This is a genomic window from Brachybacterium atlanticum (genome assembly GCF_025669985.1).
Classification (GTDB): domain Bacteria; phylum Actinomycetota; class Actinomycetes; order Actinomycetales; family Dermabacteraceae; genus Brachybacterium; species Brachybacterium conglomeratum.
Genome location: NZ_JAKJJW010000021.1, coordinates 1 through 56,333, shown reverse-complemented (window position 1 = coordinate 56,333; position 56,333 = coordinate 1). Strand labels below are relative to the sequence as shown.

General features: G+C 69.0%; 56 protein-coding genes and 1 tRNA gene (1 of these 57 running past the window's edge). 29 read left to right on the top strand and 28 right to left on the bottom strand.

What is annotated here, in order from left to right:
* On the bottom strand, positions 1–494 hold the 5' portion of the coding sequence (locus L3K22_RS11265) for a helix-turn-helix domain-containing protein (protein ID WP_135446917.1). Its footprint begins 415 nt before the window's first position; 494 of the gene's 909 nt are visible here — the first part of the coding sequence; it begins with the start codon at positions 492–494; the stop codon falls past the left edge of the window.
* Positions 495–1,091: 597 nt separating this feature from the next.
* Here L3K22_RS11265 and L3K22_RS11260 point away from each other — a divergent pair.
* The 4 genes from L3K22_RS11260 (at position 1,092) to mshC (ending at position 4,804) form a co-directional block, all read left to right on the top strand.
* Complete coding sequence (locus tag L3K22_RS11260) at positions 1,092–1,790, top strand: RraA family protein (RefSeq protein ID WP_135446919.1); 699 nt, start codon at positions 1,092–1,094, stop codon at positions 1,788–1,790.
* Positions 1,787–2,410: a DUF1003 domain-containing protein gene (locus L3K22_RS11255; RefSeq protein ID WP_135446921.1), complete on the top strand. Its 624-nt coding sequence runs from the start codon at positions 1,787–1,789 to the stop codon at positions 2,408–2,410. The genes L3K22_RS11260 and L3K22_RS11255 overlap by 4 nt, the downstream gene beginning before the upstream one ends.
* Positions 2,411–2,449: 39 nt before the next feature.
* Positions 2,450–3,073 carry a TetR/AcrR family transcriptional regulator gene (locus tag L3K22_RS11250; protein ID WP_200489067.1) on the top strand — a complete coding sequence of 208 codons (624 nt, stop codon included), beginning with the start codon at positions 2,450–2,452 and terminating at the stop codon, positions 3,071–3,073.
* Between the two features lie 492 nt (positions 3,074–3,565).
* Positions 3,566–4,804 (top strand): cysteine--1-D-myo-inosityl 2-amino-2-deoxy-alpha-D-glucopyranoside ligase, encoded by a 1,239-nt coding sequence (gene mshC, locus L3K22_RS11245; protein WP_135446923.1) that lies wholly within the window; start codon positions 3,566–3,568, stop codon positions 4,802–4,804.
* Positions 4,805–4,851: 47 nt separating this feature from the next.
* On the opposite strand, the gene cysS is transcribed toward mshC, so the two are convergent.
* From cysS to L3K22_RS11210, 8 genes are all read right to left on the bottom strand, one after another.
* Complete coding sequence (gene cysS, locus L3K22_RS11240) at positions 4,852–6,252, bottom strand: cysteine--tRNA ligase (protein ID WP_135446925.1); 1,401 nt, start codon at positions 6,250–6,252, stop codon at positions 4,852–4,854.
* 49 nt (positions 6,253–6,301) lie between these two features.
* The gene (locus tag L3K22_RS16745; protein ID WP_220477203.1) at positions 6,302–6,559 is read right to left on the bottom strand and encodes a DUF6510 family protein; all 258 of its coding nucleotides are present in this window, start codon (positions 6,557–6,559) and stop codon (positions 6,302–6,304) included.
* A complete protein-coding gene (locus L3K22_RS11235; RefSeq protein ID WP_241548411.1) occupies positions 6,556–7,287 on the bottom strand; it encodes an FAD-binding oxidoreductase in 732 nt (243 codons plus the stop codon). Before L3K22_RS11235 ends, L3K22_RS16745 begins: the two co-directional genes overlap by 4 nt.
* Positions 7,287–7,880, bottom strand: coding sequence for a molybdopterin-dependent oxidoreductase (locus L3K22_RS11230; RefSeq protein WP_135446929.1), 594 nt, complete (start codon positions 7,878–7,880; stop codon positions 7,287–7,289). Before L3K22_RS11230 ends, L3K22_RS11235 begins: the two co-directional genes overlap by 1 nt.
* A complete protein-coding gene (locus tag L3K22_RS11225) occupies positions 7,871–8,272 on the bottom strand; it encodes an antibiotic biosynthesis monooxygenase family protein (RefSeq protein ID WP_167854061.1) in 402 nt (133 codons plus the stop codon). Before L3K22_RS11225 ends, L3K22_RS11230 begins: the two co-directional genes overlap by 10 nt.
* A 179-nt stretch (positions 8,273–8,451) precedes the next feature.
* Entirely contained in the window at positions 8,452–9,303 is an 852-nt protein-coding gene (locus L3K22_RS11220; protein WP_135446931.1) for an RNA polymerase sigma factor, read from the bottom strand.
* On the bottom strand, positions 9,300–9,812 hold the full coding sequence (locus L3K22_RS11215; RefSeq protein WP_135446933.1) for a carboxymuconolactone decarboxylase family protein: 513 nt from the start codon (positions 9,810–9,812) through the stop codon (positions 9,300–9,302). Before L3K22_RS11215 ends, L3K22_RS11220 begins: the two co-directional genes overlap by 4 nt.
* The gene (locus L3K22_RS11210; protein ID WP_135446935.1) at positions 9,805–10,257 is read right to left on the bottom strand and encodes a GNAT family N-acetyltransferase; all 453 of its coding nucleotides are present in this window, start codon (positions 10,255–10,257) and stop codon (positions 9,805–9,807) included. Before L3K22_RS11210 ends, L3K22_RS11215 begins: the two co-directional genes overlap by 8 nt.
* 234 nt (positions 10,258–10,491) lie before the next feature.
* Here L3K22_RS11210 and msrB point away from each other — a divergent pair, with 234 nt between their 5' ends.
* The 4 genes from msrB (at position 10,492) to L3K22_RS11190 (ending at position 13,018) form a co-directional block, all read left to right on the top strand.
* On the top strand, positions 10,492–10,968 hold the full coding sequence (gene msrB / locus L3K22_RS11205; protein ID WP_241548410.1) for a peptide-methionine (R)-S-oxide reductase MsrB: 477 nt from the start codon (positions 10,492–10,494) through the stop codon (positions 10,966–10,968).
* The gene (msrA, locus tag L3K22_RS11200; RefSeq protein ID WP_135446938.1) at positions 10,965–11,525 is read left to right on the top strand and encodes a peptide-methionine (S)-S-oxide reductase MsrA; all 561 of its coding nucleotides are present in this window, start codon (positions 10,965–10,967) and stop codon (positions 11,523–11,525) included. The genes msrB and msrA overlap by 4 nt, the downstream gene beginning before the upstream one ends.
* A gap of 233 nt (positions 11,526–11,758) precedes the next feature.
* Positions 11,759–12,400, top strand: a complete 642-nt coding sequence (locus tag L3K22_RS11195) for a TetR/AcrR family transcriptional regulator (protein ID WP_182495685.1) — start codon at positions 11,759–11,761, stop codon at positions 12,398–12,400.
* A 249-nt stretch (positions 12,401–12,649) separates the two neighbouring features.
* A complete protein-coding gene (locus L3K22_RS11190; protein WP_135446940.1) occupies positions 12,650–13,018 on the top strand; it encodes a thioredoxin family protein in 369 nt (122 codons plus the stop codon).
* Between the two features lie 482 nt (positions 13,019–13,500).
* On the opposite strand, the gene L3K22_RS11185 is transcribed toward L3K22_RS11190, so the two are convergent.
* Entirely contained in the window at positions 13,501–14,673 is a 1,173-nt protein-coding gene (locus L3K22_RS11185) for a restriction endonuclease (protein WP_200489064.1), read from the bottom strand.
* Between the two features lie 187 nt (positions 14,674–14,860).
* On the opposite strand from L3K22_RS11185, the gene mobF reads away from it, so the two are divergent.
* Positions 14,861–18,400: a MobF family relaxase gene (mobF, locus tag L3K22_RS11180; protein ID WP_135447033.1), complete on the top strand. Its 3,540-nt coding sequence runs from the start codon at positions 14,861–14,863 to the stop codon at positions 18,398–18,400.
* A gap of 58 nt (positions 18,401–18,458) precedes the next feature.
* On the opposite strand, the gene L3K22_RS11175 is transcribed toward mobF, so the two are convergent.
* The 6 genes from L3K22_RS11175 to L3K22_RS11150 form a co-directional block, all read right to left on the bottom strand.
* On the bottom strand, positions 18,459–19,961 hold the full coding sequence (locus L3K22_RS11175) for a nuclease-related domain-containing protein (RefSeq protein WP_135446942.1): 1,503 nt from the start codon (positions 19,959–19,961) through the stop codon (positions 18,459–18,461).
* Between the two features lie 109 nt (positions 19,962–20,070).
* On the bottom strand, positions 20,071–21,375 hold the full coding sequence (locus L3K22_RS11170) for an SAVED domain-containing protein (RefSeq protein WP_135446944.1): 1,305 nt from the start codon (positions 21,373–21,375) through the stop codon (positions 20,071–20,073).
* Positions 21,372–21,902: a Mov34/MPN/PAD-1 family protein gene (locus L3K22_RS11165; RefSeq protein WP_135446946.1), complete on the bottom strand. Its 531-nt coding sequence runs from the start codon at positions 21,900–21,902 to the stop codon at positions 21,372–21,374. Before L3K22_RS11165 ends, L3K22_RS11170 begins: the two co-directional genes overlap by 4 nt.
* A 23-nt stretch (positions 21,903–21,925) precedes the next feature.
* The gene (locus tag L3K22_RS11160) at positions 21,926–23,224 is read right to left on the bottom strand and encodes a HesA/MoeB/ThiF family protein (protein WP_135446947.1); all 1,299 of its coding nucleotides are present in this window, start codon (positions 23,222–23,224) and stop codon (positions 21,926–21,928) included.
* Complete coding sequence (locus L3K22_RS11155) at positions 23,211–23,825, bottom strand: ubiquitin-conjugating enzyme family protein (RefSeq protein ID WP_182495684.1); 615 nt, start codon at positions 23,823–23,825, stop codon at positions 23,211–23,213. Before L3K22_RS11155 ends, L3K22_RS11160 begins: the two co-directional genes overlap by 14 nt.
* Positions 23,822–24,781: an SMODS domain-containing nucleotidyltransferase gene (locus L3K22_RS11150; protein ID WP_200489059.1), complete on the bottom strand. Its 960-nt coding sequence runs from the start codon at positions 24,779–24,781 to the stop codon at positions 23,822–23,824. The genes L3K22_RS11155 and L3K22_RS11150 overlap by 4 nt, the downstream gene beginning before the upstream one ends.
* A 313-nt stretch (positions 24,782–25,094) precedes the next feature.
* On the opposite strand from L3K22_RS11150, the gene L3K22_RS11145 reads away from it, so the two are divergent.
* The 3 genes from L3K22_RS11145 to L3K22_RS11135 all read left to right on the top strand — a co-directional run bounded on the left by L3K22_RS11145 (position 25,095) and on the right by L3K22_RS11135 (position 26,627).
* Positions 25,095–25,463, top strand: coding sequence for a transcriptional regulator (locus L3K22_RS11145; RefSeq protein WP_135446951.1), 369 nt, complete (start codon positions 25,095–25,097; stop codon positions 25,461–25,463).
* Between the two features lie 3 nt (positions 25,464–25,466).
* Complete coding sequence (locus L3K22_RS11140; protein ID WP_135446952.1) at positions 25,467–26,039, top strand: ImmA/IrrE family metallo-endopeptidase; 573 nt, start codon at positions 25,467–25,469, stop codon at positions 26,037–26,039.
* A 195-nt stretch (positions 26,040–26,234) separates the two neighbouring features.
* Positions 26,235–26,627, top strand: coding sequence for a hypothetical protein (locus L3K22_RS11135; protein ID WP_135446954.1), 393 nt, complete (start codon positions 26,235–26,237; stop codon positions 26,625–26,627).
* Between the two features lie 11 nt (positions 26,628–26,638).
* Here L3K22_RS11135 and L3K22_RS11130 read toward each other — a convergent pair whose 3' ends face one another.
* The 5 genes from L3K22_RS11130 to L3K22_RS11110 form a co-directional block, all read right to left on the bottom strand.
* The gene (locus tag L3K22_RS11130) at positions 26,639–26,980 is read right to left on the bottom strand and encodes a helix-turn-helix domain-containing protein (protein WP_200489057.1); all 342 of its coding nucleotides are present in this window, start codon (positions 26,978–26,980) and stop codon (positions 26,639–26,641) included.
* A gap of 233 nt (positions 26,981–27,213) precedes the next feature.
* Positions 27,214–27,408 carry a hypothetical protein gene (locus L3K22_RS11125; RefSeq protein WP_263311457.1) on the bottom strand — a complete coding sequence of 65 codons (195 nt, stop codon included), beginning with the start codon at positions 27,406–27,408 and terminating at the stop codon, positions 27,214–27,216.
* Between the two features lie 48 nt (positions 27,409–27,456).
* A complete protein-coding gene (locus L3K22_RS11120) occupies positions 27,457–27,711 on the bottom strand; it encodes a hypothetical protein (protein WP_263311456.1) in 255 nt (84 codons plus the stop codon).
* Complete coding sequence (locus tag L3K22_RS11115) at positions 27,708–27,887, bottom strand: hypothetical protein (protein WP_263311455.1); 180 nt, start codon at positions 27,885–27,887, stop codon at positions 27,708–27,710. The genes L3K22_RS11120 and L3K22_RS11115 overlap by 4 nt, the downstream gene beginning before the upstream one ends.
* Before the next feature lie 95 nt (positions 27,888–27,982).
* Positions 27,983–28,333, bottom strand: a complete 351-nt coding sequence (locus tag L3K22_RS11110; RefSeq protein ID WP_263311454.1) for a hypothetical protein — start codon at positions 28,331–28,333, stop codon at positions 27,983–27,985.
* A 79-nt stretch (positions 28,334–28,412) separates the two neighbouring features.
* On the opposite strand from L3K22_RS11110, the gene L3K22_RS11105 reads away from it, so the two are divergent.
* The 4 genes from L3K22_RS11105 (at position 28,413) to L3K22_RS11090 (ending at position 31,124) form a co-directional block, all read left to right on the top strand.
* A complete protein-coding gene (locus tag L3K22_RS11105; protein ID WP_263311453.1) occupies positions 28,413–29,123 on the top strand; it encodes an alpha/beta fold hydrolase in 711 nt (236 codons plus the stop codon).
* Entirely contained in the window at positions 29,120–29,974 is an 855-nt protein-coding gene (locus tag L3K22_RS11100; RefSeq protein WP_263311452.1) for an alpha/beta fold hydrolase, read from the top strand. Before L3K22_RS11105 ends, L3K22_RS11100 begins: the two co-directional genes overlap by 4 nt.
* A 9-nt stretch (positions 29,975–29,983) precedes the next feature.
* Positions 29,984–30,538 (top strand): type 2 periplasmic-binding domain-containing protein, encoded by a 555-nt coding sequence (locus tag L3K22_RS11095; RefSeq protein ID WP_263311451.1) that lies wholly within the window; start codon positions 29,984–29,986, stop codon positions 30,536–30,538.
* A 112-nt stretch (positions 30,539–30,650) separates the two neighbouring features.
* Entirely contained in the window at positions 30,651–31,124 is a 474-nt protein-coding gene (locus L3K22_RS11090) for an S-ribosylhomocysteine lyase (protein ID WP_263311450.1), read from the top strand.
* A gap of 92 nt (positions 31,125–31,216) precedes the next feature.
* On the opposite strand, the gene malQ is transcribed toward L3K22_RS11090, so the two are convergent.
* Together malQ and L3K22_RS11080 are read right to left on the bottom strand one after the other, a co-directional pair.
* A complete protein-coding gene (gene malQ, locus L3K22_RS11085; RefSeq protein ID WP_263311449.1) occupies positions 31,217–33,346 on the bottom strand; it encodes a 4-alpha-glucanotransferase in 2,130 nt (709 codons plus the stop codon).
* A gap of 83 nt (positions 33,347–33,429) precedes the next feature.
* Positions 33,430–35,052 (bottom strand): dolichyl-phosphate-mannose--protein mannosyltransferase, encoded by a 1,623-nt coding sequence (locus tag L3K22_RS11080; protein WP_263311448.1) that lies wholly within the window; start codon positions 35,050–35,052, stop codon positions 33,430–33,432.
* Positions 35,053–35,148: 96 nt separating this feature from the next.
* On the opposite strand from L3K22_RS11080, the gene rsmI reads away from it, so the two are divergent.
* A complete protein-coding gene (gene rsmI / locus L3K22_RS11075) occupies positions 35,149–35,994 on the top strand; it encodes a 16S rRNA (cytidine(1402)-2'-O)-methyltransferase (RefSeq protein WP_263311447.1) in 846 nt (281 codons plus the stop codon).
* Positions 35,995–36,125: 131 nt separating this feature from the next.
* On the opposite strand, the gene rpmF is transcribed toward rsmI, so the two are convergent.
* Complete coding sequence (rpmF, locus tag L3K22_RS11070) at positions 36,126–36,296, bottom strand: 50S ribosomal protein L32 (protein WP_010551080.1); 171 nt, start codon at positions 36,294–36,296, stop codon at positions 36,126–36,128.
* Between the two features lie 326 nt (positions 36,297–36,622).
* Here rpmF and L3K22_RS11065 point away from each other — a divergent pair, with 326 nt between their 5' ends.
* The 4 genes from L3K22_RS11065 (at position 36,623) to L3K22_RS11050 (ending at position 41,705) form a co-directional block, all read left to right on the top strand.
* On the top strand, positions 36,623–37,594 hold the full coding sequence (locus L3K22_RS11065; protein WP_263311446.1) for a TatD family hydrolase: 972 nt from the start codon (positions 36,623–36,625) through the stop codon (positions 37,592–37,594).
* The gene (gene rsmA, locus L3K22_RS11060; RefSeq protein ID WP_263311445.1) at positions 37,591–38,568 is read left to right on the top strand and encodes a 16S rRNA (adenine(1518)-N(6)/adenine(1519)-N(6))-dimethyltransferase RsmA; all 978 of its coding nucleotides are present in this window, start codon (positions 37,591–37,593) and stop codon (positions 38,566–38,568) included. The genes L3K22_RS11065 and rsmA overlap by 4 nt, the downstream gene beginning before the upstream one ends.
* Entirely contained in the window at positions 38,565–39,491 is a 927-nt protein-coding gene (locus L3K22_RS11055) for a 4-(cytidine 5'-diphospho)-2-C-methyl-D-erythritol kinase (protein ID WP_263311444.1), read from the top strand. Before rsmA ends, L3K22_RS11055 begins: the two co-directional genes overlap by 4 nt.
* Positions 39,492–39,893: 402 nt before the next feature.
* The gene (locus L3K22_RS11050; RefSeq protein ID WP_263311443.1) at positions 39,894–41,705 is read left to right on the top strand and encodes an HNH endonuclease; all 1,812 of its coding nucleotides are present in this window, start codon (positions 39,894–39,896) and stop codon (positions 41,703–41,705) included.
* Between the two features lie 78 nt (positions 41,706–41,783).
* On the opposite strand, the gene L3K22_RS11045 is transcribed toward L3K22_RS11050, so the two are convergent.
* The 3 genes from L3K22_RS11045 to L3K22_RS11035 form a co-directional block, all read right to left on the bottom strand.
* Entirely contained in the window at positions 41,784–43,649 is a 1,866-nt protein-coding gene (locus tag L3K22_RS11045) for an ABC-F family ATP-binding cassette domain-containing protein (protein WP_263311442.1), read from the bottom strand.
* Between the two features lie 90 nt (positions 43,650–43,739).
* On the bottom strand, positions 43,740–44,276 hold the full coding sequence (locus L3K22_RS11040) for a MarR family winged helix-turn-helix transcriptional regulator (RefSeq protein WP_053917517.1): 537 nt from the start codon (positions 44,274–44,276) through the stop codon (positions 43,740–43,742).
* An 89-nt stretch (positions 44,277–44,365) separates the two neighbouring features.
* Positions 44,366–45,013 carry a TetR/AcrR family transcriptional regulator gene (locus tag L3K22_RS11035; protein ID WP_263311441.1) on the bottom strand — a complete coding sequence of 216 codons (648 nt, stop codon included), beginning with the start codon at positions 45,011–45,013 and terminating at the stop codon, positions 44,366–44,368.
* A gap of 179 nt (positions 45,014–45,192) precedes the next feature.
* Between L3K22_RS11035 and L3K22_RS11030 the strand changes: the two genes are divergently transcribed.
* The 3 genes from L3K22_RS11030 (at position 45,193) to L3K22_RS11020 (ending at position 47,820) form a co-directional block, all read left to right on the top strand.
* A tRNA-Gln gene (locus L3K22_RS11030) sits at positions 45,193–45,264 on the top strand.
* A gap of 70 nt (positions 45,265–45,334) precedes the next feature.
* Positions 45,335–46,843: a bifunctional UDP-N-acetylglucosamine diphosphorylase/glucosamine-1-phosphate N-acetyltransferase GlmU gene (gene glmU / locus L3K22_RS11025; protein WP_263311440.1), complete on the top strand. Its 1,509-nt coding sequence runs from the start codon at positions 45,335–45,337 to the stop codon at positions 46,841–46,843.
* Positions 46,840–47,820 (top strand): ribose-phosphate diphosphokinase, encoded by a 981-nt coding sequence (locus L3K22_RS11020; protein WP_010551089.1) that lies wholly within the window; start codon positions 46,840–46,842, stop codon positions 47,818–47,820. Before glmU ends, L3K22_RS11020 begins: the two co-directional genes overlap by 4 nt.
* Positions 47,821–47,972: 152 nt before the next feature.
* Here L3K22_RS11020 and L3K22_RS11015 read toward each other — a convergent pair whose 3' ends face one another.
* Positions 47,973–48,539, bottom strand: coding sequence for a hypothetical protein (locus L3K22_RS11015; protein WP_263311439.1), 567 nt, complete (start codon positions 48,537–48,539; stop codon positions 47,973–47,975).
* Between the two features lie 401 nt (positions 48,540–48,940).
* Here L3K22_RS11015 and L3K22_RS11010 point away from each other — a divergent pair, with 401 nt between their 5' ends.
* From L3K22_RS11010 to eno, 5 genes are all read left to right on the top strand, one after another.
* Positions 48,941–49,588: a 50S ribosomal protein L25/general stress protein Ctc gene (locus L3K22_RS11010; RefSeq protein WP_263311438.1), complete on the top strand. Its 648-nt coding sequence runs from the start codon at positions 48,941–48,943 to the stop codon at positions 49,586–49,588.
* A 157-nt stretch (positions 49,589–49,745) separates the two neighbouring features.
* Positions 49,746–50,360: an aminoacyl-tRNA hydrolase gene (gene pth, locus L3K22_RS11005; protein WP_263311437.1), complete on the top strand. Its 615-nt coding sequence runs from the start codon at positions 49,746–49,748 to the stop codon at positions 50,358–50,360.
* The gene (gene mfd / locus L3K22_RS11000; protein ID WP_263311436.1) at positions 50,357–54,037 is read left to right on the top strand and encodes a transcription-repair coupling factor; all 3,681 of its coding nucleotides are present in this window, start codon (positions 50,357–50,359) and stop codon (positions 54,035–54,037) included. The genes pth and mfd overlap by 4 nt, the downstream gene beginning before the upstream one ends.
* A gap of 10 nt (positions 54,038–54,047) precedes the next feature.
* Positions 54,048–54,836, top strand: coding sequence for a MazG nucleotide pyrophosphohydrolase domain-containing protein (locus L3K22_RS10995; protein WP_263311435.1), 789 nt, complete (start codon positions 54,048–54,050; stop codon positions 54,834–54,836).
* 147 nt (positions 54,837–54,983) lie between these two features.
* Complete coding sequence (gene eno / locus L3K22_RS10990; RefSeq protein WP_263311434.1) at positions 54,984–56,267, top strand: phosphopyruvate hydratase; 1,284 nt, start codon at positions 54,984–54,986, stop codon at positions 56,265–56,267.
* The last annotated feature ends 66 nt before the right edge of the window (positions 56,268–56,333 follow it).

The following is a 56,333-nucleotide window of genomic DNA, read 5'->3' as shown; positions in this document are numbered from 1 at the left end:
TTCACGTATGGGCTTACGATATCGAGCACGCCAAAGAGCAGCGCCTGCATCCGATAGAAACTCTCGGTGCACGGCCCATCGACACTGAGCGCGACCAACTCGTCCAGGAGTGGTGTAAATATCCGAGCGCGGTCCTCTCCAAGGCGGAGTATCTGGGCCGACTCGGAGTAGAGCTCGTCGGTGAAGTCATGCGCCTCGAACCGGTCTGCAAGCAGCTCGGCATGCTGCCAGAAGATCTGGTCGACGACGTAGTCTTGGTCCAGGCAGAGCGTGGTGACGGTGACTAGATCCTCAGGTTCGCTTCCGCACAGGGTGTTGGCGCCCAGGGCCACGACGTCACCGGCGCATACTGGCCTCTCGCCGAACTCGCTGAGTACGATCGCGGACCCTGCGCGGACGAAGATCAGCTTGACGCAGTCATGCGCCACGGGCGCGATAGGCACACGGATGCTGCGAGTACGAGCGACGATCGGTTGAAAGCGCACTGAAGGCATACACGCCCGCTACTGCCGACCCGCGCCAGGTATGGACTGGGTCATGACGTGCGCCCCTCTCATCGCGAACGCTGGTGGGGCGCCCCGAGGTCTATGGACATCGACGTCCGGCCGACCTCTAGGCGGGTGTGAGTCGCGAGGCCCTACCCCAGCGTGTTGCGGCGCGCAGCCCTCTGGCCGAGAGGTCGCACAGTGGTGAGGTCGGGCAGTCATGGTCGGCGTTCTTGGTCCTCTCGCACGGCGGCAAGGCGCTCGCATCCCCGCCCCGAGGGCTTGATCTGGCTTCCGCCGCAGCGGTGCTGACTCGCGGCGCGTGTAAAAATGTAGCAGATAGTACAATCTACTACCACGGATTGGTCCGCGTCGACCGCGTCGGTGTCAGCCTCGGGCGAAGGGAACGTGACTGTCCCGAACCGCTGCAGGTGGACACTCCGTGGTCAAGAGTGCTGTTCACGCGTATTGGGACGTGTCCTGACCTCCGCCGTGAACACGTCCGGCGGTATTGCAGGCTTCGAGACCCCGGAGTCCCTGGGTGCATCAGCGCACCAGTATTTCGTACTTGACAGTACATAAAAGGCTCTGGCATCGTGATGTCCTGTGAGTGGAGAACCTCGTGCGACCAACCGCGCAAGCGCCAAGGACCGGCGGGCGCAGGCCGAGCAGATCGGTTGTGCCGACATAGTCGATGCGTTGGGTCGTCGCCACCGCCACGGCGCGCACATCCTGGGGCTGGAGAGCCCCACCCCCGGCAGGGTCCTCTTCGGACCAGCCGTGACGATCGCCTTCTTCCCCAGTTGCGCTGCAAGCGTCGACCCCGCAGTGCACGATTTCCGATCGCTGTTCCGTGAGGCAGTTGGGGACGACTCTGAGGGAAAAGTTCTTGTGCTCGCGACCAATGGCCATCCAGGCGTCTCGGTAGGCGGTGGAACGAAGCTGGGTCGCGTGCACCACTACGGGCTCGACGGAGTGCTGACAGATGGCCGACTCCGGGACTTCACTGAGCTCCGAACGTACGGGTTCACCTCGTACTGCGCTGGTGAGGCGGTGGAGGCTGGCGGTGCGCTGATCACTCCACACCGGGCGAATGTTCCCGTGGTGCTGCGCGGTGTCGGCGTCATGCCGGGCGACTATGTTTTCGCCGACGGGTCGGGTGCGGTCATCATCCCCGCTGCAGAGATCGACGAGATCCTGCTCGGTGCCATAGCGGTCAAGCAGGAGGACGCGCACTTCCGCGAGCAGATCGCGCAGGAACGCGCCAGTGCCGGGGAGAGCACCCGGGGAGAGCGAGAGCGATGACCAAGCCGGAGCGCGACGAGCAAACAGAGCAGTCACCAGAGTCTGGAAAGGGAAGTGGCGCCGGTTTGCACCGCGCTTCTCGACACCATTCCGAGCCCGAGATGGACGGCCACTTCAGCGACATCGTAGGCCGCGAGATGTTCGCTTGCCCGCACTGCGGGCACCAACTCAGCATGTTCAGAGAAGCGCGGTCGAGCCCTGGAGACAAGGCCGCTGCCTGGGTGGCGAGCGTCGCGGGCTCATGGCCGTTCCTGCTGATCCTGGTGGTGGCGATTCTCGCGTGGTTTGTCGTGAACACCATCTTGCCGCTCTTCTATCCCCACCCGACGGCCATGCTGGACTATCTAGGAACGGCTCTGGCGATCGTCGCTGCTCTGCAGGGACCGCTGATTCTGCTCACTCAGCGACGGGAGTCCGACCGGGACCGTGCGCGAGACATCGAGACGTTCCACATCTCTCAGAACACCGAAGCCGATCTGCACTCGATCAGTCATGCCATCAACTCGGTTCTTGAGCAGTGGGAACGCGACCGGTCGTCAGGTGCCGTTGACGCACCGGGAGGTAGCGGTGCGCCTGAGAAACCACGGACGGGAGCGACTCGATCGCAGGACTCATCGTGACCCCCGAGGCTGGCGGCTCCAGTCCAGATTGGGGGCACGGTGAGTGAGAAGAAGCCGCGACGGCTGACCGCCAAGGGCGAGGCCACCCGTCTGCGTATCGTCGCGGCAGCCGCCGATCTCATGTACACGCAGGGCGTTGAGGCCACCAGCGTTGACGATGTCATAGAGGCCAGCGGAACGGGCAAGTCTCAGGTTTACCACTACTTCTCGGACAAGACCGAGTTGGTTGAGGCAGTCGTGAGGGCCCAGATTGAACGGGTGCTTGGCGAGCAGGCACCATTCCTCGACGACCTGCGCACGATGCGCGGCTTCGAGCGTTGGCGGGATGCGATCGTGGTAGGAGTGCGTGGTTGGCGAGGTGCTCACGGCTGTCCGATGGGGTCGCTGGCGGGCGAGATCGCTGGCCGGTGTGAAACTGCGCGTGAGAATCTCCAACGAGGATTCAGCGTCTGGCAGCACTGGTTCCGTCTCGGACTGGAGCGCATGCAGGACTCAGGCGAGCTACGGCCGGACGCAGACCCTGAAGAGCTAGCCGTCGGTCTGATGGCCGCTGTCCAAGGCGGGTACCTCCTCGTCAAGACCACACGGGACGAGCGCAGCATGGCGATCGCGCTCGACATGGCTCTCGATTCCATCCGCGTCGCGCTGAGCGCCGCAGAGTGAACTGCGGGGGAGGGCACATGCCTTCTGAAGCACGAGTTCCAGAGCTCGCGCGCGATTCCACGAGCCATGCCATGGTGAGGAGTTGTGCCCCCGACTCTCACAGTTCGAGCTCTATCCACTCGATGCCTCCCGAGCATGATGGTGCGAGTCAGGCCACAGCCAGCTTGCAGGCAATGGTCGATCGGGTTCCTGAAGGCTGGACCGTCGTCGCATACGAAGGTCGCTCATACGGATTGACCCGTACCACGCGAGTGCATGGCCAGAGCATCAGCATCTCGGCCGAGGAGCTAGGAGGGGACGACCTGATCAGCGCCAACGTGTACCGCACTCGCAAAGCAGAGCACCTACGGCCCTGTGAGGTATCCGAAGCCAAGGTGCTGGCATTCCTGCGCGGATGGACGCCCGCATGAGCCCTCGCGACACTCTGTCAGCAGGATCAGGAATCCACGCCGAATCCTCTGGTGTGGCTTCATCGACTACGAGGACCACGACATGTTGGCATGGCCCCGTCTAGAGATTCCACGCTTGGATGTACACGGGCCCGCAGTCTCGGTCTATGACACTGAGAACCGATCCTTGGTGACGTTGCCGCCGAATGACGCCGCGCGGATGTACGTCTGCGGCATCACACCCTACGACTCCACTCATCTCGGCCATGCGGCAACCTACGTCGGCTTTGACCTACTCAACCGCGCCCTTCGAAACGCCGGGCACGATGTCATCTATGTTCAGAACGTCACCGACATCGATGACCCGCTGCTGGAACGCGCCCACGCGCGAGGCATTCCCTGGAGTGATCTCGCACAACGCGAGACCGAGCGATTCCGACAGGACATGACAGCCTTACGCGTCCTGCCACCCGCACACTTCGTCGGAGTCTCCGAGGCCGTCACCAAGATCATCTCTCGCATCGAGATGTTGAAGGAGCGCGGCTCTATCTACCGAGTGGGAACCGACCTCTACTTCGAGGTGTCTGCCGACCCATCCTTCGGCCGCGTATCGTCACTCGACCGCGATGTGATGTTGAAGGACTTCGCCGAGCGTGGCGGTGACCCCGATCGGAGAGGCAAGCGCGACCCGCTCGACTGCCTGGTTTGGCGCGGCGAGCGGCAAGGGGAGCCGTCCTGGCCCAGTCCGTGGGGGCCGGGACGACCCGGTTGGCACATCGGATGCACCACAATCGCCCAGGAACATCTGGGATCATCCTTCGACGTACAGGGCGGAGGACGAGACCTGGCATTCCCGCACCACGAGATGTCCGCAGGACTCGGTCATGTCATTCATCCACAGCATCGGTTCGCGCAGACCTTCGTCCATGCCGGGATGGTTGCGTACGACGGCGAGAAGATGTCGAAGTCGCGCGGAAACCTGGTCTTCGTCTCCTCTCTGCGAAAGCAAGGAGTGGACCCTGCGGCCATCCGCCTCGCCCTCATGCGGCACCACTATCGATCAAGCTGGGAGTGGACAGACGCCGAAATCTCGGCCGCACTCGACACATTGAAGCAGTGGCGTCGTGCCCTGGCTCTCGGTAGCGGGGCGCCGGCAGCACCGGTCGAGCAGGCCGTGCTCTCGGCACTAGCCGCCGACCTTGACGCTCCGGCCGCAGTCACCATTTTGCAGGAGTGGGTTGACGCCTCGCTTGGTACCGACACAGTGGCAGACAAGCGAGACAGCTCTGCCCCTATGACGGTTCGACGTCTGGCGGACGCCTCACTCGGTCTCTTGCTCTGATCGGATCACCCCGGAACGGAAGTATTCGACCATCGTGCACGAGTTGGCTACGCCTGCGTCCAGGTGGTGCCTGAGGTGTGGTCCTGGATGGCGATCCCAGCGCTAGCCAGTTCGTTCCGGATGCGGTCGGCGGTGGAGAAATCTCCTGCGTCCCGCGCATGAGAGCGATTCGCGAGTAGAACCTCGACGAGGGTAGAGATCGTGCTGCCATGAACGTCGGCTCGCGGGGCGGTCGTGAAGCCGCCGGGCTCGATCCCTAACACTTCGGTCATCGCGAGCACCGATTCGTACGTAGACATGGCGGCAGCTGGATCGCCGTTATCCAGAGCGATGTTGCCCGCGCGCACGTGGTCGTGCAGGACTGCGAGCGCCGCTGGGACATTCAGGTCGTCGTCGAGCGCGGCCGCGAAGGCAATGGGCGGCGTCGGGGCGTCGGATGCTGTGTTCGCGAGTCGTGTGCGTGCTCGGTGCTGGAACGTCGCGATTCTCGTGACTGCAGCCTCGGTGTGCGTGAGATCCTTCTCCTGATAGTCCAAGGCACTGCGGTAGTGCGCGCTGAGCAGGTAGTAACGCAGCGTCGCCGGGCCGACACGGCGGAGGAGTTCATCGGCATACAGAGAGTTGTTCAGCGACTTGGCCATCTTCTGCCCGTCGATCGTGACGAGGCCGTTGTGTATCCAGTACTTGGCGAACTCGTCGCCTGCTGCGGTGGACTGGGCAAGCTCGTTCTCATGGTGCGGGAATCGCAGGTCGAGGCCGCCTCCGTGGATGTCGAACGCACGTCCGAGGTAGTGCTGGGACATCGCTGAGCACTGTATGTGCCATCCCGGCCTGCCGGTTCCCCACGGTGAGCGCCAACGCGCGGATTCTGGGTCGCTGGGCTTGGCTCCCTTCCAAAGCGCGAAGTCGCGGGGATCGATCTTTGCCCCGCCAGGCCCTTTATCAGGGTCCGCTACGGCGCCGGGGGTCTGCCTGGTGAGCTTGCCGTATGCCCGCCAGCTGCTGACATCGAAGTAGACGTCGCCGGAGCCGTCGCTGGCGACGTAGGCGTGTCCGCGGCGAAGGAGTCGTTCGATCAGGGTCAGTGCCTGCGGGATGTGACCGGAAGTTCGGGGCTCATGGGTTGGCGGGAGAACACCCAGCGCGGCGTACGAGCGCGCGAACTCCGTCTCGACACGGTAGGCGCGTGCCCACCATGGTTCAGTCTCGGTTGCCAGGTCCAGAACCTTGTCGTCGACGTCGGTGACGTTGCGAACGAGGGTGACCGCGTAGCCGCGGTGGGTGAGCCAGCGTCGCCAGAGATCGTAGACGAGGGCGCTACGAAGGTGCCCGATGTGAGGCGCGGACTGCACGGTTGGCCCGCACACATAGATTGAGACTCGTCCTGGGTTCAGCGGGACGAAGTTGCGTAGCTTCCGGACAGCACTGTCGTAGATGCGAAGCATCAGTCCGCAGCCCCCTGCCTGGTAGAAGCCGCGATCGCGGCGAGCGGACCAGTCATAGGTGGGGCACCCTGATGTAGTCCAGGCCCGAGAGGTTCACTAGCGTCTCTCGGAAACCGCGGACGATGACGCCCAGCACCGCCTGACAATGGCCGCACCGCATGACTGCACCCATGGCTGTGATGAAGACATGCGCGCAAGCGAGGTTGAAAGAGCTGCCGCAGCTCCGGCACCTACCGACCGTCACAGTGATCTCGATACCGAGAGTAGTCGCGAAGGCACCTGCGAGGGCGTTTCCGTCGACGTGCGTCATGGACTGCCTCCGAATCGTTCCGTACGAATCTGTGCGGGGTCGTGACCGAGTTCGACAAGCCAACCCGCGACGGCCTCGACGAACGGCGTTGGTCCGCAGACGAAGATGCGTGGCGACAACGATGCGGGAAAGGTCGACGCGGCGAGCGCCTCGCGCGTCAATCGTCTAGGTGGCCGGCCCGCTCCGGGCGCTGATTCGCGCGTGTGGACAATCTCGACGATGGTTCGTGAGAGTTCTGCCAGTTCGTCAGCGAAGAACTCATCGCGCGGACTGCGGACCGAGTACAGCAGCCGAAAGTCAGCGCCTTTCGGCTCACGTTCACGTGCTGAGGCCATTGAGAACAACGGCACAACCCCCGATCCGCCTGCGATGAGCTGAACCGGTGACTGCTCGGGCTCAGCGGGGATCCAGACGAAGAAGCGTCCGAGCGGTCCTTGTACTTCGACTTCTTCACCTTCTGCGAGTTGGCGCACGAGAAAGGGCGACACCTCGCCCCCGGGCAGCTCCTGGATCACCAGTACAACCCGTGTCGACTCACCCGAGGACGCCAGCGAGTAAGACCGGGACGCCTGGTACCCGTCCGGTGCCGTGAGCCGGATGTCGAGATGAGCTCCGGCGACGTTTCCAGGCCAGGTCGGAACATCCAGCTCAAGGCGGATGGCCGCCTCGGTCTCAAACTGCCGACTGAGCACCCGCCCGAGGTGCCACCGGACTCGGCTAGGAGTCATCACCAGTAGCGTTCCTCTCGCCATGGGTCGCCACGGAGGTGGTAGCCGTTCTGTTCCCAGAACCCCGGGTCGTCCGAGGGCATCATTTCCATTCCTCGAACCCACTTCGCGCTCTTCCAGAAGTAGAGGTGGGGCACGAGGAGCCGGGCCGGACCTCCGTGCTCGGGAGTAAGGGGTTCGCCCTCCGCCTCGGTGGCTAGCCATGCCTGCCCATCGAGGAGGTCTTCGAGTGGGAGGTTGGTGGTGTATCCGCCGTAGCTACGGACCATCACGTAGTCGTAACTGGTCTCGACATCCTCGAACAGCCGGTCCATGGGCACGCCACGCCAAGCCATGTCCAGTTTCGACCAGTGGGTGACGCAGTGGATATCGGTGACGACGTCTTCGACGCCTACCTCCTGAAGCTCACCCCAGTTCCACCGGTGCGTGACCTCGTCTTCGGTCGTGATCGTGAAGCTCCATCGGCCCTCGTCGACATTGGGCGTGGGTCCCGTCGAGAGCACCGGCCAGTCGTAGACGTGGGTCTGCCCAGGAGGCAGTCGCGGGTCGCTGGAGCCATGCCGTCCTCCGAACCCGCCGTTGATCACTCCCATGACTGCCCCTCCTGCGGGAACTCGCTACTGTGGCCTGCGCGAACGGTCGGCGTCGCTGACGAGGGAGCGATGCTGGGTAGGTGTTCCGGACGAACATCGCTCTTGACATGGCGTTCGACGACTTCGCGGACTGCGACGTCGTAACTCGTGAACACGTACCGCTTGCCCGACGCCTTGGCGATCCTGTGGTCGGGGTTTTCGCCCCATTCTTCAAGGCTCTGCAGGTCGTCGAACTCGACGACCAGTGCCGACTCCCCGTCCTCAGCGGTGAACATCTTGTGCTCGATGTGGTTAGGACTCTGTTGGATGAGGATGTGCATCTGGTTGTAGAGCCGGTCGTGTTCGGCCCGCTGCTCGGGCGCGACGTAGCACCGGAAGACGGCGAGGGTCATTGTGAAACCTCCCGTTTCTTGGTGTCGATGGTCTTGAGCCACTGCCGGCAGTTCGTCGCCGGAGTGTCCTGGCAGAGAGCCGACCGAGCGGCGTGGCCACCGGCGCGTGATCCGCTGGACATAGGTGCCAGTCACCACGCCAGTGCCCTCGATACGGCGGCTGGATCGGCAGGACGCAGTCACGCTCTGACAGCCATGTACTCGTTGACGACGCCGCGGAGGTGTATCCGAGCGCGATGCAGAGCGTCGACGGCATCGACCTTGTCGAGGCGAAGCACGTAGGCCGCGTCCGCCAGTGATACGTCATCGATGTCGACGAGTTGTACCAACTGGCCGAGCGGATCGGCCAAACGTGCGACGGCGCCGTCCACCACTCGATACAGATCGGTGGTGAACACCTCGTCGTCCGGGCTCAGGGTATTGGTCTGGCCCCAGCGGTTCGGTGCGTCAATGTGGCGTCCAGCATCGGGTCCAATGTCGTAGAAGTCGGGGTAGAAGAACTCCGCAGTATCAGCGTCGGGATCCAGCTCGGCGGTCTGGTTCTCGGCTCTTGTTCGATAGTCGTCGAGGCTCCGTACCGTTGGCTCAGGCTCAGCGAATGCTCGATCGGCTAGGTCCCGGGCGAGCGCCAGAGGGTCCAACCCCCTTGGGCTTTCCTCGAATGCTGAGAGCAGAGTCTCTTGGACCAGGTCTTCCGCAACGTGTGGGGCGAGACTCCGGGCGAGTCCAAAGAGGAGGCGAGTGATCTCACTGGGATCGCTGGGCCTCTCGGTCTCGCCGTCGACGATGTCGTGAAGTAGGAGCGAGACACTGTCGGGCAGATGGGGCAGATCATGCGGTTCGGCATCAGCCACGAGATCAGTGACGGTCTCGACCTGGTGCGTGAACAGCCGGCAGTCCGGGCATGCGTAGAGATGCTGCTGGGCTACCTCGGCGTCGGCTTCATCCAGAAGACCCATTCGGAACTGGGTGAGTTCCTCGGTGTACTCGGCGCATGACAGCTCGGTCGCGTTGACTGGTGCGTGGCTCATGGCGACTCCTTTGACGCCAGGCTCGGAGTGGCACCCTGAGCCAGCTTCAGGCGGGTCCACACGTTCATGTTGATGACGACCGCGGCGATCTCTGCGACTTCGCGCTCCGTGAAGTGAAGCCGCAGTTCTTCGTGCAGGGCCGGAATCTCCTCGTGACGGAACGAGGTGAGACCTTCGCAGTAGGCGAGCGCGGCTCTCTGCCTGGGCGAGTACATGGTGCTCTCACGCCACGACGCCAGGTGTGCGGCTTGTTCGGGCCGGATCCCGATCCTGGCCGCCACCTCGGCGTGGAGAATCAGGCAGTACGAGCAGGGGTTGAGCTGTGCGACGCGCAGACGGAGGAGCTGTAGCAGGACACGGTCTCCCGACAGCTCTGCGGCGTAGCCGAACTGCGTGGCCATGTCTTTGGCGAGTTCGTGGAACGGCGTGAGGTCTGGGTCGAAGCGAGTGTTCTCGAACCGGAGACTCCCGAGTACCGGCTTCGGGTTTTCGGTGCCGGGCTCAGACATCGCCCCGACCGTCCCGTCCAACGCCCGGAATGTCCACCATGGCGGCGTACTCGGGGTTGCGCTCGATGAAGGACCGGAACACGGGACACCTCACGGTCGCGCTCTTGCCCTCCGCGCGGATGCTGTCCAGCACCCTGCGGGTGAGTTCGGTCGCCAAGCCCTGTCCTCGGTAGTCCGGCAGGATCGAGGTCGCCAGCAGCGTCACTCTGCCGTTCTTCTCCGCGAACGGGACGGCTCCGAACTCGACACCATCCTTGATTGCGACGAAGGTGCTGGCCTGAGCATCCACCGCGATCGAGAACGACGAGCCGTTCTCGAGGTTCGTCGACCTGGCACCGGGCTCGTGATGCCGTTCGCCTGCGTCCGTGAAGGCGCCACCAGCCTGATTCTGGTCCTGTGAGTCCACAGTTTCTGTCACCTGACCCAGGTCCTCGGGTTCGTTCATGTCGCTTCCTCTCCGACCTCTGTCGCCGGAACTGCATCGCCGAAGAGTCTTGTTTCAGCCCTTGATAGCCTGGTTACATCGGTCTTGTCGGTCGTCGCGAGACCAGCCGCCCCGCCTCGGGGGCGACGCATCGTCTGGCCTCGACTCTACCGCAGGACATGTGGAATAGTTGGACCGCCGGGTCCGTTACAGCATGTGATGGCGCGGCCGCGTCACCTGCTAGGAGGAGCCAAAGTGACCACCAACGACTACCGCAAGACCCCTGAGTCGCTCAGCCGCCTGAGCGACGAGCAGCATCGGGTGACGCAACAGGACGGCACAGAGCCGGCCTATCGGAACGAGTACTGGGACAACCACGAGCCTGGCATCTACGTCGACATCGTCTCGGGTCAGCCGCTGTTCTCGTCCACCGACAAGTACGACAGCGGCACGGGATGGCCGAGTTTCACGGCGCCCATCGCCGCCGACGCTGTCGCGACCAAGGCGGATCGGACGCACGGCATGATCCGCACAGAGGTGCGCTCGGCGGGCGCCGACAGTCATCTCGGGCACCTGTTCCACGACGGACCCGCCGCCGGGGGCCAGAGGTACTGCATGAACTCGGCCGCGATGCGCTTCGTTCCTGCCTCCAAGCTCGTCGAGGAGGGCTACGGCCAATTCAGTGCACTGTTCGACACCGACCAGGACTCTACGAAGGGAGCCACCGCATGACCAGCGGGACCAACGACAGCGGGGAGATCACGCAAGTCTCGGGAGCGGAGACAGCCGTTCTGGCGGGCGGGTGCTTCTGGGGCATGCAGGACCTGATCCGCCGCCGGCCCGGCGTCCTCGAAACCCGCGTCGGGTACACGGGCGGGCAGAACGAACACCCGACCTACCGCGACCACCCAGGCCATGCGGAGGCGATCGAGGTCGTCTTCGACCCTTCGAGGACGAGCTATCGCGACATCCTGGCGCTGTTCTTCCAGATCCATGATCCCTCGACGTTGAATCGTCAGGGGAACGACCGGGGCACGAGTTACCGGTCCGCGATCTTCCCGGTCACGCCGGAGCAGGAGCGGATCGCCCACGACACGATCGCGGATGTCAACGCGTCGGGTCTGTGGCCGGGCAAGGCAGCCACCAGTATCGAGCCTGTCGGTCCGTTCTGGGAGGCGGAGCCCGAGCACCAGGACTACCTGGAGAAGTATCCGAACGGCTACACCTGCCACTTCCCCCGCGACGGCTGGGTGCTGCCTGAGCGGCGTTCGCCCAGCGTGGCGACGTAGCAAGGTTCTGCGGTTGGGCCCGGGCATCTGGGGTCGAGATCCACCTCTCCACTCCCGACGGGCCGCGACGGGAGTCGCCTGGGCAGCCTGGCCCAACCGTGAGAAGCCCTGGTCCTTGACGTACGGCATGAGGCTCTCGTCGACTGCTCGCGAGGGTGGTCCACATGGATGGTCGTTGGCATCTGAGTGCCGGCGAGAGCGCCCGACCAATCCGAGACGATTAGCCTTGGGGCATGACCGACAGCGCCAGCGGCCCCCGTCCGCGCCGCTTGACGGCTCGCGGCGCCGCAACGAAGGCACGGATTATCGAGGCGGCCGATCAGTTGATGTACGAGCGCGGCGTTGCCTCGACGACTCTGGCGGACGTCCGTGCGTCGAGTGGGACGTCGAAGTCGCAGCTCTATCAGCACTTCGCCGAGAAGGACGCACTGGTGAAGGAAGTCATTGAGGCACGCGCGGAGGCTCTGCTGTCGCAGCAACGTCGTCGCCTTACGAGGGTCGAGTCGCTGCGCGGACTCGAACTCTGGCGCGATGAGCTAGTTGAGCGCAATGGTCTCCGGAACGGCGCCTTTGGGTGCCCACTCGGAGCGCTGGCGAATGAGATCGCTGATCATGACGAAGACACACGAAAGGTCATTGCTGCTCATTTTGACGTCTGGCTCCAACTCTTGACCGACGCGATTGAAGAGTTGAAGAAGCGCGGCGTGCTAACCGCGAGCGCCGATGCGCACGCGTTGGCTACCGGGCTGCTGGCTGCTCTGCAGGGAGGGTATCTACTCGCCAAGACGGCCCGAGACGTCCGTCCCATGCGGGTGGTCCTCGACATGGCCATCGCACAGGTGCGTGCGTACTCGACGGAGAGTGGCTCTGTGTGACTGTGCCGCGGCTCGCTCGGCTGCTGTGAGCCTGAGCCTCGTCCGGGGTCGGTAGATTTTCTGGACTCTCAGGTCCTAGAATCGTTCACGACCCTACGCGCGGGGACGTACTGTATTGTCTCCGCTTGCCCCATGAAGCCAGCCATAGCTACTGCGGGAGTCATGCAGGTTGCGCAGCTCGGAGCGAGCAACCATCATATGGATGGACCCTTGGGTCCATTTAGGAGTCGCCGAGCGATTGGACGGAAGATGGCAACGGTTGATGTGACAGACAAGAACTTCCGCGAAGTGACCGAGCGGGATGGGATCGCGATCCTCGACTTCTGGGCCACCTGGTGCGGTGCGTGCAAGGCGTTTGCACCAGTCTACGAGGCAGCCTCTGAGAACCACCCGGATATCCTCTTCGGCAAGGTCGACACCGAGGCGGCGCACCAGTTGTCTGAGTCACTCGGAATCCGCGCGCTACCAACAATCGCGGTCTACCGCGACTCGATCAGGGTGTTCTTCCAGGCCGGGGCGCTCCCGAGGCCCGCGCTTGACGACCTGATCACGCAGGTACGGGCCCTCGATATGGTGCAAGTGCGAGCCGAGATCGAGAGCCATGCCCACGTCCACTAGTAGTTGCTGTGCGCTGGACGATCGAGTCTCAGGCGAGGTTTCGTCCAGCGGACTCCGGAGATGGGCAGGCCATGAAGAACGGCGATGTATTCCTGCCCTGAGGATATCCGCTACGCGGTGACCAGAGGGTCGCGAGGATCGCTCAAAGCAGACCTTCATATGGCAGGCAAGACCACGTATCCGGAGAACAGGGACCCGACCCGCAGACGGCGCCTGCCAGCAGGGGTGTGGTCGCGCATGGTGGCTCCGGCGGCTCGGTGACCCCGGACCCGAACTTCTCGTGGAGCCCTTCGCCGGGCTGGTCACTCGCCAGGTGCACGACCTTGCTCAACCGCCGCTGACGCCTCGCCGAACGACACAACGAGACGCACCCATTCCCGGCGATCAGGCCGCCGCCGATCCGTCTCTCGCTCAGCCCGCCATCGGAGTTGCCACGCGTCTTGCAGGTCGAGGTAGAGTGTCGCGAATCGCTCACGTCGGACTTACGAGCGGAGGCCGTAGCTCGCGATCAAGTCCGGTCGTTGCGACAACTGCGTTTCGAGGCGGCTATCTGCCCAAAGCTCGATGAACGGAAGTTTCCCATCGACGTTGTGCTTCTCGACGATCGCCACCGCGTCGGTGGTGAAGCGACCGCTCGTCGCGATCACCAAAGTCCGAACGACCGGCGGCTCCCAGAGCGACAGCGCCGCCAAGGTATTCGTGATGTCGGCAGGTGCGACAGATTTGGACGTCCAGTGCTTGGCCTGCACGATGACCCGCTCGGTTCGCGTCGTCCCGCCGTCGTCCCTTATGACGCGTTCAGCGGACAGATCGCGGCCCCGATCGGGCGCGCGCGTCTTCATCAACCACTCGACGTTCTGGTAACTGGGAAAGCCGCGTAAAAGGTCAAACAGCAGTCGCTCGAAGCCGTCGTCATCAAGAGCACCCCAATCGAGCCCGATGCTTGCACCACCTGCGGGTTTCGCGGAAGCAGCTACGCCGAGGTCGACCGCTGGCACCGGCAAAGGGTCGGATTCGGAGAGACTCGCGGCCTCAATGTCAGCCCGGACAGACGGCCAATCCATCTCGGCGATGTCGTGCCAATCGTGCCCCTGACTGAAACGGAGATGCCGGTGAAGATCGCCCCATCGTCCCTTTCGGTCAGTGGTGTCGCCGAGCAACCGCTCGATCTCGCTGATCGACTCCTCCACCGCCTTCGTTCTGAGATCGTCCACGCGATCGGACGAGTCCCGCGCAACGGAATCAGTGATCTGACCAAGGGTCGCGTTGATCGTCGACACGAGATCGTCGAGGCGCTCGTGAATCGCCCGGCGACGCGCTTGAGCAAGTTTGAATCTGTACTCGTCGAGCTGTTGGCCCGGCTTCTCCAACTCGTTCATGAGAGCGAAAGCAGGCTCGCCGATCTCGAAGTAATCGATGAAAGATTGCCCCGCCTCGTCGATGTCGGGCAGCTCCTCGGTGACTGTGAACCCGTCGATCGGGGGCAGCCCCGCGAGCAGCGGCGTCCACGCCCGACGCAGATCCTCATACTCCCGATTCGTACCCCGCTGAGGGCTCGACGGGATCATCGGCTCCGCGCGGTCCCAGATCGCTTGGAGCTTGGCAAGGTTTGCCGCGGCGCGATCCATCACCTGTAGCAACTCGTCGAGATTCACCCCACTAGTCTCCCAGCACCCGAATTCCGGAGATGTATGTCAGCGTCGACGTGTCGAACTGACGGAGCCAAGCAGTGGATGCCGGATGTCGCGGCCGGCCGCACCAGCGGGCATTTCCGGGGCGGAGGTCACGGGCGTCTGCTGCTCACCTGACTGCCGAAAAGGCGGTGGTCTCGTGACGGTCTCGATGCGGGTGATGAGCGCTGGAGACGGCTACAAGTACCTCCTGCGTACGGTCGCGGCCGCAGACGGCGATCGGACTCTCTCGACGCCGTTGACGAGGTATTACGTGGAGGCGGGCACCCCACCCGGGCAGTGGCTCGGCTCCGGCGTCGCCTCACTCGGCAAGGGCCAGCTCGCGGTCGGGGACCGGGTTTCGGAGGCCCAGCTCCAGCTCGTGATGGGGATGGGTCGTGATCCGATCACCGGCGACGCGCTCGGCCTCGCGTTCCCCGCCTACAAGTCGGTCCCGGAGCGGATCGAGGCCCGGATCGCCGATCTCGACCCATCGCTGAGTCCGGGCGCGAAAGGTGAGGCGGTCGCGCGAATTGAGGCTGAGGAGGCCGAGCGTGGGAAGCGTCGCGCGGTGGCCGGGTTCGACTTCACCTTCTCGATCCCGAAGTCGGCCTCGGCACTGTGGGCGGTCGCCGACGCCGGGACCCAAGCCCTGATCGGTGAGGCGCATCATGCGGCGGTTGCGGAGGTGGTTGCGTTCATGGAGCGTGAGGTTGCAGCCACCCGGTCGGGCGCAACCGCCGGCGACGGTGCCGTTGCGCAGGTCGATGTCACCGGGTTGGTGGCGACGGCGTTCGATCACTTCGACTCCCGCGCCGGCGACCCCCACCTGCACACCCACGTCGTCATCAGCAACAAGGTCCAGACCGCGTTCGACGGCAAATGGCGCAGTCTGGACGGGCGACCGATGCACGCCGCCGTGGTCGCCTTGTCGGAGCTGCACGAGGCGGTGTTCGCCGACCACATGACCCGCACCTTCGGCGTCGAATGGGAAGCCCGCGACATGGGCCGAGACCGCAACCCGGCCTGGGCGATCAGCACGGTGCCAGAAGAGCTGGTCCAGGAGTTCTCCACCCGTGCCCGGCACATCGACGCCGAGAAGAACAGGCTCATCGCCGAGTACGTCGCCAAGCACGGCCGCCAACCCTCCACAGCCACGATCATCAAGCTGCGCGCCCAAGCCACCCTCGCCACACGCCCGGAGAAGCAGGTGCGGTCGCTGGCCGACCTGACGGCCGAGTGGCGCACCCGCGCCACCGGGGTACTCGGCCAGGACGCCACCGACTGGGCACGCACGATCACCGACAACGACAAGCCGATGCTGCTGCGCGCCGACGACGTACCGCTCGATGCCATCGGCGAACTCGGCCAGACCGTGGTCGAGGTGGTGGGCGAGAAACGGTCCACCTGGCGGCGCTGGAACCTCATGGCCGAGGCATCCCGGCAGACGATGGGCTGGCGCTTCGCGACCATGCACGACCGCGAAGCGGTCGTCGCGATGATTGCCGACGCCGCCGAGCAAGCCTCGCTCCGGCTGACGCCGCCCGACCTCGCCACCTCACCCGTCGCGTTCCGGCGGGTGGACGGCACCAGCGTGTTCAGGCCCAAGCACTCGACCGTGTTCTCCTCCGAGCTGCTCCTGGCCGCCGAAGACCGACTGCTCGACCGCTCCCGCACCACGACCGGGCCGACCGTGCCGCTGGCGACGGTCGAGAAGATCACCGCTCGTCCCGATGCGGAGGGTCGGATGCTCGGCGAGGATCAGGCCGACGCGCTCATGAAGATCGCGGTCTCCGGCCGTGTCCTTGATGTGCTGGTGGGCCCGGCCGGGGCCGGGAAGACGACGGCTATGTCGGCGTTGCGGCGTGCGTGGGAGAAGGCGCACGGCGAGGGCTCCGTGGTCGGGCTGGCGCTGTCCGCGGTGGCCGCGCAGGTTCTCGCTGAGGACTTGGGGATTGCGACGGAGAACACGGCGAAGTGGTGGCAGAACCACCTCATGTACGGCACCGACTTCGAGGCCGGTCAGCTCGTCATCATCGATGAAGCCTCTCTCGCTGGCACCCTGTCGTTGGATCGGATCACGCACCGGGCTGAACGAGCCGGTGCCAAGGTGCTACTCGTGGGCGACTTCGCCCAGCTCCAATCCGTCGACGCCGGTGGTGCGTTCGGGCTCCTCGTGAACGACCGCGACGACGACGCGCCCGAGCTGGTCGACGTGCACCGCTTCGTGAACACCTGGGAGAAGACCGCCTCCCTCGCTCTGCGCCACGGTCGTACGCAGGTGATCGACACCTACCTCGACCACGACCGCATCCACGAGGGCGATGGCGAGGCGATGAGCGACACCGCCTACATCGCCTGGCGCGCCGACCGGCAGCGAGGGTTGGTGTCGGTGCTGGTCGCCGAGACCCGCGACCACGTGAGCGCCCTCAACCAGCGGGCACGTGCCGACCTGATCCTCGACGGCAGCCTGAAACCGGGCCGGGAGGTCGAGTTGGATGACGGCACCACTGCCGGGGTGGGGGACACGGTCGTCACCCGCCGCAACGACCGCCGCCTACGAGCCGGGAAGGACTGGGTACGCAACGGTGACACCTGGACCATCACCGGCGTCCGCGACGACGGGTCGATCACGATCCGCAGGACCGGCCGCCGGTTCGGCGGCTCCATCGTCCTCCCGGCCGCGTATGTGACCGATCATGTCGATCTGGGTTATGCGATCACCGCCCACAGAGCGCAGGGCGTCACCGTCGACACCGCACACGTCCTGGTGGAACCGACCACCACACGGGAGAACTTCTACGTCGCAATGACCCGCGGCAAGCACGCCAACCACGCCTACGTGATCCTCGACCGGGCCAACGAGCACGCCCACCCGCACCCAGGCGACAACCCCGACGCCACGGCCCGCTCCGTCCTCTACGGCGTCCTGCAACACGTTGGAGCCGAGCTGTCCGCGCACGAGACCATCACTACCGAACAGGAGCAGTGGGGGTCGATCGCCCAGCTCGCCGCGGAGTACGAGACGATTGCTGCCGCCGCCCAACGAGACCGCTGGGCCACCTTGATCAAGTCCTCGGGCTTGACAGCCGACCAGGCGGACGCCGCGATCGAGTCCGAGGCGTTCGGTGCGCTCACCGCGGAGCTGCGCCGTGCCGAGGCCAACCACCACGACCTCGACACTCTGTTCCCGCGACTCGTGGCAGCCCGCGGGTTCACCGATGCCGACGACATCTCCTCTGTGCTGCACTACCGCGTTTCGCGCGCCACAGCATGCCCGGCTGGCTCGGGTCGTGCTCGCAAGACGCCGCGGCTGATCGCCGGACTCATCCCGGCTGCGGACGGCCCGATGGCAAGCGATATGCGGCAGGCACTCGATGAGCGGCGCGAGATGATCGAAGCTCGCACTGATGCCGTGCTCGACACCGCACGTGAGACCGGCGAAGCGTGGGTGCAGCATCTTGGCGAGCCACCCCGCGGTCAGCGCCAAGCCGCTGCGTGGCGACGTTATGGGCGCACTGTCGCGGCCTACCGCGACAGATACGGCGTCACGGATGACCGACCGCTGGGATCGCCGCCGCAGTCCACGGCGCAGAGCATCGACGCCGCTCGTGCACGAACTGCTCTCGATCGAGCACGTGGCTTCATCGTCCAAGCGAGCGATGTACCGCAGCATTCACCGGGACGCGAGGACGTCGAGCGCTCGTTGTAAGCGTGGCGCGATTTCGGCATTTCCGAAGCTTGCAATCGACTTGGTCTGACTGTGAGGGTCAGCCATTGCCGGTCGGCGTCGCTGATGATTGTCCATCGCCACGTCCTTTGCGGGTCGGCCAGGGATACGCATTCCAAGCGTTCAACAGAATCGGATTTTCGGTATCAGTCTTCTTACCGATGTCACGCAGGCTGACGACACCTCCTGCACTCTTCGCCATCTCTGCGAGGAGCAGCGGCTCAACGTCTTTGCCGTGCGTCACGAGCCACTCGACTTCACGCGCGCTCGCCGCGGTTACAGGAACATCTGGGAGCCTCCCGCCGGGGATGGCCGCAACGTCATGGTCGAGAAGGTATGCGGCCCCGGTATAGAACGGCTCCGCCGTGACGATCAACCCCAACATGGGGCGGTCCGTTGGGATGTGCGTGAACGCCGGGTGATTGTCAGCAAGATGGCTGACGGTCCGGGTCAACTGCTTCCGTGCGCCGCCCAGGGTCTCGCTGAGCGAGTTCATCAGCGTCGCATCGCCGGCGCGTGCTGCCGGGCCGAGGCGGCGAGACTTGACCTCAACCAAGATGACCAGATGGGGCAGGATCACAAACCAGTCAACGCTCTTGTGACCGCCACCCTTGCCGAAGACAATCTCGGGTTCGACCTCCGCGTCCTCGATCAGTCTGAGTTGTCGACCAATGTAGTGCTCGAACAGGCCTCCGAGATCATCCGCGAAAGCCTTGCCGTGCTTGGCCATCCCGGCGTAGTACAAGCCTCCCGGCGTGACCGTCCGCATGATCAGACGCGTCGCTGGAGCAACCGGCTCCCCGTCGCCCATGTCCACGAACGGCGTCGCCATCAACGGGTTGTAATCGAATCGGGCCGCTGTGGCTGTTCCGACGGAGTGGTCGTTGAAGGCAGTCCGAAAGGCTGCGGGTGTCGTGGTGAGCCTAGAGGCGATCGTCTCTATGTTCCTCCGCGGATAGAGCTTCAGCACCTCAGCGAAGTTTGGCTGATCCAGCCAGCCAGGCTTATATGCTCCACCGTTCTGGAAGGCACCCACTTGGAGGAAGAACGTCGCGCCGATCGCCTCGCGGAACGGAACTCCGTCGAGCATGGCCGCCAGCGAGTCCTCTGTGATCACTCGGGTCTCGACATCGGGCAGGCCCTCGACCATCCAGGCGTGGGAGCGAGCAAGTTCCTCGAACATCGACTCCTGGTAGGGGAACTGCTCGTACGTGACCCGAGTCATCAGTCTGACGAGGAAGTCCTCGGACCCCACATCGGCATCGTCGATGTCCATCGCGATCTGGAACTTGTGCATCAGCTTCCGCAGCGCCTCCTCATCGACGACCTTCGAGCGATACTCATTGCCGTAGAGAAGCGAATCTCGCGCGGCCGCAGCCAATCCCCACGGCGGCATCCGATGTTTCACAGCATCTGGATACGGCGGTTCGCCGAGCGATGCCGAGGCTTGCGCGATCGCCGGGATCAGCTCGCTGGGTTTGAAGGCGCGGCACGCTTGAGTGAATGCCGAGTAGGACAAGCTCGGATCGCGCGAGAAGCTCATAGACGCCCGTGTCCTTCGGATCGCCGTTGTCTCAACGTTGAGCGAATCCTCCGCGTGAGAGTGACGCTCAACATGGTGTTACGGGCGGCCGCAAGGTCGGTTGGCGCAGTCACGACGCATCCGGGAGGAGCACATCTTCGATGACACCGGAGCTTGCAGATGTACGTACACGCAGCGTGGGCACGTACCTTGCGCGGTAGTCTTCACCGTCGATGGGGTCGGAGTCGTCCCATTCATGGACTACTACGCGCAGGGTGTTGGTCAATCGCCCGATGAGAAGCGCAAGTGGGAACGGGCACCGCAGCAGGAGGTGCACCTCGGCGTTGGCGTTGTCGTTCGACAGGGCACGGATGTGCGCGGCGACGTCGGCAGCGATCAGGCCTGCATCAGCGGGGTCGAGGAGCGTGCCGCTCGCACCTGTGAGATGACGCCAGGCCGCAAGAAACGGCCTATGGTCTTCGATATAGCGGGTGAAGGCGGTGTCACTGCGTTGGGGCAGGAGATCGACATACACGGCTACGGAGGGGCGGCCGGTCGTGATGGCAGATGGGTCGCCGCCTTGATCTGCGATCTGTACTTGCGGCTGTTCGATGAACCGCGCTTCGCCATCGCTCGCCCAGGTGGCGCCCTGTTGGTCGATCACGTCCATGTGCCCGATTCGAGACGAAGGCAAAGCCGCCCCGATTGCGAAGGCCACGGAGAGATGAGCCCCTCCAGCGACACGCAGGCGATGTGCCCCGGAACGGGTCACGGCATCGGGGAGGAGGCCAATGGTGTCCTTGAGATCTCGGAGCCCCTCGGTGCTCGGAAGCCGTTCGTGATCGGAGGGCCTGAGCCGGATGTCCAGTTCGTCACCGGTTCGGTCATAGACCTGTGGCGTGTTCCTGGTCTGGAGGCTCAGGCGGAACGTCGGGTCGGTTGCCTCGATTCGCTTGCGAAGAGACGCGATCCGGTGCCAGACCAAACCGCGGATCAATGCCAGCAGACCATCGCGCTCGGCGGATCGCTGATCTACACCGCTCAAGGTGCCGGGACGAATCTCTAGGAGCCGGTCAGGAGCGTCGTAATCTGTTCCGCCGTCCTCTGTCTTCACCGAGTTGACGATGCCGAGCGCAAACACTTCGTGGTCGCGGTGTAGTTCAAGGAGTTGAGGTGCTTCCAGCGTCTTCACGACTCTGCTGTTCACCACGTCCGGCGTCGTCACAAGAACGCCGCCGGAGATGCCGCCCGCTATCGCTTGCTTGAGTCGGGCCTCGGTGTCGCCTGGCGGCAGATCGTCTCGGTCCCGCCAGACAGGGATGCCGGCAGCCCGCAGGAGCCAGGCGAGCTCCCCAGCAACACCAGTACCGTCCTTCTGTCGGTACGAGATGAAGACAGGGTCTGCTGGGTCAGGGGCGGCGGAATCGGATGTCATGGCGTCTCCTTGTGTTCATCAGCTACGAAGGCGGCGTGCCTCACCGCATCACTGGCGTACGGGCTGTTTACGGCAGGCGCCGTAGGAAGCCTCTCGGGTACCACTGCCACGATGCGGTCCCGTTCTACGAGCCAAGTTGCAACGACCACGCGTGCCGATGAATCGAATCCAGCGATGATCGCGACGAACTTGTCGAACCCCAGTTCGGGGTCGTGCAGATGGCGCATGTAGGAGTGGAGATCAACCTCGCTCGGGGAGAGTCCTCCGGTCGGGTGGGTGTGCCATTCGCCTATCCACTGGCTACGGTCCTCCGACCAGGCGGAGTCCGCGAGACGCCGGGCATGGTCGAGGTCGCGCATGAAGGTGCGTTCGCCGCGGGTGGCTTTGGGTCCAGGTCCGCCGGCGTGTCGGATGACGATCCCATCAGTCGCGTCGTCCCCGAGCAAGATGCCGCCAGTTTCGAGTCCGTCGACGGACCGCAACGCCTCGCGCGCGATTGCGCTGAGTGCGACGTCAGTGATCGTCACCGGAGTCACCTCTCGCCGCGCTGTCATCCTGGCGAGCAGGTCGGACACGATGCGCGAGGTCTGGGGATGGACGACCACCGAACATCGCCGGCTTGGCTGAGGTCGAACGGGGCTGCGAGGTCACCCGTTGGTCGAAGACCGATGATGGCGTGTTCGCCGGGAACCTGCTGGGTGTGGTCGCCGTGAAGCGATTCCAGCAGTGTCGCGATCGCTACTTTCGCGGCGAACGTGCCGACGTATCGGAGATCGGGCGGCACAGCCGTCATAGGCTGATGGACGCGCCCGGTGCCGTAATCCAACTCCTGATCCGCCTCAGCGTCCATCGCTCCCTGATCTGCAAGCTGCTGCCGTAGACAGAGGAGACATCCGAACCGGGGCGTTGGTCGCAGCCTGATGACTTCTCCGATCGAGCCATTGTCGAGCACGCACGCCAAGATCGCCGCCTTCTGTGCGCGTCTGGAGAGGTGGCTGACGACACGCCTGGGAGCAATACCGTCTGCGGCACACAGCACCAGATCGACGCGGTCGACGATGGGCCGGATGTAGTGGGCCTCGGCAACCAGGTCGCGTCGGTGGGCGACCACTGTCTGTTGCGGCCAGTGCTGGGCCAGGTGATCTTTCATGGCCGTCACCTTGTATCGCCCGACGCTTTCGGCTCCGAGAGTGTGGCGGAGCATGTTGTGCCAGAGGAATCGGTCCGGGTCGACAAGTTCCACGCGTCCGACTCCGTATCCTGCGAGCGCCTCTGCTGCGGCGCTACCGATGCTGCCGCAGCCCACGACCATGATGCTGTTGGCGGCGAGCTGCTCGATCGGCCACTTGCCAGCCAACTGTGCCAGGCCAACAACTTCTGGCTCGATCTCGATAGCGAGCGGTTCCACACCATCGCGCCGGACGGCCCAGCCCGCAAACTCCGAGGCACCGGCCTCCACCAGTTCTGGTGGAAGATCGGGGTCGTGAGTGACGACCACGCCAAGGTTGTTGCCGGGGTCGGCAACGCCCGGCACCAGCTCCCTGAAATCCTTGAAGCCTATGGAGATATCGGGGCGCCTGGACAAGAAGAGATGGTGAAGATGGGCGTCGTTCGGTGCCACCCTGATCCACTGAGCTGCATGGTGGGGGTCGCCTGAACGAAGCGCGGCGTACTCGCGTGGGACGTCGGCTGGAAGACGGATGTCTTTGCCGGTTTCCACGGCCTGGACGACGTACATATCGTCCGCGGGAACGCGGCGGAGTACCAGCGCTCCGCCCGAGAGGTTGGAGCTTGCGATCTTGGTGACCGCGTCTCTGGGCATCACGATGTAGGGGTTACGAGGAGACACCTGTGTCTCCCGCCTCGGTCGGGTCCGGTGTTGGAGCTGCTCGCTGAATCGCTCGGTCAATCAGGTGGTCGTGCGAGGGGTCAGAGACGATGCCATTGACCGACATCTCATTGATGACTCCCGCCTTCATGAGGGCGTACTCGATCCGCCACCCCGATGCCTTCGCCAGAAGCTCGGTGAGGCTGGCCTCGGGCTGCCAGCCGCCATCGCTCTGGAGCAGACAGAGCGATCCTCCTGGGGCAACGTGCCATGCGGACTGTGTCTGTTCCCAGATCGACGGCTCCGGATCGAGGGAGTAGATGGTCGGCGGAACCATCGGGTGCGCTGCGGAGTAGATGACGAGCACTCGCAGTTCTTGGTCCCCGAGCAGCTCATCGAGAGCATCGGGCTGTGGCCGCTCGAACGGCCAGCGGGGGAGGACGCCGATCCATCCGCCGTGCGGCAAGCCGTCGTCTGCGGGGCTCTGGTATTCGAGCAATGGCGCGAACGCCTGGACCTCATTCTGATCGCGCGCCAGTCGCACAGGTTCGCGCTCAGTCCAGAGGACGGGGTTGAGCGCCGTGGTGCCCACACCGCGATCTGGACCTTTTGCGCGAGTCATCCCTGCGGAGTGTCCTTCACCGGACGGGGCGCCGCGGGCACGACCGCGGGCGCCGGATTGCCAGTGGAGGCAGGAGGCTTCGGGAAGTCGTCCCCAAAGACCTCACCCCAGTGATTGATCGCAGCCGCAGCGTCATTGTTCGCCTGTGCCTGGAACGCCTTGATGGCGTTGTCTCGCGCGGACCGCAGGGCGTCGGCGAACGCGTCGTAGTCGATGTCAGGCTGAATCGGTCCGCAGAGTCCAGCGGGATCGGCGACGTCGTTCCCGCCCTCGATGTGGTAGCAGGCGCTTACGAAGAACTGCTTGATCGCAGCCGCCTGGTTGACGTCCGTAGGCAGGAAGTCGAGTGCGAGGACCTCCATGACGAGAGACTTGATCTTGGTGTCTTGCTCGGCGGCCCACCACTTGAGCATCCGAACAGTGCCGGCGAACTTGTTCCACTGCGCGTGTCGATCCGCGACCTCGGCGATTAGGAACTCGGGGTCGCAAGCGACCCAATCTTCTGAGAGTGCTTCAGGAATGAGGAGTCGCCCATCGCGGCGAAGCGCGGGCATGGCGTCGACCGTGAACGCGTGAGGATCATCAGGGTCATCCAGGAAGCACTTGACGGCATGGTTGCGCCACCGGGCCAGGCGGACCGCCTGGTCGTATGTGCCGTTCGTTGCCCCGAGCAGCGTGTTGACGCGCTCGCGGGTGTGATCGAGAGCGTCCGCGGCGGAGCTTCCCGGCGAGCCCCACTCAGGATGCTCATCCTGATCAAAGACGACGATCACATCGACGTCATGGATCGGGTCCTTGTGTGTCCCTCGCGCGAGCGATCCGGACGCAATGACTTCCTTCACATCGTCCTCGGTGCCGAAGGCGCCCTTGAAGAGATCGCGGCGAGTGCGTGCTTCGCGGACGTGTGTGATGTCGGCATTCACGACGTCCTGAAAGGTCTTGAAGGCGTCAGTCACACTCATAATCGTTCTCCTGATTGGTCCGTCTGTTCGATCACCGTAGTTACTGCCACCGACATTGCTGCGCGGGGCAGGGCAGGCTCGCTGCCTACTTCTTCTTGCCTCGCCTGCCGTTGCTCTCGTTGGTCGTGGTCTTCGGGTGACGCTTCACCGTGGACTGCTTCACGAACCGCCCGGTGACCGCGCTACGCCCTCGCTTGCCTGCCATGCTCCTCACCTCCTTTGCGTTCCACACTCGATGCTACGTTTCAATTCTAACACACTCCGTTTCGGAGGCGACGAGGTGTCGCAGATGTGACACACTGGGTGCATGGCCAAGACCACGATCAACACGGCCGCGCTCCACTCCGCCCTCGACGCCGCGCGTCAGGAGCGGCAAATCTCCTGGCGGGCACTCGCCGGCGAGATCGGCGTGAGCCCCTCGTTGCTGTCTCGGCTCGGCAACGGCCTCAAGCCGGACACCGACGGTTTCGCCACGATCATCGCCTGGCTCCGACTCCCGGCCGAGGACTTCTTCGAGCACGAGGGAGAACGTGACGCCAACGACGACCGTGAACCCGACCTCATGGCGCAGCTCGCGCCGCTCCTGCGCGCCCGGAAGGACCTCAGCGAGACCGACGTCAAGTACCTGCAACAGGTCATCGGCGCGACCATCGAACGTGCACGGGCACAGGGATGACTCGTGCGTCGAGGATTCAAGACCGAGGCGAAGAGCCTCGCACTGGAGCTACGAGCCGAGATCGGTCTCGACGCCCACGCGCCTTTCGACCCCTACACCTTCGCTTCTGAGTACGGCATCCCCGTCGTCCAACTCAGCGACCTCGATGGTGGCGCGCGTGACCACTTCCTGCGAGCGGACGGAAGCGCACTGTCCGGGGCGCTGATCCCGAACGGGAGCGGCGTGGTCATCCTGGAGAACGACGCTCAGCCACTGACCCGTCGTCGCACCACCATGTGCCACGAACTCGCCCACGTCGTCCTGGAGCACAAGTTCGGCGTCTCTCTTTCCGACGAGAGGAAGTGCGGGCTCGGCGGCGACCAAGAAGCCGAAGCCGACTGGCTCTCAGGGGAGATGCTGATCCCCAACGACGGAGCATTCCGGCTCGCCCGAGCGAACGCCACCGACGAGGAGGCAGCAGATGCCTACGACGTCAGCCTCGCAGTCGCCCGCTGGAGGATGAACCACAGCGGCGCCCGCAAGGTCATGGAACGCGCTCGCGCCAAGTGGGCCAACACAGCCAGCTCCTACCGCTAACCGCGATCCCGCTACCGGCGATCGACCCGCGCTCGGCGCGAGTTCGCCGGTCCCTTCCGTCCTGTCCGGCCCGGGCGTATACTCGGCGTTGAGGTGGATTTCTCCTCTGTAGCGCGCCGCTCGCGGCAGACCCCCGGGTCACTCTCCAACGCACTGCCTCACCAGATGCACTGTGCGATGGAGAGGAACAAGACCATGATCCGTCTGATCTGGACCGTCAGCGTCCACACCCGCTACTTCCTGCGGCGCTATATGCCCACCAACATCCTGCTGGATGCGATCCGCACCCGCCGACGCGGCTTGAAGTGGGGTATCCCCGCGATGCTGCTCGCGATCCCGTACCTGCTGATCGCGAACGTCTGCGTCGAACTTGTCGAGCAGGGTGGCCCCGGATGGCTCCACCTTGTAGTGCTGTGGGCGATCTGGAACATGCTCAAGATGCTCTGGATCGGGCCGGTCAGCGCTGTGCTCCTGATCCGCGCCCATGTCCGCGAGACCGTCACCGCCCGTCGTGAGCGCGCCAGCTTGCGTTCCGAAGCAGACGATGCCGAAGAGCGCGCCGCGGTGGACGCGATAGGTGTCCGGTGAAGTGTGAGAACTCAGGCACCGACCCGGCGACGACCGCCAGCACGGATCGTTCCACCGCTTGCGATCACCGCCGAGCGCACGGCCTCGGTGCTGACTGCGAGTCGTGCGGCGACCTGAGCGAGCGTCAGCCCACCCGCGTAGAGCTGGGCGGCGTCCTGTCGGGTCGCGTCCGGCAACTCCGGTCGGCGCGCTGCCAGGCCCGCCTGCCGGGCTATCTCCCGCACGGTGCCGCGGTGCACGTTGAACCGCGTCGCCAGCTCCCGCACGGGCACACCATCGGCGTACCCGGCGATCAGCTCGGCTCGATTGGAGACGCTCAAACGGGTTTGAGACTGACGCGAATTCTCACGCACCGGACCGCGCTCATCGGCGATCTGAGCACCCCGAGTGCGCGGCCGACGAGCCCGCGAACCCCGTAGAACGCGGGAAATCAGCGATCCGAGCGGCTTCCGGGGGTTTGAGAAGCTGCTACGGAGGTCCACAAAATCACCCCGCTGGTCTCCGGACCGGCGGGGTTCTTCGTGCTCGCGAGCGGGATAATGCGGCGTCCGCGAGAAGCGGGCGCCGCACCGTCATGTCCGGCCCCTCAGCCCCGCGCCAGCAGCCCTCGCAGCACGGCCCGGTCGTCGTGCGGCACGCGCCGCGCCCCCACCAGCTGCTCCGTCTCGTCCCCTTTGCCGGCCACCAGCACCACGTCACCGCTGCGCGCCATCTCCCAGGCGGCGCGGATCGCATCGGCCCGGCGCGGCACCTCGATCGAGCCCGGGCAGCCCTCCCGCACCTCGGCGGGCGGTGTCGACCATCGCGGTGACGCCGCCGCGGCGCCCGATCACCTCGAGCCGGCCCTGGGAGGAGCCACCCCGGCCAGCGCCTCGGCCACCGTCCCGGGCCTCGCACCGGGGGCGGTCACCGCGCTCGCCGCGAGCAGCAGGTTCGTCACCGCCACCGCGTGCACCGTCGGCACCAGCACCGGGAGACGCTGCGAGCCCGCGCGCAGCACCCCCTCGAGCCGCATCGCCCCGTCGGCCGCGGCGACCTCCTCGGCCTCCTCGAGCGCCACCTCCCCGCCGGGACCGACCATCACCAGGCGCGGCCCGCACCGTGCACGTCGTCGATCCCGGTCGAGTCGCAGCCGGCCGCGCGCAGCCCCGCCGCGCGCAGCAGCTGCAGGGTCGCGGTCGCGACGGTGGTCCTGCCGTTGGTGCCGGTGACCGCGGTGGGGAGCGGGCGGCCGACGGGTGCGGTGATGGGCTGGATCATCGTCCTCCCCCTGGGACGACGGCAGCACGCACGGACCGCGCACCGTGCTCATCCCACCACACGACCAGGGCTCGTCCCAGGCCCGGGACGCGTCGTCAGGCCCCGGGGCGGGACGGCGGGATCGGACGGAAACGTCCGCCTGCACCGCGGCTCAGCACCACGGCGCTCGCCGGAGCGACCTCGCACATCGTCTCCTCGAGGTGCCGGGCCACCGCCGCGAGAGCCCGCCGTGCCGACTCGTCCTCCTCAACCCGGGAGCTCGGATCCACGCCGAAGCGCAGCACCACTCGGCCGACGCGCCGGCCCGCGACGAGCGGCGCCTCGACGTCCTTCCGCTCCACGGCGTGGAGGGAGCCGAGCGCGAGCGCGGCCTGCTCGAGCACGTCTGCGGGGGCGGCGCCGGCGTGCAGCGCACCGATCGGCAGGTGGAGGCGGTAGCTCGGCATCGTCCCAGGCTAGTCCCGCTCCGAGAGCTCCGGTACGCTCCGTGCGGGACGGGCCGCAGAGGGCCGGGGAGGGGACGCCGTGACTCGGAGCATCGTGCTGATCCATGCCGTGCGCTCCTCGCGCACCATGTGGAAGGGCCAGGTGCGCCGTCTGCGCGACCGCGGCTACGAGGTGATCGCCCCGGACCTGCCCGGCCACGGCGCCCGCCGCGGCGAGCCCTTCACCCTGAAGTCCGCGCTCGCCACGATCGACGAGGCCGTCTCCCGCTGCCAGCAGCCGCCGCTGCTCGTCGGCCTCTCGCTCGGCGGCTATCTCACCCTCCACTTCGCCGGCACGAACCCGGGCCGGCTCGCGGGCGTCGTCGCCGCGGACTGCACGATCGTGCCCGGACCCGCGATGGCGCTGATGTACGGGCTGTGGATGACGATGAAGGACTGGCTGCCCGGCGACTCCGACGCCCGCGTCGCCCGCTCCTTCGCCCGGCGACACACCCGCAAGGCCGCGAAGCGGTACTACGGCGGCGGCCGAGCCCACGGAGTGATCCGCACCGTGGTGCGCACGATCGGCGCCCTCGACCTGCTCGCCGACGTCGCCGCGATCGACGTGCCGATCACCTTCGTCAACGGCGAGCACGACCCCTTCCGCCGCCACGAGGCGCTCTTCGTCGAGGCCGCCCGCGACGGCGAGCTCGTGATCCTCCAGGACGCCGGGCACATCGCGAACCTCTCCCGCCCCAAGCGCTTCGCGAAGGTGCTGCACCGCTGCGCGGCGGCAACGGTGCCGGCGTGAGCGACCCCGCGGTTCTCGTCGGTTCCGGCCCTGCCGGGCACGCGCGCCCCTGGCCCGTCGTGCTCGTGCACGGCACTCGCACCTCGCACAGCCAGTGGGACCCGCAGGTGCCCGCGCTCCGCGCCGCCGGGCACCACGTCATCGCCCCGGACCTGCCCGGACATGGCGCTCGCCGCGGCGAGCCCTTCACCCTCGAGGCGGCGCAGGCCGTCATCGAGGGCGCGGCGCGCTCCGCGCACGAGGCGACCGCTCTGCCCGTCCACCTCGTCGGCAGCTCGCTCGGCGGGATGCTCGCGATCCGCTCCGCGGCGCGGCTCAACGCAGCGGACCGGGCCGACGCCGGCACCGACAGGGCCGGCGCATCGCCCGTGCTGGGCTCACTCGTCGCCTGCGGCGCCGCGGTGCAGCCCACCCCGCTCACCGCCCGGCTCTACGCCCGCCTGATCACCGCCACCGACCTGCTTCCCGCGATGCGGAGGGGCTCCGAGGCCTTCCCCTTCACCTGTCTGCTGGGCCGGGACGGGGCCCGCGCCTATCTGCGCGGCGGACGGGCCGACATCGACGTGGTCGCCCCCGCCTTCGCCGCCGTCGCCTCCTTGGACCTGCGCGGCGAGCTGTCCCGCATCCCCGCGCCGGTGACCTTCCTCCACGGCCGCTTCGAGCAGCTGCGCCTGCACGAGCGCTCGTTCACCGCCGCCGCCCCGCAGGGCCGGCTCGAGCTGCTGCCCTACGGCAACCACATGATGAACCTCGTCCGCGCCGAGCGCTTCACCCCGGACCTGCTGCGCGTCCTCGCCCGCGCCGAGCGACCGACGAGCCCCGGGACGACCTCGGACCGGCACTGGCCCTAGTCTGGTCCCATGCACCACACCACCCTGCGCGTCGGCTTCGTGCCCGGCGTCGAGCCCGACCGCTTCCTGCGCCGCTGGAAGTCCGGCCGCCGCGACGCCTGGCTCGAGCTCGTCCCCGTCCCGCTGTCCCGCCAGACGGAGGCGCTGATCGGCGGCGAGGTCGACATGTGCTTCGTGCGGCTCCCGCTGCCGGAGGAGTCGGGCGAGCAGCTGCACCGAGTGGCGCTGTGGGAGGAGCGCGCCTGCGTGGTCGTCGGCGACGAGGACGTGCTGAGCCTGCAGGACGACATCGTCGAGGCCGACCTCGAGGGGCAGACCGAGATCCGGCAGGAGCACCTCGACGATGCCGCCTCGCGGATCGCCGTGGCCGCGAGCGGCGTCGGCTTCACCCGGGTCCCGCTCTCCCTCGCCCGCCTCCACCGTCGCAAGGACGCCGTCGCCCTCCCTCTGCGGGACGGCGAACCGACACGCATCGCGCTCGCCTGGCCGCGCGCGGCCGACGACGAGATCCGTCAGGAGTTCGTCGGCGTCGTCCGCGGCCGCACCTCCCGCTCGAGCCGCTGACCGAGCCGCGCAGAGCGCCCGCGTCGCGCCCCCGCACCCGCCGACTGCGCCGACCTCGCATCCGCCGCATCGGCCCCTGACCCCTCCGCCCGCCCCCGACCAGAGGAGAACCATGACCGATCAGCCCCGTATGAACGTCGAGAGCTTCAACCTCGACCACCGCACCGTCGCCGCGCCCTACCTGCGCATCGCCGACCGCAAGGAGCTGCCCGGCGGCGGCGTGCTCACCAAGTTCGACGTCCGCTTCACCCAGCCGAACCTCGCCCATCTCGAGTCCGAGACGGTCCACTCCCTCGAGCACATGATGGCCGAGCACATGCGCAACCACTCCGGGGACGTCCTGGACGTCTCCCCGATGGGCTGCCGCACCGGGTTCTACGTGCTGCTGGTGGGGGACCACGACGCAGACGGCTTCGCCCCGATCCTCGAGGCGACCCTGCGCGACCTGCTCGCGGCCGACGAGGTCCCCGCCGCGAACGAGGTCCAGTGCGGCTGGGGCGCCCACCACAGCCTCGAGGGCGCCCAGGCCGCGGCCCGCGCCTTCCTCGAGGCGCGCGAGGAGTGGGGCACCGTCACCGCCTCCTGAGTCTGCCCCGCCGACGACGCAGCCCCGCCTCCCACGATCACGGGAGGCGGGGCTGCGTCGTCGAGCGTCCCGGCGGGCGGGGGAGAGCGGGCTCAGCGCCCGCCGATCCCCTCCCGCACCGCGGCGAGCAGCCGTGCGGTGCGGGGATCGGTCGCGATCTCGTCGAGGCCGACGACCCGGCCGGCCGGGTCCGCGAGCGGGATCCGCCAGTTGGGGTACTCCTCGTCGGTGCCCGGCTGGTTCTGGATCCGCCGCTCGCCCACGCAGTCCACGAGCGAGACCCCGAGCAGCATCGACGGGGTGCGGGCCAGGTGCCGGTGCAGTGCGATCACCGTCTCCTCGACGTCGCCTGCCGGGCCCGGGGCCAACAGCCCCTCGGCACGCAGCACGTCCAGCACCTCCTCGCGCCCGGCGGCGTCGGCCGCGAGCTCCTCGTCCAGCGGCCGCTCCAGCAGCCCGAGCTCGTGGCGGAGGGTGACGTGGTCGCCGGCGAGATAGCCGGCCGTCGGTGGCAGGTCATGGGTGTTCACCGAGGCCATGCACAGGGTGCGGTAGTCCTCGGCGCGCAGCGGCTTCCCCTCGCCGTCGTACTCGAACCACAGGATCGAGGTGCCCATGATCCCGCGGTCCACCAGGTAGTCGCGCACCCACGGCTCGAAGGTGCCCAGGTCCTCGCCGACGACGAGGGTGCCCGAGCGCTGCGCCTCCAGCGCGAGGATCCCGATCATCGCCTCGTGGTCGTAGGAGACGTAGGCGCCGTCGGCCGCCCGGTGCCCCTCGGGGATCCACCACAGCCGGAACAGGCCCAGCACGTGGTCGATCCGCAGCGCGCCGGCATGCCGCATCAGGGTGCGCAGCATGTCCCGCCACGGCCGGTAGGACGCCTCGCGCAGACGCTCCGGGTGCCAGGGCGGCTGCGACCAGTTCTGGCCCTGCTGGTTGTACTGGTCGGCGGGGGCGCCGACGGTCGCGCCGCGCGCGAGCACGCCCTGCAGCGCCCAGGAGTCCGCGCCGACCTGCTCCACGCCGACGGCGAGGTCGTGCATGATCCCGATTCGCATCCCCGCCTCGCGCGAAGCGGCCTGGGCGGCGGCCATCTGCTCATCCAGCCACCACTGCACTCGGACGTGGAACTCGATCCGGTCGGCGAGCTCCGTCCGGGCCCGCTCGAGGGTCGCCTCGTCGAGGTGCTGCAGCAGTTCCTCGTCGGCCGTGCCGCGCACCGACTCCGCGATCGCCGACCACAGGGCGAAGTCCTCGAGCCCCTGCCCCTCCCGTGCCCGGTAGGCGTCCAGCAGCGCGGCCCGGCCCGCCGTCAGCGGCACCGCGAACAGCTCCTCGAGCGCCTCGAGCTTCGCCTCCAGCACGGCGTCGCGCTCGAGCCGGTCCCCGCGCGTGTTGCGGTCCGCGACCGTGCCGCGCAGCAGCTCGACCTTCTGACGGGCGACCTCGGTGAGGGAGCGGTGCTCGGGCACGTCCTCGATCCGCAGGTACAGCGGGGCGGTGAAGCGCCGGGTGACCGGGAGATAGGGGGAGGGCTCCACGGGCGGGGTCGGGTAGGAGGCGTGCAGCGGGTTCACCAGCAGGAAGTCCGCGCCGTGGCGGGCTCCGGTGATCGCGGCGAGGTCGCGCATGTCGGCGAGATCGCCGATGCCCCAGGACCGCTCGGAGCGGACCGAGTACAGCTGCGCCTGGACGCCGAAGGCGCGCCGGGCCGCGTACTGCTCGTGGACGGTGAGCCGTGCCGGGGTGACCACGAGGTCCGCCTCGGCGGGACCGGCGGCGGTCTCGGCGACCATCCGGTGCCAGCCCAGCGGCAGCCCCTCCGGCAGCAGGAAGCGGGCGCGGCCGCGCAGCGTGCCGTCCAGATCATGGGCGGGGGTGTGGTCCTCGCCCTGGACGAGGTCGACCCGGCCGCCCTCCTCGAGCAGGACGTGCACGGTGACGGGGGTGCCGTGGTCGACGTGCACGGGGACGCTCGAGGAACGGTCCTCGCGCATCACCGTCACGGGCGGGAGGGTGCTCTCCCACGGGGCGCGCTCGCGGCGGGCGCGGACGGCGGCGATGTCCCCGTCGGAGGCGACCGGGGAGCCGAGCGCGGCGAGGATCGCGTGCAGGGTGGAGTCCGCGACATCCTTCTCGGTGCCGTCCCACCCCCAGTACCGGGTGCTGACGCCGAGGTCGTGGGCGAGATCTCGCAGCGCTGAGGAGTCCGAGGCCATGGCGTCATCGTAGCGGCGGTCAGGGGCCGTGATGCACCGGACTGCGGGGTTGCCGCACGGGACGCCGGCGCGCCCGCGGTCCGTCAGGTCCAGGACGGCAGCCACATCCGGTACTGCCACTGCTCCACGTCGATCACCTGCCCGGTCCACACCGGCCAGAAGAACGCCGAGACCATCACGATGAGCACCAGCAGCGAGCCGACGAACAGCCCGCCGGCCAGGCGCCGCTCCCGCTCCGCGCCGGGCGGACCGATCACGAGGCTGAGCATGTAGGTCAGGCACAGGATCAGCCACGGCTCGAAGGCGATCGCGTAGAAGGTGAAGATGGTGCGGTCGGTGTACAGCAGCCACGGCAGGTAGCCGGCGACGACCCCCGACAGCGACGCCCACGCCCGCCCGTCGCGATGCACGATCCCGAGCACCACGGCGACGAGGATCGCCAGCGCTCCCAGCCACCAGATCAGCGGATTGCCGACGTCGAGGATGTGCGCGCCGCAGCGGGCGACCTCGCAGCCGTTCTCCCCGTAGTCGTAGGAGCGGTAGTAGAAGTTCGTCGGCCGCAGCTGCAGCAGCCAGCCCGCCGGGTGCGCCTGATAGGGGTGCTCGGAGTCGAGGCCGACGTGGAAGTCGTAGGCCTGACGGTGGTACAGCCACAGCGAGATCAGCGCATCGAGCGGACCGAACCCGGTGGCGACGCCCTCGTCGGCCGCGAGATGGCGGTTGTACCCGACCGAGGAGGCGAACCAGCCGGCCCAGGAGACGAGGTAGGTCAGCAGCGCCGTGCCGACCACCGCGAAGAACGCGGGGATCGCGTCCTTCACCAGCCCGACGAGGAACCAGCGGGGCTGGGCGATCGTGCGGCGCGCCCACCAGTCCCACAGCACGGTCATGATCCCGAAGACCGCCACGAAGTACAGCCCCGACCACTTCACCGCGCAGCCCGCACCGAGCAGCGCCCCGGCCAGGATCCGCCAGGGCCGCAGCCCGCCCGAGGCCCCGAGCGGCGGCGGCGCCTCGGAGGCCAGCTGCATCCGGGCGGCGGCCAGCGCGAGATGCTCCCGGAACCGGTCGCGGTCGATGAGCAGCGCGCCGAAGGCGGCGAGCACGAAGACCATCAGGAAGGGGTCCAGCAGGCTCGTGCGCGCATGGACCAGCGCCATCCCGTCCACGGCGAACAGGAGCCCCGCGATGAGGCCCGCGGTGGTGGAGCGGAACAGCCGCCGCGCGATGAAGGTCAGCATCAGCACCGCGAGGGAGCCGAGCACGGCGGAGGAGATCCGCCAGCCCCAGGGGCTGTCCGCCCCCAGCAGCGTCATGCCCGCGCCGATCAGCCACTTCCCGAGCGGCGGATGGACCACGTACGAGCCGGTCTCCTCGTAGGAGTCGACGTCCCCGGCCTCGAAGGCCGCGTCGGGCTCCTCGGGCCAGTCCATCTCCACGCCGGTCTGCGTGAGCGTGTAGCCGTCCTTGACGTAGTAGGTCTCGTCGAAGATCAGCTCCCCGATGGAGCCCAGCCCCCACAGCCGCAGCACGAGAGCGAGGCCGAACACGGCCATCGCCCCGGCCCACGCGAGGCGGGAGACCGGCAGATCGACGGCGCGCAGACGCCGACGATAGGAGGCCAGCAGCGCGCCCGGCTCGTCCTCGACGGCCGCACGACGACGGGCCCCCGCCGCGGACTCCTCCTCGGACAGCTCGGTGCGCACCCGGTCATGCTAGGTGATCGGCAGGCCGCGTCACGGACAGCACGCGGAGCCCTACGGCGTCGTGGGGACCGGCACCGACGGCACTAGCATGGCGGGATGCTCGAGCCCGGAGTCCTCACCCTCGCCGCCACCCCGATCGGGAACCCCCTGGACGCCTCGGTGCGCCTGCTGCGGGCGCTCGGCTCCGCGGACCTCATCGCCGCCGAGGACACCCGGCGCCTGCACCGGCTGATGAGCGACCTCGAGGTCTCCACGAGCGCGAGGATCCTCTCCTACCACGAGCACAACGAGGCCGAGCGGACCGCGACGCTGCTCGAGGCGGTCCGTGCCGGGCAGCGGGTCCTCGTGGTCACCGACGCCGGGATGCCGGTGGTCTCCGATCCCGGCTTCGAGGCCGTGCGCGCTGCCGTGGAGGAGAGCCTGCCTGTCACGGTGATCCCCGGCCCGTCGGCCGTGCTCACCGCGCTCGCCGCCTCGGGGATCGCCCCGGACCGCTTCACCTTCGAGGGCTTCCCGCCCCGGCGCGGTGGTCGGCGCGCGAGCGCCCTCGAGCCGCTCGCGGACGAGCGACGCACCATGGTCTTCTTCGAATCGCCGCGGCGCACCGCCGCGACCCTCGCCGCGATGGCGGAGGCCTTCGGCGAGGGCCGACGCGCGGCCGTGGCCCGCGAGCTGACCAAGACGCACGAGGAGATCCTGCGCGGCACCCTCGCCGAGGTGGTCCGTTGGGCGGAGGGCACCGAGGTCCTCGGCGAGATCGTGATCGTCATCGCCGGGGCCGAGCCGGTCCTCGCCTCCGCCGAGGACCTCGTCGACGAGGTGCTCGAGCGGGCGGCGGCGGGGGAGCGGCTCAAGGACGCGGCGAAGGAGATCGCCCGGGCCCACGAGGGCGTCGGCGCGAGCGAGCTGTACGACCTCGCGCTCGCCGCCCGTCGGCGGTGAGGACGCCGGCGATGGGGCGCCGGGGGTGTGAGCGCCCCGTGGCGTGCGGGCCCCGCATGCGAGAACGCCCCCGGCGCCAGGTGCCGGGGGCGTTCTCGAAGGTCCTGCGTGCGGGCCGTGCCCGCGCGAGATCAGTCCTCGATCTGGAGGAGGCCGCGCTGGTAGGCCTTCGCGAGGCGGCGCGGGACGTTGGCGGTGCGGCCGCGGACCGTCACCTGCACGAGGTCGGCGTTGTTCGCCTTCCACTGCGAGCGGCGGGAGTGCGTGCGCGCACGGGACATCTTGAACTTGGGCACTGCCATGGGACGCTCCTTGGACGGTCCGGAGGATGAACGGCGTTGGCGTCCGTCCCGAGCAGCGACCCGAACCCGCTGCAGTGTCCGGGGACACGACGATCGGGGCGCTCGGGTGCACGAAAGGGCGCGCAACGACGACCCATCCTGCCACATCCGCATCGATTCCGCGCCCTCGCGCTCCGTGAGGTAGCACACCGGCGGTGCAGGACACGGCCAGTCGGGCGCCTCTGCGGCACTGCGCGGCAGAGCGATGGCCGTCGGCCACTCAGGCCGCGGGGGCGCTCCCGAGGACACGGTGCGGAGCAGTGCGGCGACCCTCCTACGATGGTCGCATGCCGTCACCGCACGAGAACACCCCCGCCTCCGCGCTCCCGCCGGTGCGCGACCGCGAGGACATCGATCCGCGCGGGAAGAAGCGCGACCGCTCCTGGCCGCCCGCGCCCGAGCCGCTGCCGTCCCCGGTGATCGACAACCACTGCCACCTCGACTTCGCCGACGGCGACACGCAGCTCAGCGTCCAGGACCACGTGGACCGCGCCGCCGCCGCCGGCATCGACGCGCAGATCACGATCGGCTCCGACCTCGAGGCGGTGCGCTGGACCGCGGCGCTGCTGGCCGCCCCGGACTGCCCGCCGACCCTGCGCGGCGGCGTCGCCGTGCACCCCAACGAGGCGGCGCTGCACGCCCGCGGCCACGACCACGAAGGGCGCGGGATCGTCGGCCTCGACGCCGCGATCGCCGAGGTCTCGGAGCTGCTGCGCGGGCCCGGAATGGTCGTGGTCGGGGAGACGGGCCTGGACTGGTTCCGCACCTCCCGCAAGGACGAGCAGGCCCGCGAGGCGCAGATCTCCTCCTTCCGCGCCCACATCGCGCTCGCCAAGGAGCTCGACCTCCCGCTCCAGATCCACGACCGCGACGCGCACCGCGACGTGCTCGAGATCCTCGAGGCCGACGGCGCCCCCGAGCGGACCGTCTTCCACTGCTTCTCCGGCGACGCGGAGTTCGCGCGCGAGTGCGCGGACCGCGGCTGGTACCTCTCCTTCGCCGGCACCGTCACCTTCAAGAACGCGACCGACCTCCGCGCCGCGCTCGCCGAGGTGGGCCTCGGACAGGTCATGGTCGAGACCGACGCGCCCTTCCTCACCCCCGTGCCCTATCGCGGCCGGCCGAACTCCTCGTACCTGATCCCGCTGACCATGGCGACGATCGCGGAGACCACCGGTGCCTCCCTCGAGGAGGCCTGCCGCGCGGTGCGGGTCACCACCCAGGACGTGTACGGCTGGCCCGAGGCGGCCGCGGCATGAGCACGGGGGAGCAGGGGCGCGGGGGCGAGCAGGACGGCGCCGGCCTGCTGCTGACCCACCGCGACATCCGCGAGCTCGCCGAGGCCGCAGGGATCCGCCCCTCGAAGCAGCGCGGCCAGAACTTCGTGATGGACCTCAACACGGTGCGCACCATCGTCGGACGCGCCGGCGTCGAGCCCGGCCAGGCCGTGCTCGAGGTCGGGCCGGGTCTGGGGTCCCTCACGCTCGGCCTGCTCGAGGCGCAGGCGGACGTCGTCGCCGTCGAGCTCGACCGCGGGCTCGCCGAGCTGCTCCCTCTCACCCTGCGCGCCCGCGGCGTCGAGGAGGAGCGCTTCCGCCTCGTCCACGCCGACGCTCTCCAGGTCACCGAGCTGCCCGCACTGCCCCGCGCGGGGGAGCCGACGATGCTGGTCGCGAACCTGCCCTACAACGTCGCCACCCCCATCCTGCTGACCATGCTGGAGCGCTTCGACTCGCTCCGCTCGGCGCTGGTCATGGTCCAGTCCGAGGTCGTCGACCGTCTCACCGCCGGACCCGGCTCCCGCACCTACGGCGGTCCGAGCGTGAAGGCCGCCTGGTACGGCCGCGCCGTCCAGGCCGGACGGATCTCACGCCAGATCTTCTGGCCCGTCCCCAACGTCGACTCCGCCCTGGTGCAGCTGGTCCGCCACGAGGAGCCGCTCGGCACCGCGGCGGAGCGGGAGCAGGTCTTCGCCGTGATCGATGCGGCCTTCGCCCAGCGCCGCAAGACCCTGCGCGCCGCGCTCGCCGGCTGGGCGGGCGCCGCGGCACGCGCCGAGGAGATCCTCCGCGCCGCCGGGATCGACCCGTCGGCTCGAGGAGAGACCCTCGAGATCGAGCAGTTCCGCTCCATCGCGCACGCCGCTGCCGAGCAGGCCGAGGGCGACGCCGAGGCGGGCGAGGGGACGGGGCGCTCCGCGCCCGAGGACGACGCGACGGGAGCCGAGGGGTGAGCGGCGCCCTCGAACGGGTGGTCGTGCGCGCCCCCGGCAAGATCAACCTGTCCCTGCACGTCGGCGGCGTGGACGGCCGCGGCTACCACGCGCTCGCGACGGTGTTCCAGGCGGTCGACCTCTACGAGACCGTCACGGCGACCCGCGCCGACGAGATGAGCCTCGAGATCACCTCCGAGGTGCCCGGGGAGGTGCCGCTGGACGGCACCAACCTCGCCCTGCGCGCCGCCGAGCTGCTGCGCACCGAGTGCGGCGTGCGGGACGCGGCGGCGCTCCACGTCCGCAAGCAGGTCCCCGTCGCCGGCGGCATGGCGGGCGGCTCGGCCGATGCGGCGGCGGTGCTCGTGGCGCTGGACCGGCTGTGGGGGCTGGGTCTCGGCGCCGAGGCGCTGCGCACGCTCGGGGCACGGCTCGGCGCCGACGTGCCTTTCTCGATGCTCGGCCACACCGCGCTCGGCCGCGGCAATGGTGCGGACCTCACCACGGTGCTCACCCACGGCGAGTGGACCTGGCTGCTCGCCGTCCCCGGCGGGCACCTCTCCACCCCGGAGGTCTTCCGGCGCTTCGACGAGCTCGTTCTCGCGGGTGGCCGGGTGCCGCCGGAGCGACCCGAGATCGACGAGCGACAGCTCCAGGCGCTCAGCGGCGGCAACCTCGAGCTGCTCGCCGACACCCTCCACAACGACCTCCAGGCCGCGGCGTTCGCCCTGCATCCCCGGCTCGAGGAGGTCGTCGAGGCCGCCGAGCGGCTCGGCGCGATCGGGGCGATCGTCAGCGGCTCCGGGCCGACGGTCGCCGCGCTGGTCGAGGACGAGGCTGCCGCGCGCACCATCGCGGCAGGCCTGACGGAGGGCGGGCTGGTGGAGTCCTGCCTGATCGCGCGGGGCTCGGCGCCCGGCGCGAGCGTGCTCGAGGAGAGCTGAGCGGGGCTGCGGCCCGCCCCTCCGGGCGCGGCCCCGTCCCGGTGCGGCTTGGACGGTTCCTCCACGAAGCGGAGTCATCCACCGCGTCGTGTCGAGGGTTCCTCCCCACGTATTGGTTTTCCACAGTGCGCTGTCCGCAATTCGGTGCGGAAGATCGTGGACGGCAGCCGAGTTATCCACAGGAATCGACGCCGCTTGACATTCCCCCTCGGATCCAGACGCGCAGTCGAGGGCCTGAGATGGGTGTGTCTCTGCAGTTCGGCGGGCGGGTGCTGGTGCTGCTGCCTGCTGCGACCGCCGACCTGTCCTCCCCACGTCCGGGTTGTCCACACAGCGAAGTTCCTGGTCGGTAGCTGCATTGTGGGTCTTCTCTTCCTCGAATGGCCGTGCGAAAGTTGAGGCATGTCGAAGGAATCCTCGAACGAGCGCGAGATCCCCGAAGGTGCCGCCAGCGCCTCCGGCGGTCACGGCCGCCCGTCCGGGGAACATGGTCGCCCGTCCGGGGAGCACTTCCGCCCGTCCGGGGATCCGGCCGGCGAGCTCCCTCCTCGTGCGGACCGCCCGATCCAGGTCGACGCCGAGCAGCTGACCATCGGCGAGCTCGACCTCCTCGCCGCCCGCGAGGTCCTCGCCGAGCTCGGTGCGCGGGGCTCCGCGCCCCTGGACTCGCTGGACATCGACGGGACGATAGCGCTCCTCGAGACCATCGTCGGCCTGGAAGGAGCGCTCGAGTCGCTGCGCGCGCGGACAGCGGTGCACCTCGAGGACGCGGTGAAGGCGGACTGCGTCCGACGGGAGGAGAGCCCCAGGCAGGCCGCGCTGGTGGCCCGCGCCGAAGCGTCGCGGGCGCTGAAGTCCTCCCGCGCGGTCGCAGGGCGCACGCTGGCGACCTCCCGCCGGCTCGTCGGCAGCATGCCCGGGATGATCTCGGCGCTCTCCTCCGCGCGCATGCTCCCGCAGTCCGCCCACAAGGTCGGCTCGGTCCTGGGCCCGGCGACCCCGGAGCAGCGTCGACAGGTCGATGCGATCCTCACCTCCCGGCTCGCCGAGCTCGAAGGGTGCGGGCCTCAGCAATGGGGCGACGAGGCGTCGAGGATCCTCCACTCCCTCGACCCTGCTGGTGCCGCCGCGCGCCACCAGGCCGCGAAGCGGGAGCGGCACGTGACGGTGCGGCGCACCGACCACGGGATGGCGCGGATCACCGCCCTCGTCCCCGGCATCGACGGCGCTCGGATCCGCAAGGGACTCGACGTCGCGGCCGAGAGTGCCCGCGCCCAGGGCGACCGGCGCGGCCACCAGCAGATCATGGCCGACCTCTTCGCCGACGCGCTGATCGGTCGCGGCGACGGCATCGACCCCACGACGCTCGACGTCGGGATCGTCATCACCGACCGGTCCCTCCTCGCCCCCGCGCACGCCGATGCCGCCCTGGTCGAAGGATTCGGGTCCATGCCCTACGACCATGTGCGCGAGGAGATGCTCCGCGCGGCCCAGGCCGAGGAGGACACCGACCTCGCCCTCACGATCCGTCAGCTCTACGCCGACCTCGACCACGGCGACCTGGTCGCGGTGGAATCACGGTCGCGGGCGTTTCCCGCAGCGCTGACCAGGTTCCTCACCCTCGCCCACCAGACCTGCCGCGGACCCCACTGTGACGCTCCGATACGGCAGATCGACCACATCACCCCCTGGTCGCAGGGCGGGGCGACGTCCCTCGACAACGGGAACGGCCTCTGCGCCGCATGCAACCAGAAGGAGCTCGCCGGGGAGACCGCACGCGTGGTCCGCGACGAGGACGGCGTGCGCCGCACCGTCCGCTGGACCACCCGTCACGGCCGCAGCGCGACCCGCGGGGCGATCAACCTCGATCCGCTCGGCACCTACCGACGACGATGCGCATCCGCGAGCCGCGCATCCGGCACCGATGTTCAGAGAAGCCCCGCGACGGCAGAGCATGCGGCGAGGGAACGGATGGCGGAGCACCGCACGACCGGCGAGCACGCGGACCGCCGATGCGACGCGATCACCCCTGGGAACAGTGGGCGCGAGAGACTGCCGCTGGGGCACGACGAGCCCGGCGAGCTGATGACCCTGCAGCGCGCGCTCACGGATCTGCGCCTGCGGCTCACGGATATCCCGGATCCACACCGGATCCACCGTCTCCCGGGCTACCCGGGTGACTGGATCGTGCGACGCGGCAGTCGCGGGAGATAGTCGGGAGGAGATGAGCAGATCCGGGAATCGAGGATCCCGAGCGCCGTGCGCCGGCCGTCCTCAGCCGGGCGTCGACGCTCAGCCGAGCTGCTCGGACAGCTCCAGCCAGCGCTCCTCGAGCTCCTCGTTCTCCCGCTCGACCTCGTGCAGCTGCGCGGTGATCTCCTGCAGCCCCTGGTAGTCCGACTGGTCGTGCCCGGCGAGCTTCGCGTGCAGGGACTCCGTCTGCTTCTCGAGCTTCTGCATCCGCCGCTCGATCGCGCCGAGCTCCTTCTGCGCCGCATGCGCCTCGGCGCCGGAGAGGGCAGGAGCACCCGCGGAGCTGCCCCCGGACCCGGAGGTCCCTGCGCCCCCCGCCCCGGACCCGGAGGCGGCAGCGCCGGAGGAGCCCGCGCCGGACGCCCCGCCCGTCGCCGCGGAACCCGCCGCCGCGGCCTTCTCGCTCGCCGCGCGCAGCTCCAGGTACTGCTCCACACCGCCCGGCACGTGGCGCACCGTGCCGTCCAGCACCGCGTACTGCGTGTCCGTGATGCGCTCGAGCAGGTAGCGGTCGTGCGAGACCACGAGCAGCGGCCCGGGCCAGGTGTCCAGCAGGTCCTCCATCGCCGCGAGCATGTCCGTGTCCATGTCGTTGGTCGGCTCGTCCAACACCAGCACGTTCGGCTCCTCGAGCAGCGTCAGCAGCAGGTCGAGTCGACGTTGCTGACCACCCGAGAGCGCCTTGACCTGCACCTTCTGATGCGCCGCGGTGAAGCCCAGACGCTCGAGCAGCTGACCGGGGGAGACCTCGTCCTTGCCGGCCGTGAACGTGGTGCGGTATCTCCCCACGACATCGCTGACCCGGGACTCCAGATGCTCCTGCAGCCCCTCGAGCCGTTGGGACACCTGCCGCACCGTCACCGTCTTGCCGCGCTTGACCCGCCCGGCGAGCGGCTCGAGGTCCCCGGTGATCAGCGCGAGCAGAGTCGACTTCCCGGCCCCGTTCGGGCCGAGGATCCCGATCCGGTCCGCCGGGCCGATGTGCAGGGTCACGTCCTCCAGCACGGTCGTGTCGCCGTAGCCGGCGTCGACGTCGAGCACGTCGATCACGTCGCGGCCCAGCCGCGTGGTCGCCAGCTGGGTCAGCGCGACCGTGTCGCGCACGGGCGGCTCGCCGGCGATGAGCTCGTTCGCCGCGTCGATGCGGAACTTCGGCTTCGAGGTCCGCGCCGGCGCGCCGCGACGCAGCCACGAGAGCTCCTTGCGCATCAGGTTCTGCCGCTTCGACTCGATCGCGGCGGCCTGCCGGTCGCGCTCGACCCGCTGGAGGACGTAGGCGGCGTACCCGCCCTCGAAGGGCTCGACGATCCCGTCGTGCACCTCCCACATCCGGGTGCACACCGCGTCGAGGAACCAGCGGTCGTGGGTGATGACCACGAGCCCGCCGTCCTTCGCGCTCCAGCGCCGCCGCAGGTGCTCGGCGAGCCAGGCGATGCCCTCGACGTCGAGATGGTTCGTCGGCTCGTCCAGCAGCAGCACGTCCCAGTCGCCGACCAGCAGCTCCGCCAGATGCACGCGGCGCAGCTGCCCGCCCGAGAGGTCCGTGAGCGGTGCGTCGAGAGCGATGCCGCCGAGCAGACCCGCGAGAACGTCGCGGATCCGCGCGTCGGAGGCCCATTCGTACTCGGGCCGGTCGCCCACCACGCGGTCGCGGACGCTCGCCCCGACCGTCGCCTCGTCCTGCTGGGTCAGGACGCCGACGCGCACCCCGCCCCGCACCGTCACCCGTCCCTCGTCGGGCTCTTGCGCGCGGGCGAGCAGGCGCAGCAGCGTCGACTTGCCGTCGCCGTTGCGGCCGACGACTCCGATGCGGTCGCCCTCGTCGATGCCGACGGTGACGTCGTCGAGCAGCACGCGATCGGGCAGTGCGACGTGGAGGGACTGGGTGCCGAGCAGATGAGCCATGCGGGTGGGGTCCTCCTGGGGACGGGGAGCGGGGTCGGAGGGTGCCGGGCGGCGCGGGAGCGGACGCTCACCGGGCGCCGTGCGCCGGCTTCAGCCTCCGAGGGGGTCGTCGGACTCGAAGGTGAGCAGCAGTGTGCGGAGCATGCCCGCGAGCTCCGCCTGCTCGGCCGCGGCGAGCGGGCCGAGCAGCTCCCGCTCCGCCTCGAGCAGGCGCTCCATCGCGGCGTCGACACGGGCCACGCCGTCGGGACGCAGGCGCACCTCGACCGCGCGGCCGTCGTGCGGGCTGCGGTTCTTCGAGACCAGGCCGCGGGTGACCAGCTTGTCGATGCGGGTGGTCATGGTGCCGCTGGTCACGAGGGTCTCGTGCATGAGCGCGCCGGGGGAGAGGGCGTCCTCGCCGCTGCGGCGCAGGGCGGAGAGCATGTCGAACTCCCAGCCCTCGAGCCCCGCCTCGGAGAAGGCCTCGCGCCGGGCGATCTCGAGATAGCGGGTCAGGCGCGAGACGCGGGAGAGGACCGCCAGCGGCGAGACGTCGAGGTCCTCGCGCGCCAGCTCCCAGCCCGCGAGGACGCGGTCGACCTCGTCATGGGGCGGCGCGGCGTCGTCCGCAGGCGTGGTGGGCATGGGGCGAGTCTAGGTTCTCGGTCCGGGCCGCGGTCGCCACGGGTGACGCGGGCGACGCCGCGGGCGACGTGCCGCTCCGACCGAGACTCTCAGCCCTTCGTCTCCCCGCGCAGCTCGGGCTTCTTCTCCAGCGAGCTCAGCCCGAACCAGGAGAGGTTCACCATCCGCGCGGCGACGACCTCCTTCGAGGGCTTGCGGGTCTCGAGCCACCACTGGCCTGTGTAGGCGACCATGCCCACCAGCATCTGCGCGTACAGCGCGGCGTCCTTGATCGGGTACGAGTGCAGCCGCAGCTGCCTTGCCAGGATCACCTCGACGCGGCGCGAGACGTCCGTGAGCAGGGAGGAGAAGGTCCCCACGGAATGGCTGACGGGGGAGTCGCGCACGAGGATCCGGAAGCCGTCCTCGTTCTCGTCGATGTAAGCGAGGAAGGCCAGCGCCGCGCGCTCCATCAGCATCCGCGGATGGGCGCGCTGATCGGAGAGGGGCTCCTCGAGCGCGGTGAGCAGGGTGGAGACCTCGCGGTCCACCACCACCGCGTACAGGCCCTCCTTGCCGCCGAAGTGCTCGTAGACGATCGGCTTGGAGACCTTCGCGCGCGAGGCGATCTCCTCGACCGCGGTCATGTCGAAGCCCTTCTCGGCGAACACCCGACGGCCGACGAGCACGAGCTGCTCCCGCCGCTCCTTGCCCGTCATCCGGGTCGACCGACCGCGAGGGGCCCCGTTCTCCGCCATGCGGCGAGTCTCCCACACGGCGACCGTACGATGACCGGCGGGTCAGCGGAGCCCCCGGGCGCGTCGACGGGCGCTGGTCGAGGTCGCCCGGGCGGTAGGATCGCCCCGCGTCCGTGCGCCCGTCGGCCCCGTCCGGCGGTGCCCCGCGCCTGCTCGCAGGCGCTCCGCGACGGGCGCGCTCCGCCATGGTGTAATCGGCAACACCTCAGATTTTGGTTCTGAAGTTTCAGGTTCGAGTCCTGATGGCGGAACGCTCACCGTCCTCCGGGCGGCGCGGCCGACACCCGTCGATCCCACCCTCGATCTCTAGGAGCTGCCGACGTGGCCACTGCCGAGACCACCGCACCCGTCGCCGTCATCGTCCTGGCCGCCGGCGCCGGGACCCGCATGAAGTCCCGCACCCCCAAGGTGCTCCACGAGATCGGCGGTCGCTCGCTCCTCGTGCACGCGCTGACCGCCGCCGAGGGCACCGGCCCCGGCGAGCTCGTCGTCGTGCTGCGCCACGAGCGCGAGCGCGTCGCCGAGCACCTCGCCGAGCACGCCTCCGAGGTGCGGGTCGCCGACCAGGACGAGATCCCCGGCACCGGCCGCGCCGTCCAGTGCGGCCTCGAGCAGGTCGCCGCGGGCGAGGGCACCGTGCTGGTGACCTACGGCGACGTGCCGCTGCTGGACCCCGCGACGCTGCGCGAGCTGGTCGCCGCCCACGAGGCCGAGGGCGCCGCCGTCACCGTGCTCAGCGCCCGCGTCCCCGACCCCGCCGGCTACGGCCGGATCCTCCGCAGCGAGGACGGCTCCGAGGTGCTCGGCATCGTCGAGCACAAGGACGCGACCGATGAGCAGCGCGCGATCGACGAGATCAACTCCGGCATCTACGCCTTCGACCTCGCCGTGCTGCGCGACGCGCTCGGCCGCACCACGACCGACAACGCCCAGGGCGAGATGTACCTCACCGACGTCCTCTCGATCGCGCGGGCCGACGGGCGCTCCGTGCGGGCCGTGGTGACCGAGGACGTGATGATGGTCGAGGGCGTCAACGACCGCGTCCAGCTCGCCCAGCTCGGCGCCGAGATGAACCGCCGCATCCTCGAGCGCCACATGCGCGCCGGCGTCACGATCGTCGACCCCGCCACCACCTGGATCGACGCCGACGTCACCATCGGCCAGGACGCGACGATCCTCCCCGGCGTCCAGCTGCACGGCGCCAGCGACATCGGCGCCGAGGCCGTGATCGGCCCGGACACCACCCTGCGCGACACCGAGGTGGGCGCCGGCGCCGAGGTGGTCCGCTCCCATGCGCTGCTGGCCGTGATCGGCGAGGGCGCGACCGTCGGCCCCTTCTCCTACCTGCGCGCCGGCACGGACCTCGGCGCGAAGGGCAAGATCGGCGGCTTCGTCGAGACGAAGAACGCGGTGATCGGCGAGGGCGCGAAGGTGCCCCACCTCAGCTACGTCGGCGACGCCGTGATCGGCGAGGGCACCAACATCGGCGCCGGCACGATCGTGGCGAACTACGACGGGGTGAACAAGCACCGCACCACGGTCGGCCGCCACGTGCGCGTGGGCTCGGACAACGTGCTCGTCGCCCCGGTCACGATCGGCGACGGCGCCGCGACCGGCGCCGGCACCACCGTGCGCAAGGACGTCCCCGCCGGAGCGCTGGGCGTGAACGCTGTCTCGCAGCGGAACATGGAAGGATGGACCCTGCGACGCCGTGCGGGGACCCCGGCCGAGAGCGCGGCCCGGGCCGCCCTCGACGCCGAGCAGGGGTCCGCGGCACAGACGCCCGCAGGAACTGCCGCCGAGGAGCACAAGGAGCACGAGCAGCGATGAGCGGAATCGTCACCACCGGGGAGAAGCGACTGGTCCTCGCCTCAGGACGGGCCCACCCGGTGCTCGCCCAGGAGGTCGCCGAGGAGCTCGGCGTCGAGGTCCTCCCCATGGACGCCTGGGACTTCGCCAACGGGGAGATCTACGTGCGCTACGGCGAGTCCGTGCGCGGCACCGACGTCTTCGTGCTCCAGTCCCACCCCGCTCCCATCAACACCTGGGTGATGGAGCACCTCATCATGATCGACGCGCTCAAGCGCGCCTCCGCCAAGCGCATCACCGCCATCGCGCCGAGCTTCCCCTACGCCCGCCAGGACAAGAAGCACCGCGGCCGCGAGCCGATCTCCGCCCGCCTCATGGCGGACCTCTACGAGACCGCCGGCGTGGACCGCATGATCTCCGTGGACCTCCACGCCCCGCAGGTGCAGGGCTACTTCAACCGGCCGCTGGACCACCTGATGGCTCTGCCGATCCTCGCCGACTACGTGCAGAGGAAGTACGGCGAGGAGGACATCGCCGTGGTCTCCCCGGACGCCGGCCGGATCCGCGTCGCGGAGCAGTGGTCCAAGCGGCTCGGCGGCGTGAACCTCGCCTTCATCCACAAGACCCGCGACACGACGCGCCCCAACCAGGCCGTCGCCAAGCGCGTGATCGGCGACGTCACGGGCAAGACCTGCATCCTCGTCGACGACATGATCGACACCGCCGGCACCATCGTCCAGGCCTCCGACGCGCTGATCGCCAACGGCGCCGCCTCCGTCGTCATCGCCACCACCCACCCGATCCTCTCGGACCCTGCGACTGAGCGGCTGAAGAACTCCCAGGTGCGCGAGGTCGTGTGCACCAACACCCTCCCGGTCCCGCCGGAGAAGCAGTTCGACCGCCTCACCCAGCTCTCCATCGCGCCGCTGCTGGCGCGGGCGATCCGCGCCGTGTTCGACGACGGCTCGGTGACGAGCCTCTTCGACGGCGAGGTGTGAGCCGACGGCTCCTCCCGGCCCGGAAGCTCGTTCTGGCCCGGAGGCTCCTCTCGGCGCGGTGCCCGGCAGCGGGCTCCCGACGCGGGAGCGGCCCCGTCCCCCAGGTGGGGACGGGGCCGCTCCGTCGTGCGGTCAGTGGCGCCGAGCGGGGCTCAGATCAGGAACCGGTTGCCCTTGACGAGCCGGCTCCACTGCTTCCCGAGGCCGACGTGGTCACCGGCGGCCAGGCCCGCCATCGCGAGGACGGCGACCGCGAGCAGCAGGTGGGTGTCGTAGAGCGGGTTGGTCGACATCGGGAACGCGGCGAGGTACATGAGCGTGTACATCGCGGCGGCCGAGACGGCGGCGACGCGGGTGCCGATGCCGAGCATGAACGCCAGGCCCACGCCGAGCAGGCCGAGCATGAACAGCACGTCCGTGAGCGGGTTGATCGAGAGGAAGACGCTCCACACGTCCGCGAAGGGGTTGCCGCCTTCGATCGAGCCGCCGAGGAAGCCGGCGGTGGGGGAGCCGCCGTTCAGCCAGGCGCCCTCGGGCGGGGTCGCGAAGCCGAGGCCGAAGGTCTTGTCCAGGAAGGCCCACAGGAAGGTGAAGCCGACCATCAGGCGCGTCACGCCCAGGAGCGTGTAGCCCCAGCCGGCCTTCCGCGTGGCGGTGACCTCGGAGGCGGCGGGGCGGGCGGGAGTCGCAGCGGCGGGGGTGGCGGCGGTGGCGCTCACGGGAGGTGCCTTTCGGTGTCGACCCGGTCGATGATCGGATCTCGGGGTGTCAGTCTGACAAGAACAACGGTAGGCCCGATCGACGGGTCCATGCGGGGACCAAGGCCACTGATTTCTGCTCCTGACCTGCAGGGACGTTGGTCCCGGGGCGTTGGGCGAGGGGGTAGGGCGAGGGGAGGAGTGAGAGGGCGGGAGGCACTGCGCCATGCGGCGCCGCTCACCTCCGAGCCTCCATCGGGCGACGTGCGGAGGCCTGCGTGGTAATGTCTGCGCGTCACTTCGGCGAGGGAGGGGTCCTGCCCCTCCGTGATCGACGCGGTGCGGATCTCCGGGAGGAGTGCCCTCCCTGTGCCCCGTGGCGTCGCTCATCGTCGAGCCCCGCATCCACGAGGAGCACCACCATGGCTGAGAAGCTGAACGTCGAACTGCGCGAGGACTTCGGCAAGGGCGCTGCCCGCCGTCTGCGCGCCGAGAGCCGCGTCCCCGCCGTCCTGTACGGCCACGGCGAGGACCCCCTGCACCTGTCGCTGCCCGGTCACGAGACCGCGCTCGCGGCCCGCAACCCCAACGCCCTCATCGAGCTGCAGCTCGCCGACGGCACCTCCCACCTCGCCCTGATCAAGGACATCCAGCGCCACCCGCTCAAGCGCACGCTGAACCACCTCGACCTGATCATCGTCAGGAAGGGCGAGAAGGTCGAGGTCGACATCCCCGTCGTCCTGACCGGCGAGGCCGTGTCCCCCGCGGTCGCGATGGTCGACCTGCAGTCGCTGACCCTCTCGGTCGACGCGCTGAAGGTCCCCGAGCAGATCGAGATCGACGTCGAGGGCCAGGAGGAGGGCTACCAGCTCTTCGCCGGCGACGTCGTCCTGCCGGGCGACGCCGAGCTCCTCACCGACGCCGAGATCCTCGTGGTCTCCGTGATGGTGCCGCGCGTGGACGAGGCCGACCTCGAGACCCCGGGTGAGGACGAGGACGTCGAGGGCGCTGAGGGCGAGTCCGCCGAGGGCGAGGACGCCGAGTCCTCCGAGGGCTCCGAGGAGGAGTGACCCCTCCGGGCCGAGGAGCGCGGGCAGGACGCCCGTCGGCTCCCCGGCCCGCTCCGTTGCTCACACACCGCCTGCCGGGGCGTCGCGCATCGCGCGGCGCCCCGGTACGGTGTCCGGGGTCGTGCGCCGCCGCGCACCGGTGAGAACGAGGAGCATCATGACCGTGAGCGAGCGCCGCCCCGGGCCGTACCTGGTGGTGGGCCTGGGCAACCCCGGCCCGAAGTACGCCGCGACCAGGCACAACATCGGCCAGATGGTCCTGGACCACATCGCCGACGCCGCCGGCGGGCGCTTCGCCGCCGCCAAGCGGGCGCAGGCCGTCGTGCTGGAGGGCCGTCTCGGCGCCCCCGGCGCCGGCGAGCGGGTGATCCTCGCGAAGACCACCACCTACATGAACGTCTCCGGCGGTCCGGTGAAGGCGCTGGCCGCCTACTACGGCATCGACCCCGAGCAGGTCGTCGTCGTCCACGACGAGGTCGACATCCCCTTCGACGCGGTGCGACTGAAGCGCGGCGGCGGCGAGGGCGGCCACAACGGCCTGCGTGACATCTCCAAGGCGCTGGGCACCAAGGACTACCTGCGCGTCCGCGTCGGGGTGGGCCGGCCCCCGGGCAGCCGCGACACCGCCGACCACGTGCTCGCCCCCTTCACCTCCACCGAGCGCCGCACGCTCGAGCTGCTGATCTCGGACGCCGCCGACGCCGTCGAGGCCCTCGTCCTCGAGGGCCTCACCGCCGCTCAGCAGCGCTTCCACTCCCGGGAGGACCGATGACCGCACCGACCGACGCCGCACGCACCGACCGGGCCGCCGGTGCAGGCCCCGATGCCGTGAACGCCGAGCGGTCCGCTCCGCCGCTCGCCCCGCTGCTCGCGCGCCTCGCCGAGGGCGCCGACCTCACCGCGATCCGCGAGCTCGTCGAGTCCGTCGGCGCGGACGAGGACCGTGGCCCGGGCGGGGACATCGTCGCCGCGACCGCGCTGTTCCCCTTCGTCGTCGCCGATCTCGCGCGACGCGCGAGCGCCGAGTCGCCGCTGGTCGTGGTCACCTCCACCACCCGCGCCGCCGAGGACCTCCGGGCGGCGCTGAGCTCCCTCGTCGGCACCGCGCACGTCGCCGAGCTGCCCGCCTGGGAGACCCTGCCCCATGAGCGGCTCTCCCCGCGCGCCGACACCGTCGCGAAGCGCCTGAAGACCCTGCGCCGCATCGCCCATCCGGAGACCGAGGACCCGGTGCACGTGCTGCTGATGCCCGTGCGCTCCCTGCTCCAGCCGATCGCGACCGGCCTCGGCGACCTCCGTCCCGTGCGGGCCCTGGTGGGGGAGGAGCACCCCCTCGAGGACCTGGAGCAGGAGCTCGTCGACGCCGCCTACGTGCGCGTGGACATGGTCGAGAAGCGCGGCGAGTTCGCGGTGCGCGGCGGGATCCTGGACGTCTTCCCGCCCACCGAGCCGCATCCCGTGCGCGTGGACCTCTTCGGGGACGAGATCGATGACGTGCGGTACTTCGCCGTCGCCGACCAGCGCTCGCTCGATCCCGTCCCGCACGGGCTCGACGCCCCGCCCTGCCGCGAGATCCTGCTGACCCCTTCGGTGCGCGAGCGCGCCCGCGCTCGCGCCGAGGAGCTGCCCGGTGTGCGCGACCTGCTGCTGCGCATCGCCGACGGCATCGCCGCCGACGGCATGGAGTCCCTCAGCCCCGTCCTCGTGGACGGCATGGAGCAGGTCGCCGACGTGCTCCCCGCCGGCGCCCGCTTCCTCGTCGTCGACCCGGAGAAGGCCCGCGCCCGCTCCGAGGAGCTCGTCGCCACGACCGACGAGTTCCTCGCCGCCGCCTGGTCCAGCGCCGCCGCCGGCGGCGGACTCCCGATCGACGTGGGGGCGGCGAGCTTCGTGCCCCTGTCCGAGGCGAAGGGCCACGCCCGCGAGGGCGGCCGCGCCTGGTTCACGCTGGCCGCCTTCGGCCTCGACGCCGACCTCGACCTGACCACCTCGAGCACGTCCACCCACCCCGGCTACTCCGGCAAGCCCGCCGACGCCGCGAAGGACCTCGAGCGCCGTCGCGCCGACGGCTGGTCCGTCGTCGCGACCATGGCAGGCACGGGCGGGGCCCGCCACGCGGCCGAGAACCTCCGCGGCGAGGGCATGGCGGCCGTCTTCGCCGAGCGGCTCGAGCGGCCCGTATCCCCGGGAGAGGCCGTCGTCACCGTCGGCCCCTTCGCCGAGGGTCTCGTCGCCGAGGACCTGAAGCTGGTCCTCGCCTCCGAGCGCGACCTCACCGGCAAGTCCGGGGCGCGCCGCGGCGAGGAGCGGAGGATGCCCTCCCGCCGCCGCAACGTCGTCGACCCGCTCCAGCTGCGGCCCGGCGACCACGTCGTCCACGCCCACCACGGCGTGGGCCGCTTCGTCGAGATGACCAGCCGCACCGTCGGCACCGGCGCGAAGCGCACCACCCGCGAGTACCTCGTGATCGAGTACGCGGCCTCGAAGAAGGGCCAGCCCGGCGACCGGCTCTACGTCCCCTCCGACCAGCTCGACCAGGTCACCAAGTACGTCGGCGGCGAGGAGCCGTCCGTCAACCGCATGGGCGGCGCCGACTGGGCGAAGACCAAGTCCAAGGCCCGCAAGGCGATCCGCGAGATCGCCGATGAGCTGGTGCGCCTGTACTCCGCCCGGCAGTCCGCGCCCGGCCACGCCTTCGGCCCCGACACCCCCTGGCAGCGGGAGCTCGAGGACTCCTTCGAGTTCGTCGAGACCCCGGACCAGCTCGCCACCATCGAGGACGTCAAGAAGGACATGGAGAAACCGGTCCCGATGGACCGTCTGATCCTCGGCGACGTCGGCTACGGGAAGACGGAGATCGCGGTGCGCGCCGCCTTCAAAGCCGTCCAGGACGGCAAGCAGGTCGCCGTGCTCGCCCCGACGACGCTGCTGGCCCAGCAGCATCTCGACACCTTCTCCGAGCGGTACACGGGCTTCCCCGTGACCGTGAAGGGGCTCAGCCGCTTCCAGTCCGCCGCCGACTCCGAGGCGACGGTCGAGGGGCTGCGCGAGGGCAGCGTCGACATCGTGATCGGCACCCATCGCCTGCTCACCGGCAACGTGCGCTTCAAGGACCTGGGGCTGCTGATCATCGACGAGGAGCAGCGCTTCGGCGTCGAGCACAAGGAGACGCTCAAGGCGCTGCGGACGAACGTGGACGTGCTGTCCATGTCGGCGACCCCCATCCCGCGCACCCTCGAGATGGCCGTGACCGGCATCCGGGAGATGTCCATCCTCGCGACCCCGCCCGAGGAGCGTCATCCGGTGCTGACCTACGTCGGCGCCGACGAGGACCGCCAGATCGCCGCCGCGATCCGGCGGGAGCTGCTGCGCGAGGGGCAGGTCTTCTACATCCACAACCGGGTCGAGGACATCGACCGCGTCGCCGCTCACCTGCGCGAGCTGGTGCCCGACGCCCGCGTCGCCGTCGCCCACGGCAAGATGAACGAGCACCAGCTCGAGCGCGTGATCGTCGACTTCTGGGAGCGGGACTTCGACGTGCTCGTGTGCACCACGATCGTCGAGACCGGCCTCGACATCGCCAACGCCAACACCCTGATCGTCGAGAACGCGGACCGCTTCGGGCTCTCGCAGCTGCACCAGCTGCGCGGGCGCGTGGGCCGTTCGAGCGAGCGCGCCTACGCCTACTTCCTCTACAACGCCGGCAAGCCGCTCACCGAGACCGCCCACGACCGCCTGACCACCCTCGCCACCAACACCGACCTCGGCGCCGGCATGCAGGTGGCGATGAAGGACCTCGAGATCCGCGGCGCCGGCAACCTGCTCGGCGGCGAGCAGTCCGGGCACATCGCCGGCGTGGGCTTCGACCTCTACGTGCGCATGGTCGGGGAGGCCGTCGCGGCCTTCCGCGGCGAGGCGAGCGCGCCGGAGAAGGAGATCCGGGTCGAGCTGCCGCTGGACGCGCACGTCCCGCACGACTACATCGGCTCCGAGCGGCTGCGGCTCGAGGCCTACGCGAAGCTCTCCGCGGTGCGCGAGGTCTCCGAGATCGAGCAGGTCCGCGCCGAGCTCGCCGACCGCTACGGCCCGCTGCCCGCGCCGGTGGAGGTGCTGCTGGACGTGGCCCGCTTCCGGATCGACGCGCGCGCCGCGGGGGTCGACGAGGTCCAGGCGCAGGGGAAGATGATCCGCTTCGCCCATCTCGAGCCCGCCGACTCCGTCGCGATGCGGATGAAGCGCCTGTACCCGGGCACGCTGCTCAAGCCGGCCCTGCGCCAGGTGCTCGTTCCCCGCCCGATGACCTCCCGCTTCGGCGGCACCGAGCTGCGCGACCACGCGCTGCTCGAGTGGGCGCGCGAGGTGCTGCGCGAGCTCGTGCCCTCCGCGGCCGAGCAGATCTCCGCGCCCGTCGTGCAGGCGGAGGCGGGGTCGGGGCCGGCGAGGAAGTAGCCTCGCCCCCGTGAGCACCGCGCAGCGCCCCGTCCCGTCCGATCCCGCACCGCGCGGCAGCGCCCTGCTGCGGGCCGTGGAGGTGATGGAGGCGCTGCGGGCGCCGAGCGGCGACGCCTGGACCCACCGGCAGACCCACGCCTCGCTCGCCCGCTACCTCCTCGAGGAGACCCACGAGGTGCTCGAGGTGATCGACGACCCCTCCGGCCACGGCCCCGGGGCGCTGCCCGACGAGCTCGGCGACCTGCTCTTCCAGATCCTCTTCCACGCGCGCGTGGGCCAGGAGGAGGAGCCGGCCTGGGACGTGGACGACGTGGCCCGCTCCTTCGTCGCGAAGATGGAGCGGCGCAACCCGCACGTCTTCGGCGACGCGTCCGAGCAGGCGCTCGAGGACCCCGCCGACGTCGAGCAGATCATCGCGCAGTGGCACGCCGTCAAGGCGCAGGAGAAGCAGCAGGACCAGCAGGATCAGCAGGACCAGCAGGAACAGGGGAGCTCCGGGGCGGCTCCGACGCGCCCCCGCGGCTGGGCCGAGGGAATCCCCGCCGAGCTGCCCGCCCTGCAGACCGCGGCGAAGATCGTCCACCGCGCCCGATCGGCGGGCGGGCTCGAGCAGCTGCTCGCGGCGGCCGACGCCGCGGCCTCGGCCGAGGACGCCGACGACTGGGGCGGCGACCTCGGCCGGGCGCTGCTCGACCTGGTCGTGGCCGGCGAGGGCCGCGACGACGATCCCGAGACCGCGCTGCGCGCCCTGCTCGCGAGGACCGTCCGCGAGCTCGAGCAGGGCGCCGGCGCCTGACCGGGGCACTCGTCCGCCGTCGGCGCCCTCCGGCCGCAACCGCGGGCGCGGGGGCGCGTGGCGGGCGCGGCTCGGCCTAGACTGTCGGGCGGACGGTCAGCGCCGACCGGACGATTCGAACTTCATCACCGAAGGAAGGAACAGCCCATGGCAGCCCTGATCGAAGCACTCCTCGCCCGAGAGATCCTCGACTCCCGCGGCAACCCCACCGTCGAGGTCGAGATCCTGCTCGACGACGGCACGTTCGAGCGCGCGGCGGTCCCCTCCGGCGCCTCCACCGGCCAGTTCGAGGCCGTCGAGCGCCGCGACGGCGACAAGGACCGCTACCTCGGCAAGGGCACGCTCGACGCCGTCAACGCCGTGATCACCGAGATCCTGCCGGCGATCCACGGCATGGACGTCCAGGAGCAGCGCGCGATCGATCAGGCGATGCTCGATCTCGACGGCACCAAGAACAAGGGCACCCTCGGCGCGAACGCCATCCTCGGCGTCTCCCTCGCCGTGGCGCGCGCCGCCGCGGCCTCCGCGGGCGTGCCGCTGTACCAGTACGTCGGCGGCCCGAACGCGCACATCCTGCCCGTCCCGATGATGAACATCCTCAACGGCGGCTCCCACGCGGACTCCAACGTCGACATCCAGGAGTTCATGATCGCGCCGATCGGTGCGGAGACCTTCTCCGAGGCCATGCGCGTCGGCGCCGAGGTCTACCACGCGCTGAAGGCGGTGCTCAAGGAGCGGGGCCTGGCGACCGGTCTCGGCGACGAGGGCGGCTTCGCCCCGAACCTCGACTCCAACCGCGCCGCGCTGGACCTGATCGTCGAGGCCATCGGCAAGGCCGGCTTCGAGGCCGGCAAGGACGTCGCGCTCGCGCTCGACGTCGCGGCCTCCGAGTTCTTCGAGGACGGCGCCTACACCTTCGAGGGCGCGAAGAAGTCCTCTGCCGAGATGGTGGACTACTACGCCGAGCTCGTCGGCGCCTACCCGCTGGTCTCCATCGAGGACCCGCTGGACGAGGAGGACTGGGACGGCTGGAAGGCCATCACCGAGCGCCTCGGCACCAAGACGCAGCTCGTGGGCGACGACCTCTTCGTCACCAACCCCGAGCGCCTCGGCCGCGGCATCGACGAGGGCGCCGGCAACGCGCTGCTGGTCAAGGTCAACCAGATCGGCTCGCTCTCCGAGACCCTCGACGCCGTGGACCTCGCGCACCGCGCGGGCTTCAAGGCCATGATGTCCCACCGCTCCGGCGAGACCGAGGACACCACCATCGCCGACCTGTCCGTGGCGACCAACTGCGGCCAGATCAAGTCGGGCGCCCCCGCCCGCGGTGAGCGCGTGGCCAAGTACAACCAGCTGCTCCGCATCGAGGAGGAGCTCGGCGAGGCCGCCCGCTACGCCGGCGCCTCCGCCTTCCCGCGCTACACGGCGTGATCGCTGCCGCCCAGGCGCACCGCGTTTCCCGCGCGGCGCGTCCAGGCGGAGGCCGTATCCTCTAGC

Bases quoted from the DNA above. Each gene is read 5' to 3' on its own strand.
- L3K22_RS11035 (WP_263311441.1), bottom strand. From the start codon at position 45,013: ATGGCGGAGAACGGGGCCCCTCGCGGTCGGTCGACCCGGATGACGGGC.
- malQ (WP_263311449.1), bottom strand. From the start codon at position 33,346: ATGGCCTCGGACTCCTCAGCGCTGCGAGATCTCGCCCACGACCTCGGC.
- mfd (WP_263311436.1), top strand. From the start codon at position 50,357: ATGACCGCACCGACCGACGCCGCACGCACCGACCGGGCCGCCGGTGCA.
- L3K22_RS11050 (WP_263311443.1), top strand. From the start codon at position 39,894: ATGTCGAAGGAATCCTCGAACGAGCGCGAGATCCCCGAAGGTGCCGCC.
- L3K22_RS11095 (WP_263311451.1), top strand. From the start codon at position 29,984: ATGCACCACACCACCCTGCGCGTCGGCTTCGTGCCCGGCGTCGAGCCC.
- L3K22_RS11065 (WP_263311446.1), top strand. From the start codon at position 36,623: ATGCCGTCACCGCACGAGAACACCCCCGCCTCCGCGCTCCCGCCGGTG.
- L3K22_RS11215 (WP_135446933.1), bottom strand. From the start codon at position 9,812: ATGTCTGAGCCCGGCACCGAAAACCCGAAGCCGGTACTCGGGAGTCTC.
- rpmF (WP_010551080.1), bottom strand. From the start codon at position 36,296: ATGGCAGTGCCCAAGTTCAAGATGTCCCGTGCGCGCACGCACTCCCGC.
- L3K22_RS11040 (WP_053917517.1), bottom strand. From the start codon at position 44,276: ATGCCCACCACGCCTGCGGACGACGCCGCGCCGCCCCATGACGAGGTC.
- L3K22_RS11190 (WP_135446940.1), top strand. From the start codon at position 12,650: ATGGCAACGGTTGATGTGACAGACAAGAACTTCCGCGAAGTGACCGAG.
- rsmI (WP_263311447.1), top strand. From the start codon at position 35,149: ATGCTCGAGCCCGGAGTCCTCACCCTCGCCGCCACCCCGATCGGGAAC.
- L3K22_RS11045 (WP_263311442.1), bottom strand. From the start codon at position 43,649: ATGGCTCATCTGCTCGGCACCCAGTCCCTCCACGTCGCACTGCCCGAT.
- L3K22_RS11175 (WP_135446942.1), bottom strand. From the start codon at position 19,961: ATGAGCTTCTCGCGCGATCCGAGCTTGTCCTACTCGGCATTCACTCAA.
- L3K22_RS11220 (WP_135446931.1), bottom strand. From the start codon at position 9,303: ATGAGCCACGCACCAGTCAACGCGACCGAGCTGTCATGCGCCGAGTAC.
- msrA (WP_135446938.1), top strand. From the start codon at position 10,965: ATGACCAGCGGGACCAACGACAGCGGGGAGATCACGCAAGTCTCGGGA.
- L3K22_RS16745 (WP_220477203.1), bottom strand. From the start codon at position 6,559: ATGACGCACGTCGACGGAAACGCCCTCGCAGGTGCCTTCGCGACTACT.
- mshC (WP_135446923.1), top strand. From the start codon at position 3,566: ATGTTGGCATGGCCCCGTCTAGAGATTCCACGCTTGGATGTACACGGG.
- pth (WP_263311437.1), top strand. From the start codon at position 49,746: ATGACCGTGAGCGAGCGCCGCCCCGGGCCGTACCTGGTGGTGGGCCTG.
- L3K22_RS11135 (WP_135446954.1), top strand. From the start codon at position 26,235: ATGATCCGTCTGATCTGGACCGTCAGCGTCCACACCCGCTACTTCCTG.
- L3K22_RS11210 (WP_135446935.1), bottom strand. From the start codon at position 10,257: ATGAACGAACCCGAGGACCTGGGTCAGGTGACAGAAACTGTGGACTCA.
- L3K22_RS11255 (WP_135446921.1), top strand. From the start codon at position 1,787: ATGACCAAGCCGGAGCGCGACGAGCAAACAGAGCAGTCACCAGAGTCT.
- L3K22_RS11155 (WP_182495684.1), bottom strand. From the start codon at position 23,825: ATGACTCGCGCAAAAGGTCCAGATCGCGGTGTGGGCACCACGGCGCTC.
- L3K22_RS11110 (WP_263311454.1), bottom strand. From the start codon at position 28,333: ATGCCGAGCTACCGCCTCCACCTGCCGATCGGTGCGCTGCACGCCGGC.
- rsmA (WP_263311445.1), top strand. From the start codon at position 37,591: ATGAGCACGGGGGAGCAGGGGCGCGGGGGCGAGCAGGACGGCGCCGGC.
- eno (WP_263311434.1), top strand. From the start codon at position 54,984: ATGGCAGCCCTGATCGAAGCACTCCTCGCCCGAGAGATCCTCGACTCC.
- L3K22_RS11225 (WP_167854061.1), bottom strand. From the start codon at position 8,272: ATGACCCTCGCCGTCTTCCGGTGCTACGTCGCGCCCGAGCAGCGGGCC.
- L3K22_RS11235 (WP_241548411.1), bottom strand. From the start codon at position 7,287: ATGACTCCTAGCCGAGTCCGGTGGCACCTCGGGCGGGTGCTCAGTCGG.
- L3K22_RS11145 (WP_135446951.1), top strand. From the start codon at position 25,095: ATGGCCAAGACCACGATCAACACGGCCGCGCTCCACTCCGCCCTCGAC.
- L3K22_RS11010 (WP_263311438.1), top strand. From the start codon at position 48,941: ATGGCTGAGAAGCTGAACGTCGAACTGCGCGAGGACTTCGGCAAGGGC.
- L3K22_RS11020 (WP_010551089.1), top strand. From the start codon at position 46,840: ATGAGCGGAATCGTCACCACCGGGGAGAAGCGACTGGTCCTCGCCTCA.
- L3K22_RS11230 (WP_135446929.1), bottom strand. From the start codon at position 7,880: ATGGGAGTGATCAACGGCGGGTTCGGAGGACGGCATGGCTCCAGCGAC.
- L3K22_RS11115 (WP_263311455.1), bottom strand. From the start codon at position 27,887: ATGATCCAGCCCATCACCGCACCCGTCGGCCGCCCGCTCCCCACCGCG.
- L3K22_RS11090 (WP_263311450.1), top strand. From the start codon at position 30,651: ATGACCGATCAGCCCCGTATGAACGTCGAGAGCTTCAACCTCGACCAC.
- mobF (WP_135447033.1), top strand. From the start codon at position 14,861: ATGCGGGTGATGAGCGCTGGAGACGGCTACAAGTACCTCCTGCGTACG.
- L3K22_RS11170 (WP_135446944.1), bottom strand. From the start codon at position 21,375: ATGACATCCGATTCCGCCGCCCCTGACCCAGCAGACCCTGTCTTCATC.
- L3K22_RS11195 (WP_182495685.1), top strand. From the start codon at position 11,759: ATGACCGACAGCGCCAGCGGCCCCCGTCCGCGCCGCTTGACGGCTCGC.